This window comes from Ruegeria sp. BK1 (genome assembly GCF_056535645.1).
The window spans coordinates 2,605,265-2,661,467 of the sequence record NZ_JBQFIS010000001.1; the positions used below are offsets into that span (position 1 = coordinate 2,605,265).

The 56,203-nt window shown below is 56.1% G+C and carries 55 protein-coding genes, 1 tRNA gene and 1 riboswitch (1 of these 57 only partly in view); of the genes, 20 read left to right on the forward strand and 36 right to left on the reverse strand.

Going from position 1 to position 56,203, the window contains the following annotated elements:
* Nucleotides 1-145 precede the first annotated feature (145 nt).
* Nucleotides 146-1,195 (forward strand): GlxA family transcriptional regulator, encoded by a 1,050-nt coding sequence (locus ACR3E7_RS13005; protein ID WP_170770724.1) that lies wholly within the window; start codon nt 146-148, stop codon nt 1,193-1,195.
* Here ACR3E7_RS13005 and ACR3E7_RS13010 read toward each other — a convergent pair.
* The 8 genes from ACR3E7_RS13010 to ACR3E7_RS13045 form a co-directional block, all read right to left on the reverse strand.
* On the reverse strand, nt 1,155-2,087 hold the full coding sequence (locus ACR3E7_RS13010; protein WP_170770726.1) for a 3-hydroxyacyl-CoA dehydrogenase NAD-binding domain-containing protein: 933 nt from the start codon (nt 2,085-2,087) through the stop codon (nt 1,155-1,157). The genes ACR3E7_RS13005 and ACR3E7_RS13010 overlap by 41 nt on opposite strands.
* Nucleotides 2,087-2,818 carry an SDR family NAD(P)-dependent oxidoreductase gene (locus ACR3E7_RS13015; RefSeq protein ID WP_170770728.1) on the reverse strand — a complete coding sequence of 244 codons (732 nt, stop codon included), beginning with the start codon at nt 2,816-2,818 and terminating at the stop codon, nt 2,087-2,089. The genes ACR3E7_RS13010 and ACR3E7_RS13015 overlap by 1 nt, the downstream gene beginning before the upstream one ends.
* Nucleotides 2,818-4,236, reverse strand: a complete 1,419-nt coding sequence (locus ACR3E7_RS13020) for an aminobutyraldehyde dehydrogenase (RefSeq protein WP_480503539.1) — start codon at nt 4,234-4,236, stop codon at nt 2,818-2,820. The genes ACR3E7_RS13015 and ACR3E7_RS13020 overlap by 1 nt, the downstream gene beginning before the upstream one ends.
* Before the next feature lie 10 nt (nt 4,237-4,246).
* Nucleotides 4,247-5,179, reverse strand: a complete 933-nt coding sequence (gene kce, locus ACR3E7_RS13025) for a 3,5-dioxohexanoate:acetyl-CoA acetone transferase (protein ID WP_170785378.1) — start codon at nt 5,177-5,179, stop codon at nt 4,247-4,249.
* Entirely contained in the window at nt 5,179-5,973 is a 795-nt protein-coding gene (locus tag ACR3E7_RS13030) for an SDR family NAD(P)-dependent oxidoreductase (protein ID WP_170785380.1), read from the reverse strand. Before ACR3E7_RS13030 ends, kce begins: the two co-directional genes overlap by 1 nt.
* A complete protein-coding gene (gene betC, locus ACR3E7_RS13035; protein WP_480503540.1) occupies nt 5,973-7,505 on the reverse strand; it encodes a choline-sulfatase in 1,533 nt (510 codons plus the stop codon). Before betC ends, ACR3E7_RS13030 begins: the two co-directional genes overlap by 1 nt.
* Nucleotides 7,502-8,623: an aromatic ring-hydroxylating oxygenase subunit alpha gene (locus ACR3E7_RS13040; RefSeq protein ID WP_170785384.1), complete on the reverse strand. Its 1,122-nt coding sequence runs from the start codon at nt 8,621-8,623 to the stop codon at nt 7,502-7,504. The genes betC and ACR3E7_RS13040 overlap by 4 nt, the downstream gene beginning before the upstream one ends.
* Before the next feature lie 374 nt (nt 8,624-8,997).
* Entirely contained in the window at nt 8,998-9,855 is an 858-nt protein-coding gene (locus tag ACR3E7_RS13045) for an amino acid ABC transporter substrate-binding protein (protein ID WP_170770740.1), read from the reverse strand.
* Between the two features lie 841 nt (nt 9,856-10,696).
* Between ACR3E7_RS13045 and ACR3E7_RS13050 the strand changes: the two genes are divergently transcribed.
* From ACR3E7_RS13050 to ACR3E7_RS13060, 3 genes are all read left to right on the forward strand, one after another.
* Nucleotides 10,697-11,794: an efflux RND transporter periplasmic adaptor subunit gene (locus ACR3E7_RS13050; RefSeq protein ID WP_480503542.1), complete on the forward strand. Its 1,098-nt coding sequence runs from the start codon at nt 10,697-10,699 to the stop codon at nt 11,792-11,794.
* Nucleotides 11,794-14,886: an efflux RND transporter permease subunit gene (locus ACR3E7_RS13055; protein WP_480503543.1), complete on the forward strand. Its 3,093-nt coding sequence runs from the start codon at nt 11,794-11,796 to the stop codon at nt 14,884-14,886. Before ACR3E7_RS13050 ends, ACR3E7_RS13055 begins: the two co-directional genes overlap by 1 nt.
* A 79-nt stretch (nt 14,887-14,965) precedes the next feature.
* Nucleotides 14,966-15,136, forward strand: a complete 171-nt coding sequence (locus tag ACR3E7_RS13060; protein WP_170425586.1) for a hypothetical protein — start codon at nt 14,966-14,968, stop codon at nt 15,134-15,136.
* A 141-nt stretch (nt 15,137-15,277) separates the two neighbouring features.
* On the opposite strand, the gene dxs is transcribed toward ACR3E7_RS13060, so the two are convergent.
* From dxs to ACR3E7_RS13090, 6 genes are all read right to left on the reverse strand, one after another.
* A complete protein-coding gene (dxs, locus tag ACR3E7_RS13065) occupies nt 15,278-17,206 on the reverse strand; it encodes a 1-deoxy-D-xylulose-5-phosphate synthase (RefSeq protein ID WP_480503544.1) in 1,929 nt (642 codons plus the stop codon).
* 16 nt (nt 17,207-17,222) lie between these two features.
* Nucleotides 17,223-18,089, reverse strand: coding sequence for a polyprenyl synthetase family protein (locus tag ACR3E7_RS13070; RefSeq protein WP_480503545.1), 867 nt, complete (start codon nt 18,087-18,089; stop codon nt 17,223-17,225).
* A complete protein-coding gene (locus ACR3E7_RS13075; protein WP_480503546.1) occupies nt 18,090-18,332 on the reverse strand; it encodes an exodeoxyribonuclease VII small subunit in 243 nt (80 codons plus the stop codon).
* Nucleotides 18,329-19,255, reverse strand: a complete 927-nt coding sequence (locus ACR3E7_RS13080) for a histone deacetylase family protein (protein WP_480503547.1) — start codon at nt 19,253-19,255, stop codon at nt 18,329-18,331. The genes ACR3E7_RS13075 and ACR3E7_RS13080 overlap by 4 nt, the downstream gene beginning before the upstream one ends.
* Nucleotides 19,256-19,322: 67 nt before the next feature.
* The gene (locus ACR3E7_RS13085) at nt 19,323-20,024 is read right to left on the reverse strand and encodes a response regulator (RefSeq protein ID WP_480503548.1); all 702 of its coding nucleotides are present in this window, start codon (nt 20,022-20,024) and stop codon (nt 19,323-19,325) included.
* On the reverse strand, nt 20,021-20,533 hold the full coding sequence (locus tag ACR3E7_RS13090; protein ID WP_170770752.1) for a MarR family winged helix-turn-helix transcriptional regulator: 513 nt from the start codon (nt 20,531-20,533) through the stop codon (nt 20,021-20,023). The genes ACR3E7_RS13085 and ACR3E7_RS13090 overlap by 4 nt, the downstream gene beginning before the upstream one ends.
* A gap of 159 nt (nt 20,534-20,692) precedes the next feature.
* Here ACR3E7_RS13090 and ACR3E7_RS13095 point away from each other — a divergent pair, with 159 nt between their 5' ends.
* The 4 genes from ACR3E7_RS13095 to ACR3E7_RS13110 all read left to right on the forward strand — a co-directional run bounded on the left by ACR3E7_RS13095 (nt 20,693) and on the right by ACR3E7_RS13110 (nt 24,814).
* Entirely contained in the window at nt 20,693-21,559 is an 867-nt protein-coding gene (locus ACR3E7_RS13095) for a branched-chain amino acid aminotransferase (protein ID WP_170785402.1), read from the forward strand.
* A 126-nt stretch (nt 21,560-21,685) separates the two neighbouring features.
* A complete protein-coding gene (locus tag ACR3E7_RS13100; protein ID WP_170785404.1) occupies nt 21,686-22,636 on the forward strand; it encodes an AraC family transcriptional regulator in 951 nt (316 codons plus the stop codon).
* Between the two features lie 110 nt (nt 22,637-22,746).
* Nucleotides 22,747-23,112, forward strand: a complete 366-nt coding sequence (locus ACR3E7_RS13105; protein WP_480503550.1) for an SPW repeat domain-containing protein — start codon at nt 22,747-22,749, stop codon at nt 23,110-23,112.
* 133 nt (nt 23,113-23,245) lie between these two features.
* Entirely contained in the window at nt 23,246-24,814 is a 1,569-nt protein-coding gene (locus tag ACR3E7_RS13110) for an alkaline phosphatase D family protein (protein WP_480503552.1), read from the forward strand.
* A 53-nt stretch (nt 24,815-24,867) separates the two neighbouring features.
* On the opposite strand, the gene cobO is transcribed toward ACR3E7_RS13110, so the two are convergent.
* From cobO to ACR3E7_RS13135, 5 genes are all read right to left on the reverse strand, one after another.
* A complete protein-coding gene (cobO, locus tag ACR3E7_RS13115) occupies nt 24,868-25,467 on the reverse strand; it encodes a cob(I)yrinic acid a,c-diamide adenosyltransferase (protein ID WP_480503553.1) in 600 nt (199 codons plus the stop codon).
* Nucleotides 25,468-25,525: 58 nt separating this feature from the next.
* Nucleotides 25,526-26,461 carry a DMT family transporter gene (locus tag ACR3E7_RS13120; protein WP_480503554.1) on the reverse strand — a complete coding sequence of 312 codons (936 nt, stop codon included), beginning with the start codon at nt 26,459-26,461 and terminating at the stop codon, nt 25,526-25,528.
* Nucleotides 26,462-26,493: 32 nt separating this feature from the next.
* Nucleotides 26,494-27,168, reverse strand: a complete 675-nt coding sequence (locus ACR3E7_RS13125; RefSeq protein WP_480503555.1) for an HD domain-containing protein — start codon at nt 27,166-27,168, stop codon at nt 26,494-26,496.
* Nucleotides 27,152-28,252 carry a chorismate synthase gene (aroC, locus tag ACR3E7_RS13130; RefSeq protein ID WP_480503556.1) on the reverse strand — a complete coding sequence of 367 codons (1,101 nt, stop codon included), beginning with the start codon at nt 28,250-28,252 and terminating at the stop codon, nt 27,152-27,154. Before aroC ends, ACR3E7_RS13125 begins: the two co-directional genes overlap by 17 nt.
* A gap of 142 nt (nt 28,253-28,394) precedes the next feature.
* The gene (locus ACR3E7_RS13135; protein WP_480503557.1) at nt 28,395-28,835 is read right to left on the reverse strand and encodes a 6,7-dimethyl-8-ribityllumazine synthase; all 441 of its coding nucleotides are present in this window, start codon (nt 28,833-28,835) and stop codon (nt 28,395-28,397) included.
* A 70-nt stretch (nt 28,836-28,905) separates the two neighbouring features.
* Nucleotides 28,906-29,054: riboswitch (FMN riboswitch) on the reverse strand.
* A gap of 55 nt (nt 29,055-29,109) precedes the next feature.
* On the opposite strand from ACR3E7_RS13135, the gene ACR3E7_RS13140 reads away from it, so the two are divergent.
* Nucleotides 29,110-29,724 carry an FMN-binding negative transcriptional regulator gene (locus tag ACR3E7_RS13140; protein WP_480503558.1) on the forward strand — a complete coding sequence of 205 codons (615 nt, stop codon included), beginning with the start codon at nt 29,110-29,112 and terminating at the stop codon, nt 29,722-29,724.
* Nucleotides 29,725-29,726: 2 nt separating this feature from the next.
* Here the strand turns inward: ACR3E7_RS13140 and ACR3E7_RS13145 are convergent, their stop codons facing one another.
* A complete protein-coding gene (locus tag ACR3E7_RS13145; protein WP_480503559.1) occupies nt 29,727-30,170 on the reverse strand; it encodes a c-type cytochrome in 444 nt (147 codons plus the stop codon).
* Between the two features lie 489 nt (nt 30,171-30,659).
* On the opposite strand from ACR3E7_RS13145, the gene petA reads away from it, so the two are divergent.
* From petA to ACR3E7_RS13160, 3 genes are read left to right on the forward strand one after another with little or no spacing between them, the layout of a single operon-like run.
* A complete protein-coding gene (gene petA, locus ACR3E7_RS13150) occupies nt 30,660-31,244 on the forward strand; it encodes a ubiquinol-cytochrome c reductase iron-sulfur subunit (protein ID WP_170785419.1) in 585 nt (194 codons plus the stop codon).
* A gap of 11 nt (nt 31,245-31,255) precedes the next feature.
* Nucleotides 31,256-32,587, forward strand: a complete 1,332-nt coding sequence (gene petB, locus ACR3E7_RS13155; protein ID WP_480503560.1) for a cytochrome b — start codon at nt 31,256-31,258, stop codon at nt 32,585-32,587.
* Between the two features lie 17 nt (nt 32,588-32,604).
* Nucleotides 32,605-33,390, forward strand: a complete 786-nt coding sequence (locus ACR3E7_RS13160; RefSeq protein ID WP_480503561.1) for a cytochrome c1 — start codon at nt 32,605-32,607, stop codon at nt 33,388-33,390.
* 142 nt (nt 33,391-33,532) lie between these two features.
* Here ACR3E7_RS13160 and mtaB read toward each other — a convergent pair whose 3' ends face one another.
* Together mtaB and dapF are read right to left on the reverse strand one after the other, a co-directional pair.
* Nucleotides 33,533-34,789 carry a tRNA (N(6)-L-threonylcarbamoyladenosine(37)-C(2))-methylthiotransferase MtaB gene (gene mtaB / locus ACR3E7_RS13165; protein WP_480503562.1) on the reverse strand — a complete coding sequence of 419 codons (1,257 nt, stop codon included), beginning with the start codon at nt 34,787-34,789 and terminating at the stop codon, nt 33,533-33,535.
* Nucleotides 34,786-35,628: a diaminopimelate epimerase gene (gene dapF / locus ACR3E7_RS13170; protein ID WP_480503563.1), complete on the reverse strand. Its 843-nt coding sequence runs from the start codon at nt 35,626-35,628 to the stop codon at nt 34,786-34,788. The genes mtaB and dapF overlap by 4 nt, the downstream gene beginning before the upstream one ends.
* A gap of 211 nt (nt 35,629-35,839) precedes the next feature.
* Here dapF and ACR3E7_RS13175 point away from each other — a divergent pair.
* The 6 genes from ACR3E7_RS13175 to ACR3E7_RS13200 all read left to right on the forward strand — a co-directional run bounded on the left by ACR3E7_RS13175 (nt 35,840) and on the right by ACR3E7_RS13200 (nt 40,355).
* Nucleotides 35,840-35,915 (forward strand) — tRNA-Lys (locus ACR3E7_RS13175).
* Nucleotides 35,916-36,124: 209 nt separating this feature from the next.
* The gene (locus tag ACR3E7_RS13180) at nt 36,125-36,916 is read left to right on the forward strand and encodes a hypothetical protein (RefSeq protein ID WP_480503564.1); all 792 of its coding nucleotides are present in this window, start codon (nt 36,125-36,127) and stop codon (nt 36,914-36,916) included.
* A complete protein-coding gene (locus ACR3E7_RS13185) occupies nt 36,913-37,536 on the forward strand; it encodes a hypothetical protein (RefSeq protein ID WP_480503565.1) in 624 nt (207 codons plus the stop codon). The genes ACR3E7_RS13180 and ACR3E7_RS13185 overlap by 4 nt, the downstream gene beginning before the upstream one ends.
* Complete coding sequence (locus tag ACR3E7_RS13190) at nt 37,529-37,834, forward strand: hypothetical protein (protein WP_480503567.1); 306 nt, start codon at nt 37,529-37,531, stop codon at nt 37,832-37,834. Before ACR3E7_RS13185 ends, ACR3E7_RS13190 begins: the two co-directional genes overlap by 8 nt.
* Nucleotides 37,835-38,011: 177 nt before the next feature.
* The gene (locus ACR3E7_RS13195) at nt 38,012-39,652 is read left to right on the forward strand and encodes an N-6 DNA methylase family protein (RefSeq protein WP_480503569.1); all 1,641 of its coding nucleotides are present in this window, start codon (nt 38,012-38,014) and stop codon (nt 39,650-39,652) included.
* Nucleotides 39,627-40,355, forward strand: coding sequence for a hypothetical protein (locus ACR3E7_RS13200; protein ID WP_480503571.1), 729 nt, complete (start codon nt 39,627-39,629; stop codon nt 40,353-40,355). Before ACR3E7_RS13195 ends, ACR3E7_RS13200 begins: the two co-directional genes overlap by 26 nt.
* Before the next feature lie 48 nt (nt 40,356-40,403).
* On the opposite strand, the gene ACR3E7_RS13205 is transcribed toward ACR3E7_RS13200, so the two are convergent.
* Genes ACR3E7_RS13205 through ACR3E7_RS13230 form a run of 6 tightly spaced genes read right to left on the reverse strand, consistent with a single transcriptional unit; the run spans nt 40,404 to nt 43,717 of the window.
* A complete protein-coding gene (locus ACR3E7_RS13205; protein ID WP_480503572.1) occupies nt 40,404-41,120 on the reverse strand; it encodes a hypothetical protein in 717 nt (238 codons plus the stop codon).
* On the reverse strand, nt 41,105-41,890 hold the full coding sequence (locus ACR3E7_RS13210) for a terminase large subunit domain-containing protein (RefSeq protein ID WP_480503573.1): 786 nt from the start codon (nt 41,888-41,890) through the stop codon (nt 41,105-41,107). Before ACR3E7_RS13210 ends, ACR3E7_RS13205 begins: the two co-directional genes overlap by 16 nt.
* Nucleotides 41,880-42,125, reverse strand: a complete 246-nt coding sequence (locus tag ACR3E7_RS13215; RefSeq protein WP_480503574.1) for a hypothetical protein — start codon at nt 42,123-42,125, stop codon at nt 41,880-41,882. Before ACR3E7_RS13215 ends, ACR3E7_RS13210 begins: the two co-directional genes overlap by 11 nt.
* Nucleotides 42,122-42,694 carry a hypothetical protein gene (locus tag ACR3E7_RS13220; protein WP_480503576.1) on the reverse strand — a complete coding sequence of 191 codons (573 nt, stop codon included), beginning with the start codon at nt 42,692-42,694 and terminating at the stop codon, nt 42,122-42,124. Before ACR3E7_RS13220 ends, ACR3E7_RS13215 begins: the two co-directional genes overlap by 4 nt.
* Before the next feature lie 2 nt (nt 42,695-42,696).
* Nucleotides 42,697-43,101, reverse strand: a complete 405-nt coding sequence (locus ACR3E7_RS13225; RefSeq protein WP_480503577.1) for a hypothetical protein — start codon at nt 43,099-43,101, stop codon at nt 42,697-42,699.
* A complete protein-coding gene (locus ACR3E7_RS13230) occupies nt 43,082-43,717 on the reverse strand; it encodes a hypothetical protein (RefSeq protein WP_480503578.1) in 636 nt (211 codons plus the stop codon). Before ACR3E7_RS13230 ends, ACR3E7_RS13225 begins: the two co-directional genes overlap by 20 nt.
* Before the next feature lie 188 nt (nt 43,718-43,905).
* On the opposite strand from ACR3E7_RS13230, the gene ACR3E7_RS13235 reads away from it, so the two are divergent.
* Entirely contained in the window at nt 43,906-44,661 is a 756-nt protein-coding gene (locus tag ACR3E7_RS13235) for a DUF3800 domain-containing protein (protein ID WP_480503579.1), read from the forward strand.
* A gap of 523 nt (nt 44,662-45,184) precedes the next feature.
* On the opposite strand, the gene ACR3E7_RS13240 is transcribed toward ACR3E7_RS13235, so the two are convergent.
* From ACR3E7_RS13240 to ACR3E7_RS13255, 4 genes are all read right to left on the reverse strand, one after another.
* Nucleotides 45,185-47,644 carry a TOTE conflict system archaeo-eukaryotic primase domain-containing protein gene (locus tag ACR3E7_RS13240; RefSeq protein WP_480503580.1) on the reverse strand — a complete coding sequence of 820 codons (2,460 nt, stop codon included), beginning with the start codon at nt 47,642-47,644 and terminating at the stop codon, nt 45,185-45,187.
* 107 nt (nt 47,645-47,751) lie between these two features.
* Nucleotides 47,752-47,997 carry a helix-turn-helix transcriptional regulator gene (locus ACR3E7_RS13245; protein WP_480503581.1) on the reverse strand — a complete coding sequence of 82 codons (246 nt, stop codon included), beginning with the start codon at nt 47,995-47,997 and terminating at the stop codon, nt 47,752-47,754.
* Between the two features lie 177 nt (nt 47,998-48,174).
* Nucleotides 48,175-49,407, reverse strand: coding sequence for a tyrosine-type recombinase/integrase (locus ACR3E7_RS13250; protein WP_480503583.1), 1,233 nt, complete (start codon nt 49,405-49,407; stop codon nt 48,175-48,177).
* Between the two features lie 454 nt (nt 49,408-49,861).
* Nucleotides 49,862-50,920 carry a hypothetical protein gene (locus tag ACR3E7_RS13255; protein ID WP_480503584.1) on the reverse strand — a complete coding sequence of 353 codons (1,059 nt, stop codon included), beginning with the start codon at nt 50,918-50,920 and terminating at the stop codon, nt 49,862-49,864.
* A gap of 607 nt (nt 50,921-51,527) precedes the next feature.
* Between ACR3E7_RS13255 and ACR3E7_RS13260 the strand changes: the two genes are divergently transcribed.
* Entirely contained in the window at nt 51,528-52,628 is a 1,101-nt protein-coding gene (locus ACR3E7_RS13260; RefSeq protein ID WP_480503585.1) for a mandelate racemase/muconate lactonizing enzyme family protein, read from the forward strand.
* Nucleotides 52,629-52,652: 24 nt separating this feature from the next.
* Here ACR3E7_RS13260 and ACR3E7_RS13265 read toward each other — a convergent pair whose 3' ends face one another.
* The 4 genes from ACR3E7_RS13265 to ACR3E7_RS13280 all read right to left on the reverse strand — a co-directional run.
* Nucleotides 52,653-53,516, reverse strand: coding sequence for a sugar phosphate isomerase/epimerase family protein (locus ACR3E7_RS13265; RefSeq protein ID WP_480503586.1), 864 nt, complete (start codon nt 53,514-53,516; stop codon nt 52,653-52,655).
* Between the two features lie 12 nt (nt 53,517-53,528).
* Entirely contained in the window at nt 53,529-54,419 is an 891-nt protein-coding gene (locus ACR3E7_RS13270) for an NAD(P)-dependent oxidoreductase (RefSeq protein WP_170791552.1), read from the reverse strand.
* 200 nt (nt 54,420-54,619) lie between these two features.
* On the reverse strand, nt 54,620-55,801 hold the full coding sequence (gene uxuA / locus ACR3E7_RS13275; RefSeq protein WP_480503587.1) for a mannonate dehydratase: 1,182 nt from the start codon (nt 55,799-55,801) through the stop codon (nt 54,620-54,622).
* Nucleotides 55,798-56,203: the 3' portion of a Gfo/Idh/MocA family protein gene (locus ACR3E7_RS13280; protein WP_170770793.1), read on the reverse strand. 647 nt of this gene lie beyond the right edge of the window; only the last 406 of its 1,053 coding nucleotides appear in the window; its start codon lies beyond the right edge, outside the window; the stop codon is at nt 55,798-55,800. Before ACR3E7_RS13280 ends, uxuA begins: the two co-directional genes overlap by 4 nt.

Sequence of the window (56,203 nt, forward strand, 5' to 3'; positions counted from 1 at the left end):
CGGGAATTTCTGCTGTCGACCATTTGCTGACATCTGGCATTTACCGTCGATGCAGAGATGCGGCCCCCCAAGGCGACATTCGCTGCGGCCGCAACATAAGCGCAGTTCATTTGACAAATTCAGACGCGTTTTGACAAAATCAGACATGTCCAGTCCAATCATAACCCAGCATGAAATAATCGCTCTCGTGACTCCACATTTCAATGCGTCGGCGACAACGTCGTTCATTGATCCGTTTCGCGTGGCCAACTACTTGTCGGGGAGAAATAAGTTTTCGTGGACCCTTGTCTCAGAAAACGGCGGCGGGATCGAGGCCAGCAATGGGATGCTGATTGAAACCGCCCCCGTTAAAGACGTCAATGAAAGCAACCCTTGGCTCGTTCTTGTTAGTTCAAGCTGGACGCCCGAGCGCTACACGTCGCACGAGCTTCGCAATTTGTTTCAAAAGTGGTGGCGGTCGGGCGCGATCATCGGTGGATTGGACACAGGCGCGATCATACTTGCAAACGCAGGTATGCTGAAGGGAAAGACAGCGACGGTTCATTACGAACATATCGATGCATTCATCGAAATCGCCCCGGATACGGACGTGTCTGAGAATATGTTCGTGCAAGATGACCGCATATTCACGTGTTGCGGGGGCACGGCGTCTACTGATGCGGGGCTGCGGTTAGTGCATGCGGTGGCCGGCGAGAGCATTGCGAATGCGACGGCGCGGTATCTGTTTCATCACGAGGTTCGAGGCGAAGGGCGTTCGCAGAACCCCAAAGTCGTCGAGCCAATGGGCTATGTCACGTCTGGCGTTGTGCGAGCGGCAATCGACTTAATGGAAGCCCACCTCGAAACGACGCTGTCGATACCTGAGATCGCGGAAAGACTGGGTGTCTCACAACGTCAGCTCAGCCGATTGTTCGATCAGTACGTGTACAAATCACCTGTCGCCTATTATCGCGACATTCGCTTGGACCGGGCCCGCGGACTGGTTACCCAAACCGAATTGAAATTCAGTGAGATCGCGGCCGCATCCGGGTTCAACAGTCAGGTTCATTTCAGCCGCGCCTATAATCAACGGTTCGGTTTAACACCAAGCGCAGATCGGATCGAAGGTCGCGTCCCTTTCGAGTTCCGCGCCTGGCCGATGTACAAGCCGGATCTCAAGAGCGATGCGGACGCGTCGCGATCTGCATCGCCGTAAGCATTTTGTCCCGCTTCGCGGATAGCTCCGCCGTGGTTTTGCCCTCGGATGCTTTAACCATGCCGTCGACCAACAGTTTTACGGTATAGTCGTCTAGTCGCGGATCGCCCAGATCGTCCCACCATCCGTTAAACGTGTCTTTGAAATGGTCGCAAAAACCCTGTAACCCGCCCTCACCGGCGCCAAGGTGAAACAGGGTTGTCGGCCCCATGGCAGCCCATCGCAGTCCCGGCCCGGCCCACATGGCTTTGTCGATGTCTTCGACGCTCGCCACGCCTTTGACAACCATGTGTACCGCCTCACGCCAGATGGCCGCTTGCAGACGGTTGGCAACATGTCCTGGCATCCCCTTGTTGATGCGGATGGTCACCTTGCCGATGTCGACGTAGAAGGCTTCAGTCCGGTCTAACACTCCCGCCCCTGTTTCTGAGTTAGCCGTAAGTTCGACCAAGGGGATCAGGTGCGGTGGATTGAATGGGTGACCAAGGATTAAAGGGCTTGGGTCTTTCCAACCTTTTTGTAACGCCTCCAACGTCAGACCGGAGGTCGAGCTTGAGACAATCACGCCGGGTTGCAGCAGGGGCTCTATCTCTCGGTAGGTTGCGTGTTTGAGCGTCAGCCGTTCTGGCACGTTTTCCTGCACGAACTGGGCAGTTTGCACCGCTTCACCCGCGCGCGCAACAAAGCGCAATGCGTCAGGCGTGGCGCGCGCGGTTAGCCCTAATTCGTCCAAGGCGGGCCACGCCCTTTCAATGTACTTTCGCACGTTGGTTTCCGCGTTCGGATCAGGATCGAACACCGTCACGCAGCGCCCCGCTGCAAGAAAAAGCGCGGTCCAACTCGCGCCAATGACGCCAGCACCCAAGACGGCTGTATGTACAATCTCGTCCATCAGAAAAGCCCCGGGTAAAGCGGTGACGCAGCGGTCATACCGCCGTCAATTACAAAGAGCTGACCTGTCGCGAATGCAGCTTCGTTCGAGGCCAACCAAACCGCCATGGCGGCAATATCGTCAGGCTTACCGAACCGGCGAACAGCGTGACGGGCCAGTGCGTCCTGCTTCGCTTTTGCAGGGTCGTCAGCAAGATCAAACCCTGCATCGAGCATTCCGGTTTCGATCCAGCCAGGACAAATTGCGTTGCAACGAATGTCTGGTCCGTGATCCACGGCGATGGAACGCGTCAGCCCGTGCACGAACGCTTTTGACGCATTGTAAAGCGCCATGGACGGGTCCGCGACGTTGCCAGAAATCGAGCCGATGTTAATAATCGATCCGCCTTTGGGCATAAGCGGGACAAACGCGCGGCAGCAGTTAAAAACGCCACGTGCATTTACGCCCATCACCAGTTCCCAGTCGGCATCCGTGGTATCAACCACAGTTTTCTCGACCTGCACACCCGCATTGTTGACCAGAATGTCCGTCGCCTCGGCGATGATGTTCACTGCCGCAGGATCTGACACGTTGAGCTCATGCCAAACGACATCTTCAGGCAGTCCGCCGGGTCGAGGCCCACGTCCGCAAGTCGTAACGGTCGCGCCCTCGCTCAAAAACGCGTCTACGATACCGCGGCCGATGCCTTGCCTGCCGCCCGTCACAAAAGCGCACTTGCCCGCCAACCGCATCAGTGTGCCACCATCACGTGCCGGATCGCGGTATAGGCATCCAAGGCGTAAACTGACATGTCGCTGCCTGTACCCGAGCCTTTGATCGCGGCCCACGGCATTTCGGGCGTGGCAACGCCGTGGGTGTTCACCCATGTGAAGCCATATCGCAGCTTAGAAGTCATATTCATGGCGCGTCCCACATCGCGGGTCCAAACCGAGGATGCCAAACCATAGCTGGCTGAATTTGCGATCTTCAATGCCTCTTCCGCATCCGAGAACCGGGAAACGGTGACAACAGGACCAAAGATTTCATTACAGGCAACCTCCGCGTCGTTGTCTACGTTGGCGATGACTGTGGGCTTGTAGAAGAATCCGTCGCCGTCGCCTGCGGCGCCACCTGAGACGATCTCCGCAGCGTTGCGCGCGCGGTTAACAAAACCAGCGACACGGTCGCGTTGAGAAGCGGACACAAGCGGCCCCATTTCCGTGCCTTTGGCCTTAGGCGCACCGATCTGGATCTGGTCAACCTGATCCTGAATTGCAGCTACGATCTGGTCATAAACACCATCAGCCACCATGATGCGGCAGGGTTGCGCGCAGTCCTGACCGGCGTTGAAATAGCTGCCATATCGAATCGTCTCGGCTACGGCATCAAGATCTGCGTCTTCGAATACTATGACCGGGGCCTTCCCTCCCAGTTCAAGATGCACGTGACGGATTTGCTGAGAAGCCGCGCGCATGGCCGCCATGCCGGTAGCTGGTGACCCCGTGATCGTTATCGCCTCCATCTCTGGGCTGTTGATCAACGCGTCACCAACGGACGGGCCGCGTCCGTGGATCACGTTCAGAACGCCCTTGGGAAGGACATCCTGTAATAGCTCCGCCAGACGCAGCGTAGACAGCGGCGTCAGTTCAGAGGGTTTCAGTACTAAAGGACAGCCTGTCGCAACCGGCGCGGCCAGCTTCCATGACGCCATCATCAACGGATAGTTCCACGGCGCAATTGCAGCCACAGGCCCGACTGGATCACGGCGGATCATGGATGTGTGGCCTGCAACGTACTCGCCGGTCGCAGACCCCGTCATGGTGCGAGCAGCGCCTGCGAAGAAACGAAAGACGTCGATGGTCAGCGGCATCTCGTCATCGTGCGCAGATGGCCACGGTTTGCCGACATCCAAGCTTTCCAGCTCGGCCAGTTCTTGGCTATGCGCTTCGATCACATCAGCGATCTGCAGCAGCAACGCCGCGCGCTCTGCCGGAGGGGTTCTCGCGAATGCGTCAAACGCTTCTGCAGAGCTGCGGGTCGCCGCCTTAATCTGCTCCGGGCTTGCCTCGCGTACCGCCTCGAGCACCTCGCCTGTCGCTGGGTTCAGGACATCGAGTGCCTCGCCTGTGCCTTCGACCAGCTCGCCGTTTATCAGCATTTTCGTTTGCATAGGTCCCTCCCTAGAACCCAACCTGATCGCCGCCCTTTAGCGCCAGACGCGCGCGCGCCTCTTCTGGAGTAGCAACTGTCAGACCCAGATTTTCGATGATGCTGCGGATGCGAATGACCTGCTGCGCATTTGACGTCGCAAGCTCGCCTTTGCCGATAAAGAGGCTGTCCTCCAGCCCGACGCGCAGGTTTCCGCCGCGCATCGCGCTTAGGGTGGCAAAAGGCATCTGATGCCGCCCTGCCGCCAGCACTGACCATTCGTAATTCTCGGGCCCAAACAGTTTGTTAGCGGTGTTGTGCATATGAACCAGATGATCGGGATCCGCAGCAACTCCGCCCAAGATGCCAAAGACCATCTGTATAAAGAATGGCGGCTTGATAATGCCCTGATCTACGAACCATTTGACGTTGTATAGGTGGCCCAGGTCATAGCATTCGAACTCGAATTTGGTGCCGTGATCGCCGCCGAGCTTTTCGATCGCATAGCGGATCGTTTTGAACGTGTTGGGAAAGATGAAATCTTCGGTCATCTCAAGAAACGGGCGTTCCCAGTCGAATTGAAATTCGGTGTACTTTTGCAGCATCGGGAAGATGCCAAAATTCATCGACCCCATATTCAAGCTAGCCATCTCCGGGCTGGCAGACGTTGCCGCCAAAAGCCGGTCATCCATCGACATCCCCAGCCCGCCACCTGTCGAGACGTTTATCACAGCGTCAGTAGACTGCTTTATGACCGGCAAAAACTGAGCAAACAGTTCGGGACGAGGATCAGGTTTGCCAGTCTCTGGATGGCGCGCGTGCAGGTGGATGATCGATGCACCGGCTTGGGCGGCTTCAATGCTGGCGGTGGCAATCTCAGCAGGGGTAACCGGCAGGTGCGGCGACATGGAAGGGGTATGGATACCGCCCGTGGGTGCGCAGGTGATGATAACGGACTTTGGCATCAGAGTTTCATCTGCTGAACTTGCGCCGACAGCCCGCCATCGAGCACCCAAAGCTGACCGGAGGCATAGCGCGCTTCATCTGAGGCCAGCCAATTAACCAGATTGGCAATGTCCGTGGGTGTGCCATAGGTGCGCATCGGATGCACGTCTCGCACGGCCTTTTGCAGTGTTTCAATATTGCCGCCACCCCCGCCAGAACCATCACCGTTGAAAAAACTCTGTAGCATCGGTGTATCGATGTAGCCTGGGCAGATCGCATTGACGCGGATGCCTTCGGGACCATGATCGCAAGCCATGGCGCGAGTCAGCGCATGCACCGCGCCCTTCGTGGCGCAATAGGCAGCAAGGCCGGGATCGGCGATGAACCCGTCATACGAACCGAAATTGATCAGGCTGGCGCTGCTGCCCGACTTCGCAGCTTCACGCATCAGCGGCAGTGCGTATTTTGAAGTCAGGAATGTCCCCGTCGAGTTCACAGCAAAGCTCTGATTCCATTCCTCAAGCGTGGTTTCCTCCACGGTCTTTTCGATTTCGATCCCTGCGGCGTTCACCAGAATATCCAGTTTTCCCTGTCCACGTCGCACTGCTTGCATTGCGGCGATAGCATCGGCCTCTTGCGTTACATCAAGTTTCAAAAAGATGCTGCCATCGTCGTCATGGGCATTGAGCGATCCATGGGGTGTGAGATCGGCAGCGTAGACCGTCGCACCTTCCTTTATGAACCGCGCCACAATCGCGCGTCCTATGCCGCCGCGTGCGCCAGTCACCAGCGCGATTTTTCCGTCAAGCTTCATCAATTCTGGTCCTTCAAAGGGGGATAGCGGTAGCGATTTGCGGCTGCGGTCCAATCCATATGGTTTCGCACGTATTGCTGGCTGGCGTCGCTCGGCGGGTTGTAGTCCCAACTTTCGCTTGCACCTGCTTCCATCGCAGCGTGCAGGGCCCGACGAGATTTTTGCGTTGCGATGATCTGTTTGCGCAGTGCTTTGCCATCCCAACGCGCGGCAACCTCCGCCGCAAAGTTTGACGCCGCATCGGCATATTCCGCATCTGCCGCGACATTGCGCATTTCCAAGGGATCTACGCTGAGATCATAAAGCTGAGCTGGATCACTGTCACAATGAATGTATTTCAACACCCCGCGCCGGATCATTATCACGGGATAGCCCGTCATCTCTGCGCAGTATTCACCAATTGCTTCGTCAACCGGGTCGTCCTCGCCACGCATCAAGGGGACCAAACTGCGCCCGTCTATCGGTTCACCGAGCATTGACAGGTCGCCGCCGGCAAGTTCGATAAACGTTGGCAAAAGATCCACGAGCGAAACAGCATTACGCGCTGTCCCGACAGCAACGCCCGGCCCGGCCATGACCATGGGCACCCGGGCTGAATGTTCAAAGAAGTTCATCTTGTACCAGAGGCCACGCTCGCCCAGCATATCGCCGTGATCAGCAGTGACTATGACAATAGTGTTGTCCAGTTCTCCAATTTCCTCGAGGGTCTGAACAAGCTCACCTATCTTGCTGTCAAAATAGCTGACATTGGCGAGATATGCCCGGCGGGCACGGCACACTTCCTCTTCCGTCAAGGGCACATACGAGGCTTCGATCCCGTCCAGCAAACGCCGAGAAAACGGATCTTGATCCTCAAGCTTTGGCACAAACGCCGGCATGTCGATGTTATCATCGGAGTAAAGGTTCCACCATTCGGGACGCGCCACATACGGATCGTGCGGATGGATGAAACTCGCCACCATAGCAAAAGGCGCATCCAGCCCGAGCGCCTTGTCCCTTGCGGCATTGATCAGCCAGCGTTTGGCGGCAAAAGCGACCTCGTCATCAAAATCGATCTGGAATGTCGCATGCGCCATACCGCTTTCTTTAACGGTCTGCATGTTGTGATACCACTTATCGATCCGCTCGTCAGGAGCTTCCCAATCCGGGGTCCAGGCAAAGTCCGCGGGGTAGATATCGGTGGTCACGCGATCCTCAAACCCGTGCATCTGATCGGGACCGACAAAGTGCATCTTGCCGGACAGGCACGTGCGATAGCTGAGCGATTTCAGATAATGTGCAAAAGTGGGCACTGACGCTTTGAATTCAGACGCGTTGTCATATGCCGCAATCCGGCTGATGTTCTGCCCTGACATAAAGGCAAAGCGCGACGGGGCGCAGAGCGGCGAGTTGCAATAAGCTGCATCAAAGCGCATCCCGCGCGCAGCCAACGCGTCCAAATGCGGAGTCTTGGCGATCTTATGTCCGTATGCCCCGGTGAAATGCGGCGCCAGTTGGTCCGCCATGATCACCAGAATATTCGGCCGCGTCACGCGGCACCTTTTTCGTAGGCGTCCAGAACAAGCCCGTGGAAATGGTGAACCGCGTGTTCCGATTTGCCCGAGCCATCGGGATCATGAACAATCCGCCCTTGCGTGAACGCCGGCGTATTCATCCCACGCTGCACACTTTCCACGAGGTTGATGTCTTCGACCTGAAGCACTTCGTCCAAGTATCGGATCGCATCTAACTCCATCTCGTCAGGCTCAGGCGTTTCAAGGAAAAAGTCGTAGGTTTCCAGTGTCCGATCCGGGTTCACGGGAATGATGTTCAACACAATCATGCTGGAGCGTCCGGGATAACGCATCAGGCACGTTGTCGGGTAAAGCCACCAAACGGCATGAGTCTTAACTGTCGCATTGGAAACGTCATAGGCGCTATTCGCGTTTTGACCCGCGTCCGCCATATGGCTGGAATAAATACCGTGGGTCGTCACCTTATAGGTGTCCATATCCACCAGATCGCAGAAGTCCTTGTGCGCGGTCGGGCAGTGATAGCACTCAAGGAAATTGTCGACGACGTTTTTCCAGTTCGACTTGATATCATAGGTCAGCCGATGGCCGAATGTCAGCTGATCCACATCAGGTGCCCAATGGCGCACCTCCGTTTCAAGGTTCCCGGATTGTTCAGCGAGGGGTCGCGCATTCGGATCGAGGTTAACGAAAACAAAGCCGCAGAATTCTTCGACCTGCACTTCATCAAGGCAAATTTCACCCGGGTTGAAATCAACAAGGCTCTCAGTATGCGGCGCGCGCGCCAACTGCCCGTCCAGCTTGTAGACCCAAGCATGATAGGGACACATGATCCGCGTCGTGTTGCCTTCTCCTGACAGAAGCTCGTGCGCGCGGTGCTTGCAGACATTATAAAAGGCCCGCAGAATTCCTTCCTTGCCGCGTACAATCGCAATCGGATTGCCCGCGATTTCCACGGTGCAATAAGCGCCCGGCTCGCGGGTCTTCTCAACATGACAAACCCATTGCCAAGTCCGAGCGATTACCGATTTCAGATCCGCATCGAACCACGAGTGATCCGTATAGGCCTCTGCCTTCAGGGAGTAGGAACGGGCTGGATCGCTACTGTAACCGCCAGAGATTTCAGCATCGTCGTTCATAACGTCCTCCCTTGCTTTGCAGCAGTGTAGGCAATCCAGCTGAAACGGTTTAACTAAAACCGCCGCAAGTTTAACATTTTTAGGCTTCGCTCGCCTATATTGGTCCCTTCGACTTTTTGGTCATGTTCGCCAAGTCAAACGTCATTATGTTGGCTTGGAAGGATGCTTCAGGTTATGCCCAACTCGAAATGCGCACCCGCAGCAAACGTCTGCTCTCCGGCCATATCAACCGATGCTGCGTCCACAACTAGTGTCGCCTTTAAGCTTGGTGCGTACCTTCGCTGAAGTTCGTACCAACTTCCGCTTTGCGAACAAACCAGCATAAATTACAAAAGGATATTTACACTTAGCAAAACTGTTTCATGCAATGCGTCTCAAGGATTGGTAGGGGCGATAACATAAAGAGCCTTCAATGCTTCGCTGGGCTCGATCCCTGGCAAAGCAATGCGAAAAATCTCTTCCATTGTGCCTTGAGCGTACATCTCTGACAAAATGCGATCTATTAGCAATCGAAAATCATAGTCTCCTTTCGGTATCGCCAATCCTTGCTTTTCTATGGTTAGTATTTCTTGGGACAACTTGAATTTGCCCTTTAGTCCGGCAGCAATGTAGTTGACCAACAAAATCGACTGATCCGCAAAATACGCATCGATTTCGCCATCTCTTAGCGCCTTGATACCGTCTGGGTGTGAACCGAACCGCACCATATTTGCTTCGATACCCTCCGCTTCAAAGGAATTGAGAACGGATGCTTCTGTTGTTGTGCTGCTTCTCATACCAACCTTCTTCCCCGCCAGCGCACTCATAGTGCCCTCGGCTTCAATTGGTAATAATATGGACGTGCCATCGACATATATTGGAAGCGAGAAATCAACAGCTTCGCGACGGGAAAGTGTTATGGTCGCAGCCCCACAGAGCATATCTATTTCTCCCGAGGCAACTTTGTCGAAACGATCCTTGGAGTCGACCGGAATGAACTGGACGTTCAATTCATTCAATTCCAGTTTCTTCGCGAGACGCTGTGCGACCTGATCGCAAATCAAGGGTGACAAGCCAAACGGCCGACCTTGGTCGTTGACGTAAGATAGTGGCGCAGCATCTATTCGAAAACCAAAGCGGATTTCGTTATTTTTTGTTATCCGTTCGATTGTCTGAGCAACCGCTCCGGTTGTGAATAGAACCATCACACTAAGTACAGAAAGCAAGCGCATGGGTTTTATTTCTTTAATCATTGTCCGTCCCACAGGAGTACAAGGCATCTCATGTCGAGAATAATACACATTGAGGCTCAAAAAAGTCAGATTTTTAACGACAAGAGTTTCTGGGCGAGGGAAGAAAACCGCATCTTGGCACCGTAAGTAGCTGACTCAGTTTAGACTAGGGCATAGATTATTGGGCTGGGCTTAAGTTCGATTGTCCAGCATGGAATACATCTATTGGATGTCGCGGTATCAAACTAACACTGAACTGACTTTTTTCACGACAAAAAGTTAAAACATTCCGCTTTGGGCTCAGTGCAGCCAACAGTCACCGTATGGCACTCTATGCGTTTTGTGTGACCTACCGAATTGGGTTCAGCTGATACCATCGCTGCCGCGTTTCTGAAGGTTAGGCCCGAGTAAATAGGGCTCAAAGCGGTTATTCGCTTCACTCGGCATGAGCGGTTGCTTTGCGGACAAAGCTGCCATTAGCAAATAAGCAGCAATGGCAGCGGTTCACGAAAGGGGGACATTTCAGCTCCACACGTAGGTCCGGACGACGGCCTGGACTTTAATCAATCACAGTTTGCCCTCCGCACGTTTACCTTTTAACGCAGTTACACTAACTCGAAACACGGCCTTCTGTGCCACCGATATGACAAACGGCAGCGTCGAGGCGACATCGTACTGATAAATTGTCTTGTCAGTTTGCCAAAGTGTACTCGGGTTTCTCTCCGCCACCACTAAACAAATTCGTATTTTTGACTTTGTTTGGTAAGCGCGTACAATTGTGCCAGCTTTAGGCGCAAAATCCGCAAGTTAGGCCACCTTCACAGCGACGAAGTGAGGAACGCGGGCGGCACGGGAGGGGGATATGAAGAGAACTTTTGGTTGGCTATTTGCCTTCGTGTTGCTTACCGGCTGCTGGGAGAAGGAAGAAGATGCGACCCAAACACTTATTCGACCTGTCAGAGCCATCGAGATTTCCGACCTCTCCAGTTTGCATGACCGATATTTTGTCGGAACAGCCAGGGCTGCGCGCGAAGTCTCTTTGGCCTTTCGCGTACCGGGCAATGTTGTTGGCGTCGATGTTCAGGTTGGGGACCTTGTAACGAAGGGCGCCATTATGGCAGCCTTGGATCCAGCTCCATACCAGGCTGAAGTAGACCGGCTTACCGCCGAACTAGCAAGCGCACAGGCAACGTTTGAGAACGCCAAGTTGCAAACAGATCGGCAACGATCGCTGGTCGAAAAGGACGTTGCTGCTCAGGCTACACTCGACCGATTTATCGCTGGCGAGACATCCGCTAAGGCGGCCATCAATTCTGTTCAAGGCGCTCTGGACAGAGCCACTCTGGATTTAACCTATACGAATTTGGCGGCACCGTTCGATGGTCGTGTTGTCGGCAAATACATTGAAGATTTCGAAGAAGTCGCCGCTCAGACTCCGGTGCTGCGCATTTTGGATGCCGAACGCATCGAAGTGGTGATCGATATCCCCGAACGATACATCGCCCTGATCCCTCACATTGAAGACATCACCGTTACTTTTGATGCTCTGGGGGATGTGGTTCTACCGGCGGAAATCAGCGAGATTGGATCCGAGGCTTCGGCGACGACCCGAACCTTCCCTGTCACGTTGATTATGGATCAACCGGAAGACGCACTTGTTCTTCCGGGTATGGCAGGGCGCGTCCGTGGCCAGCCAAAGGAAGGGCACGAACCATTCGATGCGATCATGGTTCCTGCCAGCGCGGTTTTCGTGCCTGAAGGGGAAACAGATCCGCATGTCTGGGTATTCGATGCCAGCTCAGAAACCGTAACGGCAAGGAAGGTTTCGCTTGGCACGCCCCGGTCGCAAGGGGTGGCCGTTAGTGAAGGTCTGGAATTTGGTGATGTGGTCGTCACTGCCGGAGCGAACTCTTTGCGAGAAGGCCAAAAAGTTTCACGACTTTCCGAGGATACAGAGTAATGGGTCTCGCGGCGTTCTCCATCCGCAACGCCAAATTCGTTTGGTTCACGGTAGTCATGCTTACGTTGGGCGGCATTTCGGCTTTCTTTAGTCTGGGGCAGCTAGAAGACCCCGAGTTCACTATCAAAACTGCGGTTGTGACCACCCTCTATCCCGGCGCCAGCCCTGAAGAAGTTGAGCAAGAGATCACAGAACGGATCGAGCTGAAACTCCAGGAAATTAAGGAGATTGATTACATCTCGAGCGAAAGCAGGGCGGGTGTGTCGACGATTAAAGTCGAAATTCGCCCGAACTATTGGTCGGACCAGCTACCGCAAATCTGGGACACACTACGTCGGAAAGTCAGAGACGTGGAAACAGACCTGCCCCCGGGCGCAGGTCGTCCTGCCATCAACGATGATTTCGGTGATGTCTTCGGTCTACTGCTGGCTATGACGTCCGATGGGTTCTCTGCTCAGAAGCTTGATGGGTATGCCGAAGACTTCAAGCGAGAGCTCTCGCTGATCGACGGTGTCGGCCGCGTCGATCTTTGGGGCGAACGCGACAGGGTCATTTATCTGGAAACACGGGAAGAAGCCTTGGCCGCATTGGGAGTTTCGGCTCAGACAATTCTCAACACGTTACAGACCCAGAATGCGATCGTGGATGCAGGGCGGGTAAACGTCGGTGACTACCGCATGCGCATTGCGCCCAGCGGAACCTTCACAAGCCCAACTGACATCGCAGATTTAGTCGTCCGACCAAGTGGTCTGGATCAGGCTCAAAGCGGTCAACGTCGTGGGCCAGAGTTGCTAAGGCTGGGCGACATCGTTGAGGTTAAAGAAGGCTACATTGACCCACCGATAACTATGATGCGTTATAACGCCCTCCCATCTATTGGTTTGGCCATATCCTTCCAGTCTGGGGTCAACGTTGTCAGTGTTGGTGAGGCGGTAGATGCGAGAGTATCAGAACTGATCGCAAGCCTGCCGATGGGCATCGAGGTTGAACGGGTTCATTGGCAATCCGATGACGTAAACCTTGCGGTCAGCAGTTTTCTGGTGAGCCTTGCCCAAGCCGTCGCAATCGTCCTGGTCGTTTTAACTTTGGCGATGGGTGTTCGGATGGGGATCATCATCGGCAGCGGGCTGATTCTAACAATCCTTACCACCTTCATACCCTTGGCAGCACTTGGCATAGATCTTCAGCGCATGTCCTTGGGTGCATTGATCATTGCGCTCGGCATGATGGTAGATAACTCGATCGTGGTAGCGGACGGCGCCATGGTCCGGATGTCGCAAGGAATGGACCGTGCAAAGGCCGCGATTGAGGCCGCAACGCGTCCCGCTATGTCGTTGCTTGGGGCCACGTTTGTCGCGGTCATGGCTTTCTACCCGATCTTTGCATCTGTCGAGAGCGCAGGGGAGTACTGCCGAACACTCTTCTCAGTTGTTGGGATCGCGTTGCTGGTCAGTTGGTTGCTGTCGATGACGGTAACACCACTTCAATGCGTTGCCATGCTACCGGAGCCAAAGGGTGGAGCAAGCGAGACCTTTGACACCGGTTTCTATGCGATTTACCGCCGCTTTCTGGCTGCGGCGATCCGCGTGCGTTATCTGACGATCGGGGTGGCTTTGGGTGCTTTGGTCATTGCCGGGGTTGGTTTTGGCTCTGTCACACAGCTGTTCTTCCCGACCTCGTCGATGACCAAATACATGATCGACTATTACGCTCCCGAGGGAACTCGGATTGAAGCCGTGTCAGAAGCGATCTCACGGATCGAAGAAAAGGTTGAAATGGACGATCGTGTGACCGGCATCGCCAGCTTTATCGGAGCTGGCCCGCCCCGTTTCTACCTGCCAGTCGACCCCGAGGGAACCAACCCGTCCTACGCGCAAGTCATTGTTAATGTCGAGGATTACCGCGACATTCCCGAGATGACCAAAGAGATATCGCTTTGGATATCAGCCAACATGCCTGAGGCGACCTCTTTCACACGTCAATTCGGTGTGGGACCCAGCAACACCTGGGCATTCGAGAACCGCATCATCGGCCCATCGGATGCTGATCCTGAGACTCTGCGCGAAATTGGTGACAGAGCAGTTGCGATACTGGATCAGCATCAATGGACGAAAGTGGCGCGCACCGATTGGCGCAACCGTGTCCTGAAAACTGTCCCAGACTATGACCAGGACCGAGCACGGTGGACCGGTATCACGTATGAAGATCTTGGAAACACGACAAAACGAGCATTTGACGGGCGTTCGGTCGGCCTCTACCGCGAAGGTGACGAGTTGCTGCCAATCATCGTTCGGCCTGGCGCAGAAGATGTGGCAGCCGTCGACAACTTTGAACTGTTGCAACTTCAGTCACCGTTTTCTGTTGAGCCTGTCCCATTGGCACAGGTTGTACGCGGCGTGAATATTCAGCCCGAAGATCCAACGATCAATCGTCGCGACCGGCGCCGTGTTCTGACTGTGCAAGCCAATCCAATCGATAGCGTAACTCTGCCAAGTTATCGCGCCGCAGTTCTTGCCGAATTCGAAGCTCTGGAGGCTGACTTGCCACCGGGCTACAGCATGGAATGGGGTGGAGAGCACGAGGACACAGTGTCTGCGCAAGCGTCTTTGATTCCGGGTATGATCCCCGCGTTTTCGATCATGGCACTGATTGTCGTTGGGCTATTTAACTCATACCGCAGACCGTTGGTCATTTTCCTGACAGTACCTTTTGTGCTGATAGGTATTGTTCCGAGCCTGCTCCTTACAAACACACCGTTTGGATTCGTTGCATTGCTCGGGGGCATGAGCCTGGCGGGCATGATGATCAAAAACGCAATCGTTCTGATCGATCAGATCAACGATAACTTGGCCGAAGGTCAGCCGGGCTACGACGCCGTTTTGAATGCCGGAGCCTCAAGACTGCGCCCTGTCGTACTGGCCGCCGCCACTACAGTTTTGGGTGTGATACCGCTACTGCCAGACGTGTTTTGGGTGGGTCTTGCTGTAACGATCATGGGCGGTTTGACGGTGGGTACGATGCTCACAATGATCCTGGTACCGGTCTTGTTCGCCACGCTGAGCGGCATTCGACAGTCACCGAAAGCCGTTTGACGTCATCTATAGCGGTCTTTGGATCGTTTTTTTTCGAGCATGTACTTGTTGAGTGTAAACAACTCATTTGGGGGTAAAGATGGACAATACAGTACTCTACTTTCTGGTCGGCATCTTCGTGGTTGGCCTAGTCTCACTGGGATATTTTGCCAAAGGTAGCGGAGCACTGCTTGTGATCGTGATATTGGTTGGTGTGTTGTTAGCGATGATCGCATTTTTTGGGGGTTACTTTGGCGAGACACCGAAGTGAGCTTGTAGTGGCATCATTGAAGACGCCTCGCGAGTTACAGGAAACGTCAGTTGATCCGAGAAGGAGGCTCATTGGATTTGACGCTTGGTGACTACTTTGTTCAGTGCCATCTATAGGCACCATTTTCTGCGAAAACAGAGATCAGGCGCGCTTTTCGCCGATTGTGGCCACGCCCAGAACCGACAGTACTTTGGCCTCGATCTGCTCGGCATTCATACCAGCTACCGCGTACATATCCGCAGGGCTGGCCTGATCGATGAAGATGTCAGGCAGCACCATCGAACGGTATTTCAGACCCGCATCAAACACGCCTTCATCCGCCAACAATTGCGCCACGTGGCTGCCAAAGCCGCCAATCGCCCCTTCTTCAATGGTGATCAGCGCCTCGTGATTGGCGACCAGATCCAGAATCAGGTCGCGGTCCAGCGGTTTGGCAAAACGCGCATCGGCGATCGTCGGCGTGATACCCTTAGCGGTAAGCGCCTCGGCCGCTTTTTGAACTTCGGCCAGACGGGTGCCGAAGGACAGCAGCGCAACCCGCGCGCCGGTTTGGATGATGCGACCTTTGCCAATTTCCAGAACTTCCCCGCGCTCGGGAAGGTCGACGCCTACACCCTCACCCCGCGGATAGCGGAACGCGATGGGGCCTTCGTTATGCGCAGCGGCGGTGGCGACCATGTGCATCAGCTCGGCCTCATCGGCGGCGGCCATCACCACCATGCCCGGCAGGTTGGACAGATAAGCGATGTCGAACGAGCCCGCATGCGTCGCGCCATCGGCCCCCACAAGCCCCGCGCGGTCGATGGCGAACCGGACCGGCAGGCGTTGAATGGCCACGTCATGCACAACCTGATCATAACCGCGCTGCAGGAAAGTCGAATACATCGCGCAGAACGGCTTCATCCCGCCCGCAGCCAGCGCGGCGGCAAAGGTCACGCCGTGCTGTTCAGCAATCGCCACGTCGAAACAACGTGAGGGGTAGCGTTCTGCAAACAGGTTCAGCCCGGTGCCATCTGGCATCGCCGCAGTCACAGCCACGATCTTGTCGTCGCGCTCGGCCTCTTCCACCAACGTCTTGCCAAAGACCGAGGTATAGGACGGCGCGTTTGATGGCGCTTTGTGCTGTTTGCCCGTCACTACGTCGAATTTCGCGGTTGCATGCCCCTTGTCGCGGGCTTGCTCGGCGGGGGCATAGCCCTTGCCCTTTTTGGTCAGCACGTGGATCAGGATCGGCCCGGTCGCCCGTGCCTTGACGGTACGCAACACCGGCAGCAACTGGTCGATGTCATGCCCGTCGATGGGACCGATGTACGAGAATCCCAGCTCCTCGAAAAACGTGCCGCCCATGGCCATGCCCTTAAGCATTTCTTTGGCGCGTTTCGCCCCCTCGCGGAAGGGTTCCGGCAGCAGGGACACCGCGCCTTTGGCGGCGGCTTTCAGATCGTGGAACGGGGCCTCGGTATAAATCCGCGACAGATAGCTGGACAGCGCACCAACCGGGGGCGCAATGCTCATCTCATTGTCGTTCAGGATTACGATCAGGCGTTTTTTCAGGTGGCCCGCGTTGTTCATCGCCTCGAACGCCATGCCTGCGGACATCGACCCATCGCCGATCACAGCAATCGCATCGCCCAACCCTTCTGGCGTGACACCGCCCAAATCGCGCGCGACGGAAAACCCAAGCGCGGCACTGATCGAGGTACTGGAATGGGCAGCCCCGAACGGGTCATAGGGGCTTTCGCTGCGTTTGGTAAAGCCGCTGAGGCCGTCTTTCATGCGCAGTGTGCGGATCCGGTCGCGCCGTTCGGTCAGGATTTTGTGAGGATAGCACTGATGCCCCACATCCCAGATGATCTTGTCGCGCGGGGTGTCAAAGACGGCGTGCAGCGCGGTGGTCAGCTCGACGACACCCAAACCAGCGCCCAAATGCCCGCCGGTGACGGAAACGGCCGAGACGGTCTCAGCTCGCAGCTCATCCGCGACCTGCCGCAGCTGCGAATCCGAGAACTGCTTGAGGTCCGCAGGGCGGCTCACAAGATCCAGCAGGGGCGTATTCGGGCGGACAGACATATGGCGCGTTCCTGGCTTAGCTGTCCCGGGCAATAACGAAGCGGGCGGCGTCCTTCAAGGTTTCAGCGGCAGTTCCATAGCCATCCAGCGCAGTACAGGCCTGATCCACCAGCTCCGCCGCGCGGGCCTTGGCGGCGTCCAGCCCCAGCAGCGAGACAAAGGTGGCCTTGCCCGCCTTTGCATCCTTTTGCAGACGCTTTCCGGCCTTTTCGGCATCGCCCTCAACATCCAAGATGTCATCCGCGATCTGAAAGGCAAGGCCCAGCGCGCGGGCATAGTGGCGCAGCGGGTCCGCATCCGCCTGCGCCAACCGCGCGCCCGCACAGGCAGACCATTCGATCAGCGCCCCGGTCTTACCTGCCTGCAACCGCGTGATCTGTTCCAGCGTCAGCGGAGCCTCCGCCGTTTCCGCCGCGATATCCAGCGCCTGCCCCAGCACCATACCTTGCGCACCGCTTGCTTTCGCCAGCGTTAGGGTCAAATCTGCGCGAATTGCGGCCTCGCCAACCTGCGCGTTCCCGCAAAGCTCAAACGCCAGCGTCTGCAGCGCGTCCCCGGCCAGAACGGCCGTACCCTCATCCCATTTCACATGAACCGTGGGCCGCCCCCGGCGCAGATCATCATCATCCATACAAGGCAGATCATCATGGACCAGCGAATACGCGTGCAGCGCTTCGATAGCCGTCGCGGGCCAAATGGCTCGTTCAGTCTCAACACCATGCAACCGAGCGCTCTCTAACACCAGAAACCCGCGCAGCCTTTTCCCGCCCTCGGTGGCATAAGCCATCGCCCGGGTCACATCCAGATTGTCCAGCGCCCCCAGAACCGTATTGAAGTGGTCCTGAATAAACGCCGCATCCTGCGCCAATCTGTCTCGAAACATTTACTGACCTTCGACAGGCGTGGTCCCGGTCGGCTGACCTTCGGCATCCAGCGTGATCGCCGCCACTTTTTCCTCGGCCCGCTTCAACTCATCCTCGCAGCGTTTCTTCAGCTGCGCCCCGCGTTCGTACAGAGCAATGGATTGGTCCAATGCAACATCTCCACGCTCAAGCTGACCAACCACGGCCTCCAGCTCTTTCATGGCCTGTTCGAATGTCATCTGGTCAACGGGTGTCTCGGTCATTGGGCTGCCTTCATCAATTCTTCCACATGGGCACGGGTGGCCTCGGCCAAGGCTTTCAGATCATACCCGCCCTCCAGAGTCGAGACGATACGACCCTCACACAGCTCTGCCGCGATCTGGCACAGCTCTGACGTGAGCCAGGCAAAATCCCCGGTGGACCAGTTCAATTCGGCCAGCGGATCATCCTGATGCGCATCGAACCCGGCCGAAATAATGATCAGCTCCGGCTCAAAGGCACGCAGACGCGGGAAGGCCAACCGTTCATAGGCTGCACGCATCTCGGCCCCACCCTTACCAGGTGCCAGAGGGATATTCAGCACCGTGTCATAAGCACCGGTTTCATCGGGGCGTCCAGATCCCGGCCACAAGGGCATCTGCTGGCTGGAAATGACCAACGCGCGCTTTTCGTCCCACAGCAGATCCTGCGTCCCATTGCCGTGATGCACGTCGAAATCCACAACGGCCACGCGACGCAGCCCGTGGTGATCCAGCGCATGTTTCGCCGCCAGCGCCGCATTGCCGAACAAGCAAAACCCCATGGCGGTGTCCGTCTCAGCATGATGCCCCGGAGGCCGCACCGCGCAAAACGCATTCGGCGCCTCACCACCCAGCACCAAATCCACCGCCCGAACAGCCGCCCCCGCCGCGCGATATCCAGCGCTCACCGACCCCGGCGACATGAACGTATCACCGTCGATCTGCCGAAACCCTTCCACAGGTGCGCTGCGCCGAATGTCTTCAATATAGCTGTCCGGATGAATACGCCGCAGATCATCATCTGCTGCCAAAGGCGCAGTCTTGCGATCCAAATCCAGCGGCTCCAAGGCATGCAGAATATGTTCCAATCGCGCGACCCGCTCAGGGTGGCCGTCCGGCGTCACATGTCCAAGACAATCCGCATGAGTCAAAAGCGCAGTCTTCATCAGGATCCCATCTTCATCTGGCCAAAAATATCCTCGCCGAAGGCAAAAAATCGCCGCGCAGCGGCCCTTAGTCCGGGGCCAACATGTACCCTGCACCGCGCACAGTTTGCAAATACCGCGGCTGCTTGGGGTCCTGTTCGATCTTGCGCCGCAAACGGGTGATCTGTACGTCCACCGCGCGCTCCTGCGCCTGGCCTTTGTCGCGGCCCAAATCTTCAACCAGCTTCGACCGGCTGATCGGCTCACCCGGTTGGGCCGAGAAAATCTTCATCAACTGACTTTCCGTAGCCGTCAGACGCACAGGTTCTTCGCCCTGCCACATCTCGCTCTTCTCAACATCATAGCGGATGGGTCCGAGGTTCAGGATCTTGCTAACCGTCTCTTGCGCAGGTGTCTCGGGCATCCGACGCAGGATCGCGTTGATCCGTAGCAACAATTCCTTGGGTTCGAACGGCTTGGCCAAATAGTCATCGGCCCCAGCCTCAAGCCCCGCGATCCGATGCTCGGTCTCGCCGCGCGCGGTAAGCAACAGGATCGGCGTCGAATGGGTTTCGCGCAGCGCCTTCGTTAGGCTGACACCATCTTCGCCCGGCATCATCACATCCAGCACGATCATGTCGAAATCCAACCCCGACAACACCCGCCGCGCGTGGGCTGCATCACGGGCCGATGTCACCAGAAACCCGTTCCGCATCAGAAACTTCTTGAGCAGATCCCGAATGCGTTCGTCATCGTCAACGATCAGCAGATGCGCGTCCATATCGCTCATGAGGTGGTATCCCGCAATTTCCTGTATGCATGACGCATATCAGCATCCATCATCGCTTCAAGCACTTTACGAAACCCTGAAACAGCCTCGGGGCCCGCTTCCTTGTACGCCGCCCGCATCCGAACGCGCTGCGCCTCGGACAAGGTAGTCTCCAATTCTCGGCCTCTCTCTGTCAGAAATAGGTGCCTTTCACGTTTGTCCACGGTTCCCACCCGACTTTCGACCAACCCGTCGTCAATCAAGGTTCGCAACACCCGGTTCAGAGACTGTTTTGTCACGCCCAATATGGCCAGCAGATTGTTCACCGTGGTTCCCGGAGCCCGGTTGATGAAATGAATGGCCCGGTGATGCGCGCGACCATAGGCCAGTTCGGACAGGATACGATCAGGGTCCGCCGTAAACCCGCGATACGCGAAAAACATCGCCTCAATCCCTTGCCGTAACTGCTCATCCGTCAGAAACAGCAGGCTTTCTCCGCCAAAGACCTGGGCGGGACGGGTGTCGGACATCTTGTGCCTCATTCGTTACTTGGGTCGAGTTTATGTCAGCGTTATTGACATTCCAAGGGCAGACAGGTATCGAATCGCAGTTTTTGCGCAACATTATGTCCGCTTCGGACTTAAATAACGCAACAATCGGAAATTTCAGCCCGGTTCAGGAGGTTTCGCATGTCGGGATATGATGATCGTGATGGTGTCATCTGGTTGGATGGCAAACTGGTGCCCTGGCGCGAGGCCAATGTACACATCCTGACCCATGCGATGCACTATGCGTCTTCGGTCTTTGAGGGCGAACGCGCCTATGGCGGCAAAATCTTCAAAAGCCGCGAACATTCCGAGCGTCTGATCGCCTCGGCCGAGGCTCTGGACATGCCAATGCCGTATTCGGTGGACGATATCGAGGCCGCCAAGGAAGAAACCCTGAAAGCCAGCGGACTGCAGGACGCCTATGTGCGCGTTCTGGTCTGGCGCGGCTCGGGTGAGGATATGGGCGTCGCATCAGCCAAGAACCCGGTGCGGATGGCCGTGGCTGTCTGGCCTTGGGGCGCATATTACGGCGACGCCAAGATGCAGGGTGCGAAGCTGGATATCGCAGAATGGAAACGCCCCAGCCCCGAAACCATCCCGGTTCACGCAAAAGCGGCGGGTCTCTACATGATCTGCACCATCTCCAAGCACAAAGCCGAGGCCAAGGGATGCTCGGATGCCTTGTTCATGGACTACAACGGCTATGTGGCCGAGGCTACCGGCGCCAATGTCTTCTTCGTCAAAGATGGTGAGGTTCACACCCCTCTAGCCGACTGCTTTTTGAACGGCATCACCCGCCAGACCGTCATTCAGATGCTGAAAGACAAGGGCATCACTGTCCACGAACGCCGCATCAAGCCCGAGGAAATGGCCGAATTCGAACAATGCTGGCTGACCGGTACAGCGGCCGAGGTCACTCCGGTCGGGCAAATTGGCGATTATACGTTCGAGGTAGGCGACCTCACCCGCGAGATCGCCTCGGACTATGAGGCGTTGGTCCGCGCCTGATCCCAAACAACCAATTCTAACGAACCCCCGCGGATCCGCGGGGGTTTTCTTTTGCCAAACGTGCGGGATTTATTGCAGATCGTTCGAACCCATGGATGTATGCGCATAATCGTTTAGGTTAAGCATATGTTAGACCTGCTCAGCGATATCCTCACGCGCCTGTCCCTAAAAGGCACGTTCTACTTCCGCACATCGTTCACGCCGCCCTTTGGCGTCCAGGTGCCAGCCTTCGAAAACGTGGCCCGATTTCACTTTGTACAGCGGGGCGAGCTGAAGGTGCATGTCTCGACCACCGGCGAAACACTGCGGCTACGGCAAGGCGACCTGATCCTGATCCCGCACGGGTCCGCGCATGCTCTGCTCTGCAATGAGGTTAAACCGCTGGACGCTTTGCCTTTGGAAGAGGTGCTGGAAAAATCCGGCTACCAAGGCGACGGCGTTCTGGTCTATGGCGGCGAGGACAAAAGCCGGGATACGCAGCTGATCTGCGGGCATTTCTCGTTCACCGGCCCGCCGGGGCGGCAGGGCACGGGACATATGCTAATCGACCGGCTGCCCCCCTATATCCTGATCGAGAACTACGGCGAAGAGGCCGGAGCCTGGATCGAATCGACCCTGCGCATGATCGGGTCCGAGGTCAGCGGCGCCCGCATTGGCGGCGATTTGATCGCGCTGAAACTATCCGAAGTGCTGTTTGCCCAGGCCATCCGCGCCCATCTGGAACATCAAAGCCCCAGCGAATCTGCCTTGGCCGGATTTGCTGATCCCCGCGTGTCACGCGCGCTGACAGCTTTCCACCAGTCTCCGGCGCAGGACTGGAGCGTCGAGTTGCTGGCCCGCGAAGCCGGGATGTCACGCACGGCCTTTGCCCAATTATTCGCCGAAAAAATGGGTACAACTCCCATGCAATACCTGACTGACTGGCGCATGCAGATTGCCTGCCATGGTCTGACAGAAAGCCGCTGGAACGTCGCGGATGCAGCTGCAGAAGTGGGCTATGCGTCCGAAGCCGCATTCTCGCGCGTGTTCAAGAAGCAGGTCGGTCTGTCCCCGGCGGCTTATCGAGCCATGCACTGAAGCGACGGTATTTTGGACGATCTGCAATATCACGCGAACGATCCGGACTGATACGTTCGGGGTTACTGATCTAACTTGGACTCATACCAAGCTAAGGAAAGGAACCTTCCATGTCTGCCCGTTTCGTGACCCGCAACATTCACGCCTATCTGGATTACCCCGTTGCCATTGCGCTGATGACCTTGCCATTCATACTGGGTCTAGGCCAATCCAACCCGCTGGCGCTGTGGCTGTCGGTCGTGACCGGCGTCGCCGCATTTGTGCTGACCGTGCTGACAGATCACCATCTGGGGATTTGGCGTGTGCTGCCCTATAAACTGCACCTGACAGTCGATCTTCTGGTCGGGTTGACCTTCCTTGCTGCGCCCAGCCTGCTTGGATTTTCCGGCCTGGATGCGGTATTCTACTGGGTGAACGGTGCGGCAGTTGTTGTGGTGATCGCACTCAACGCGCCGGAACAGGACGTCACGGCCTAAGCACCTTGTCCACAAGTGTCACAATATCATCGTGATACTTTCAAAAAACTGAGCCGCTTGTTTTACAAACAGGCGGCTCACTGCCGCTCACCAATCGCGTGGTCCCTAAGGACCACCAGACAGGAGAGCCCAAATGACCCGAATCCTACGCCCCAATCGCCGAGCCTTTCTGGCTGGCAGCACCGCCTTCGCCGCATCACTGTCTATGCCAGCCATCAGCCGCGCATCCTCGCGCCCGGTTTTCACCCACGGCGTTCAGTCGGGTGATGTTGACACCACCTCGGGTATGATCTGGACTCGCACCGATCGACCGGCTCGCGTGATGATGGAGGTCTCGACCACCGAGAGCTTTACCGATGCGCGCAAACTGACCCCTATGGATGCAATCCCCAACAGCGACTTGGCCGTCAAGCGGTTGGTCGACGGGTTGCCGTCGGATCAGGACATCTTCTATCGGTTTACCGCAGCGGATCTACACGACATTAGCGCCATATCAGAGCCTATTATTGGCCAATTTCGCACTGCACCGACCTCACGCCGGAATATCCGCTTTGCCTGGTCGGGCGATACCGCTGGGCAGGGTTGGGGCATCGACGACGAAGGGATGCGCACCTACGCCACCATGGCGCAGCACAAGCCCGATTTCTTCATTCACTCGGGCGACACGATCTATGCCGATGGTCCGATGCAGGATGAGGTCGTGAAGGACGATCAACTGATCTGGAAAAACACCACCCTGATCGACGAGAAACGCAAAGTGGCTGAAACGCTGGACGAATTCCGTGGTCAGTGGAAATACAACTTGATGGACGAGCATGTGCGCTCTATGAACGCCGTCTGCCCGACCTTTTTTCAGTGGGATGACCATGAGGTCGTGAACAACTGGTCGGATGCGAAAGACCTGATCTCGGACGACCGCTATTCTGAGAAATCGGTGCACGTGCTGCAATCCCGCGCTGCCCGTGCCTTCCACGAAATGACACCGCTGCGCATCACCCCGGCCGAGCCGGGGCGGGTGTATCGCAAGATCGCATATGGCCCAATGCTGGACGTGTTCTTTTTGGACCTACGCAGCTATCGCGGGCCGAACGGGGCCTCGATGGAGGATGAGATCACTGATCAGTCCCGCATTCTGGGGGCCGAGCAACTGGCTTGGCTGAAACGGGAACTGGCCGCGTCCGAGGCGACGTGGAAGGTTATCGCATCCGACATGCCAATCGGTCTGATCGTCTGGGACAACTGGCGGGAACAAGCCGGGGCCGAAGCCATCGCAAACGGCAATAGCGGCCCCGCCAAAGGGCGCGAGTTGGAGATTGCCGAACTGCTGCAATTTATCAAAACCGCCGGGATCACCAATATGGTCTGGTTCACCGCTGACGTTCACTATACCGCCGCGCACTATTACGACCCTAACAAAGCGCAATTCCAGGATTTTGAGCCGTTCTGGGAATTCGTCTCGGGCCCGCTGCATGCCGGAACTTTTGGGCCGAACGCATTGGATGGAACCTTCGGCCCCGAGGTCAAATTCGTCAAAGCCCCGGCCGAGGGACAAGGTGTCAATCTACCCCCCAGCGCCGGTCTGCAGTTCTTTGGATTGGTGGATATCGACGGAGCCACCGAGCAGATGACAGTGCGTCTGATGGACCGCGCCGATACCGAGCTGTGGTCGATCACGCTGGACCCAAAGTCTCGCGCAATTTAATGGGATCAGAGCGCCCCAGACTTATGATCAGGGGCGCTCTGTCATTCCAACACTTAAAAATCCACGCCGCGCTGGGCTTTGATACCAGCTTGGAACGGGTGTTTCTCTTCCGTCATTTCGGTGACAAGATCTGCATAGTCACGCAGCGCCTGCGGCGCGTCGCGGCCCGTAAGAAACACGCTGGTTTTGTCCGAGCGTGCATTCAGCCCATCAATGACCTGCTCGACCGACAGATACTCGTACCGAAGGGCAATGTTGATCTCGTCCAAAACCACCAGGTCATAGTGCCCGCTGGCCATCAGGTCACACGCCTTGCCAAAGGCGGCGTTCGCCGCGGCGATGTCACGCTCTCGGTCCTGCGTGTCCCAGGTAAAGCCCTCGCCCATTGTGTGCCATGTGACCAGATCGCGTTCTTCAAAGAAACGCCGCTCACCCGTTTTCCACTTACCCTTGATGAACTGCACAACGGCAACTTTCTGGCCCCAGCCCAGCGCCCGGATGACCACACCAAACGCAGCCGAGGATTTACCCTTGCCCTTGCCGGTATTGATCAGGACCAGCCCGCGCTCGGGGTCTAAGGCCTCGGAGACTTTCTTGCGGTGCTGGGCCTGCACCTTCTGCATCTTTTCCTTGTGATCCTGCGCATCACTCATGGTGGGAACCTTTCCTTGTGTTGCGCCCAACCTAGGTGAAGTTCGCGAAAGGTAAAGATCAGCCCTTGGGATCCGTGACTGAACGCGCTTTTGCACGCTCCAGCCCCAGTTGCCGTTCGCGCAGGATCACCACCACATTTCCCGCGATAACCAACGCTGCCCCACCCAGCATGACCAAAGTCGGCAGCTCGTCGAACCAGACATAGCCGATGACCACCGCAAACAGCATCGTGGTATAGTCATAAGGTGCCAGCATCGAGGCTTGCGCGAACTTGTAGGACGTCGTGACCAATATCTGTGCAACCCCTCCTGTCAGCCCCACAAGAGCCAATATTAGGGTCTGTTCAAGCGTGGGCGCGGTCCATCCCCAAAATGCCGTCAAGGCGGACAGCAGCGTTGCCGTGACAGAAAAGTAAAAGGCCACGGCGGCGGGGTGATCGACCTGAACCAGTTGTCGGATATGGATTTGCACGAATCCTCGCGCCATCGTGGCAACCAGAACGCATAGCGCGCCGAGGCTTGCCGTGCTTTCCATGTTGTTGCCGCCCAGCCGAGGCCAGATCATGATCAGAACGCCCAGCAGCCCCAGACTGACCGCGCCGATACGGATCATGCGAATGCGCTCACCCAGAATGACGGCCGCCAGAATCAGCGTGAAGATCGGCGTGGCGTAGCCAAAGGCCGTGACCTCGGGCAGAGGCAGCAGGGCCAGCCCCGTAAAGGTCAGCCCCATGGCCGAAGTTCCCAGAACACCGCGCCAGACGTGGCCCATCGGCTTTCGGGTGATCAACCCTTGCGCCAGCTCTCCACGCCAAAGCAGCCAGCCAATGATCACAGGGATGGCAAAGAGCGAGCGGAAAAAGACCATCTCGCCCGGCGGGAACGTATCCGACAGCGCTTTAACCAATGCGGCCATAGCCGTGAACAGGAACAATGCGCCCAGCTTCAGACCCACCGCCAGGGCGGGTCGATGCGATGTTAAGGATTTTGCCATGGGCCGGACCCTGCGCCTTTAACGGGCAAAGATCAACCGGTCGCGTCGCCGTTTATCCACGTCCGCGGCAGGTCACTGCCGATTTCCTCGGCGAATTCGTGCAGAAAACGGATCATACGCGCGGTCCTTGCTTTTGCGATCTGCCGCCCGGTTTCAGTCAGCATGTCATCAGACAGACTCAGCAGCTTCACTTTCCAATGGTCGAGCGAATAGTGCAGATCATCCAGCGCGCGATCAGCCGCAAAGGGGTCGGCTGCATCATAGAGCGTGCGCCCCAAGGCACCCGACACCGAGAAGTTCCGTGCAATCCCGATGGCGCCCAGCGCATCCAGCCTGTCGGCATCTCGCAGGATGCGAGCCTCGGGCGTCTCGGGCGGGATATTGGCCGAGAAGCTATGCGCCTCGATCGCGTGTTTGGTGGCGTCGATCTGGGCGCAGCTAAAGCCGAAACCGCTCAGAATAGGCTCTGAATCCGATGCGGACTTGCGCGAGGCCAGATGGCGATCCGGGTCATCTTTTGGCAAGTTGACCAGATCGTGCAGATAGCTGGCAGCAAGCAGAACAGTCATGTCAGTCTGAGCATCGGAAATGGCCCGAGCATTTACCCAGACACGGTCCAGATGGGCCAGATCATGGGCGGGGTCCGTTTCCATGCGTTGCGCCACGACAGCGCGCAAGCGGCTGCGCAGGTCAGCCGATATGTCCACGGTTTTCTCCGATCTGGCCGCGATGAAGCAGCAAGTGGTCCAGAATCACGCAGGCCATCATCGCTTCGCCCACAGGCACGGCACGGATGCCGACGCAGGGGTCGTGGCGGCCTTTGGTGATGATCTCGGTTTCCTCACCCGATTTGGTGATCGTCTTGCGCGTGGTCAGGATGGATGAGGTCGGCTTTACCGCAAACCGCACCACGATGTCCTGTCCGGTCGAGATACCGCCCAGAATTCCGCCCGCGTGGTTGGAGCTGTACTGCGGGCCGTTCTGACCCATGAAAATCTCATCGGCGTTGGCCTCACCTGTCAGTTCGGCGGCGGCCATGCCTTCGCCTATCTCGACACCTTTGACGGCATTGATCGACATCATTGCGGCTGCCAGATCAGTGTCTAACTTGCCATAAATCGGAGCGCCGATCCCTGCGGGGACGCCGCGCGCGACGACTTCGACCACAGCGCCAACCGAGTTGCCGGATTTGCGCAGATCATCCAGATAGGCGGCCCAGTCGTCGGCGGCTTGGGCGTCGGGTGTCCAGAACGGGTTCTGTTCGATCTGCGACCAGTCGAAGTTGGCGCGGTCGATTTTGTGTGGGCCGATCTGGGTCATATAGCCGGTGATCTGCACATTTGGCGCGATCTGTTTGATGGCCTCGCGCGCCAATCCTCCAGCGGCAACACGAGATGCGGTTTCGCGCGCCGAGCTACGCCCGCCTCCGCGATAGTCGCGGATGCCGTATTTCTGCCAATAGGTGATATCAGCGTGGCCCGGACGGAACTTGTCGATGATATCGCCGTAGTCTTTCGAGCGTTGATCGGTGTTCTCGATCATCAGCTGAACGGGCGTGCCGGTGGTTTGGCCTTCGAACACGCCCGATAGGATTTTAACCTGATCGGGCTCACGGCGCTGGGTGGTGAACTTGTTCTGCCCGGGTTTGCGCTTGTCCAGCCAGTGCTGGATCATGGCTTCGTCGATGGCGACACCCGGAGGGCAACCATCCACCGTGGAGCCCAAGGCGGGGCCATGACTTTCACCCCAAGTGGTGACGCGGAAGAGGTGTCCAAAGCTGTTCATCGACATGGGGCGTGCTCCTTTGGAAATTGTGATTAGCGGGGAGTGTCTTTGGCCTCAAGCGGATTTGCATGCGGAAAGCGGGGGAAGGGGGCGCTGCCCCCGTCGCGCGGGCGCGACTCCCCCGAGGTATTTTCGAACAGAAGAACGATCAGGCCGCTTGTACGATTGAGGCGCGGGTTTTTGTGATTGTCAGAGCCGCCTGGGCGGCCTCGCGGCCTTTTTCGACGAAATGGGCGCGGTAGATGGCGTTGTGATGGTCGGTTTCCTGATACTGGTGCGGGGTCAGCGAGACCGACAGGACCGGCACGCCCGTGTCCATCCCCGCGCGCATCAACCCGTCGACCACCGCCTTTGCCACGAAATCATGCCGGTAGATACCACCATCCACCACAAAAGCGGCACAGGCGACGGCCTCGTAGCGCCCGGTTTGCGCTAGATCGCGCGCCAGCAGGGGCATTTCGAACGCGCCTGGGACATCGTAGACGTCGATCTGGTCGGCTGGGATGACCTGTTGGAACCCTTCCAGCGCCTGATCGACGATATCGGAATGCCAGTTGGCTTTGACGAAAGCATAGCGGGTGTGTGTCATTTGTGATCTCCTTAGCAAAACAGACACGTCACCCAAGGCGATCACGAGCAGCCGCGCCGGTTGGCACGCTGCACGTTCTCTTTCATCCGGACTTTGACCGTCGGCTCTGGCCTCTCACCAGATCTGCTTGTCACCTCGTGCACCGAGGCCGCTCGCGGGCTTACGGGTCAGCGCCCGCATACCGCCGGTGGGGAATTTCACCCCGCCCTGAGAACGACGCGGACCTTGCCAAGATCGCTGCGAATCTGCAAGGCGTTCCGCTAGGAGATTTGATATGCACCCAAACCCGGCTTTCCGCTCTGAAGATCAGGCCCTAAGTGTCGAATTTGCCCGAGCGCGGGCCTTTGGCGTATTGGCGTTGTCCACCACAGATGTTCCGTTGATCAGTCATGTGCCTTTCCTGCTGAGCGAAGATGGCATGGTCGCTGAATTGCACCTGGTGCGGTCGAACCCGATTGTCCGCGCGCTGACAGTCCCACGCGCGGCGAAAATCGCCGTCACCGGGCCGGACGGCTATGTCTCCCCCGATTGGTACGGGGTCGAAGATCAGGTGCCGACGTGGAATTATGTTGCGGTCCATCTGACGGGAATGCTGGAACTGCGGCCGCACGATGAGTTGCAGGGCCTTTTGGACCGCCAGTCGGCCTTTTATGAGCAGCGGCTGTTGCCCAAACCACCCTGGACAACAGACAAGATGACGCCCGAGGCGCTGGACCGGATGATGCGCATGATCGTGCCCTGTCGGATACAGGTGGATGATATTCAGGGCACCTGGAAGCTGAATCAGAACAAACCCGATGCTGTGCGCTTCGCGGCGGCGGATCAGGTCGGCGGTGGAATCGGGGTGGACTTGGCAAAGCTGGCCACGCTGATGCGCGGCCAGCGCTAGGGTCAGTTGCTGAAGGTGGCCAGATAGGCGGCGATATCTTCGGCACCTCTTTTCAGCTGCACGCTCATGTTGGGGCGGGCGGTTTCGTCGTCCAGGTAGTCTTTGATGAAGCGGATCGGATCTTTTGAATAGGCGGCAATGTTGTCTTCGGTCCAGACAAGCCCCTCTTGTCCGGCGCGGATCATATCATCGGTGAACATGCCAATAGGCAGGCGTTCGCTTCCATTCAAGTAGTCAGTTTCTGTACCCGCAACGCGCCCGACCACGCCAAATAGATTCGGTCCGGTGATTCCACCTTTGACCAGAACCTCATCACCCTTGATGATCGCGTGGCACGAGGAACACCGGTTATAAAGCGCCTTTCCTTTGGCTGCGTCCCCGGCGGCGCTGACCTGCGAGGACAGCGACAGAGCGAAAACAAACGTGATCAGGGGAAATTTGGGCATGGGATGCGTCCTGCTGAGAATTGTCCTTGCCCGCGCCTTCTTGCATTCATCTTTGAAGTGCAATCGAAATCGCGTCTCACCCGGGCATTCTGAAATATCTAATTTGAACTCATATATTTAGCTGGGTCAAATCTGGCGAAAGTTGAAATTTTCATGGCCAAAATCAGGAAAATTATGGGTGATTTCACCTGAAATCTCCGGCCAGAATACTGAGACCCATCAGGGTGACGGGCGTGCCCAAAGCAAACCGAATCACCCCAAGCAGACGTGGGCGAGCAAAGGTGGATTTTTCCGGTCAAACCGGCCCGGACCTTGAAAAAATACCCTGACGTTGTGACATGAATGCCCAGATGCGGCGTAGTGCGCGCCTATGACCGCTGGACGAACCGATTTCTCCCGGATAGATAGCCGCGATGAGACGCCGCTTTGATGCGGTGCTGATGCATGTTTGCCCGGTATCCTCCGGGCGCCGGAATCGGAGAAAACCTCGTGTCCCACGCAGAAGACCACGAAGGCACCCGCAGAGATTTCCTCTACTACGTCGCTGGCGGCGCAGGTGTCGTTGCGACGGGTGCAGCCGTATGGCCCCTGATCAACCAAATGAATCCCTCGGCAGACGTTCAGGCGCTGTCCTCGATCCGTGTGGACGTGAGCGGCGTTGAGCCGGGGACGCAGCTGACTGTGAAATGGCTGGGTAAACCCGTCTTTATCCGTCACCGCACCGGTGCCGAGATCCAAGAGGCCAAAGAGCAGGACGCCGAAGGTCTGGATGCGCTGCCCGATCCGCTGGCGCGCAACTTCAACCAACCGGCTGATGCGCCCGCGACCGACGAAAACCGCGTCATGCCCTCGCCCGAGGGCGAAGCCCCCGGTGCCTGGCTGGTTCAGATGGGCGTATGTACGCACCTGGGCTGTGTGCCGCTGGGTGATGCCGGTGACTTTGGCGGCTGGTTCTGCCCCTGCCACGGTTCGCACTACGACTTGGCTGGCCGAATCCGTAAAGGCCCCGCGCCTGAAAACCTGCCTGTTCCGCCTGCGGAATGGACAGACAACAGCACCATTAAACTCGGCTAAGGGAGACCCAGATGTCCGGAATTCCCCACGATCATTACGAGCCGAAGACAAACGGCGAGAAATGGCTGAACAGCCGCCTGCCCATCGTCGGCCTGATTTACGACACCATCATGATCCCCACCCCCAAGAACCTGAACTGGTGGTGGATCTGGGGCATCGTCCTGGCGTTCTGCCTGGCGCTGCAAATCGTCACCGGTATCGTTCTGGTGATGCACTACACCCCGCATGTTGATCTGGCCTTTGCCAGCATCGAGCACATCATGCGCAACGTGAATGGCGGCTATATGCTGCGCTATCTGCACATGAATGGCGCATCGCTGTTCTTTGTTGCGGTCTACATCCACATCTTCCGTGGCCTGTTCTACGGCTCTTACAAAGCCCCGCGTGAGATAACGTGGATCATCGGGATGCTGATCTACCTGATGATGATGGGTACTGCCTTCATGGGCTATGTTCTGCCCTGGGGTCAGATGTCCTTCTGGGGTGCAACCGTGATCACCGGCCTGTTTGGTGCGATCCCCTTCGTTGGCGACGCGATCCAGACCTGGCTGCTGGGCGGACCCGCGGTGGACAACGCTACGCTGAACCGCTTCTTCTCGCTGCACTATCTGCTGCCGTTCGTGATTGCGGCGCTGGTCATCGTGCATATCTGGGCCTTCCACACCACCGGCAACAACAACCCCACGGGTGTTGAGGTTCGCCGCACGTCGAAAGCCGATGCCGAGAAAGACACGCTGCCCTTCTGGCCCTATTTTGTGATCAAGGATCTGTTTGCGCTGGCCGTGATCCTCGTCGTGTTCTGGGCGGTTGTAGGCTTCATGCCGAACTATCTGGGCCACCCCGATAACTATATCGAGGCCAACCCGCTGGTCACACCTGCACATATCGTGCCTGAATGGTATTTCCTGCCGTTCTACGCGATCCTGCGGGCCTTCACCGGTGAGGTTTGGGTTGTTCAGTTCGCAAGCTTCATCACCGGCGGCATCATCGATGCCAAGTTCTTTGGTGTGATTGCGATGTTCGGTGCGATCCTGGCGATGGCTCTGGCACCGTGGCTGGACACTTCCAGCGTGCGTTCGGGCAAATACCGTCCGATGTTCAAATGGTGGTTCTACCTGCTGATCGTCGACTTCTTTGCCCTGATGTGGCTGGGTGCGATGCCCGCCGAGGAGCCCTATGCGACCTTCTCGCTGATCGCGTCCGCCTACTGGTTCGCCTATTTCTTCGTGATCCTGCCGATCCTGGGTGTAATCGAAAAGCCCGATGCACAGCCGGAGACGATCGAAGAAGACTTCAACGCGCATTATGGCAAGGCTGACGCCGACGCCACGCCGGCCGAGTAAGAAGAGGGACCGGAAACATGTTCAAGAAACTTGCAATCGGTGCCGCGTTTGCCTTGGCCCTTACCCCTGCTGCGTCTTTCGCGGCAGGTGGCGGCGAGCAGCATATCGAGGATTTCCACTTCTCGTTCGAAGGGCCGTTTGGCACCTGGGATCAGAACCAGCTGCAGCGCGGTCTTCAGATCTATACCGAGGTCTGCGCGGCCTGCCACGGCCTGCAATATGTACCTCTGCGTGATCTGGAAGCGCTGGGATACTCGGAAGAAGAAGTGATCGCCTATTCGGCAGAGAACTTCGAAGTGTTCGATCCCGAGCTGGATGATTTCCGCGCGGCCATCCCGACCGACCACTTCCCGGCCAACAATGGCGTTGGTGCACCGGACCTGAGCCTGATGGCCAAAGCACGTGCCGGATTCCACGGCCCATACGGTCTGGGGATCAACCAGCTGTTCAAAGGCATGGGTGGTGCGGAATACATCGCCTCGCTGCTGGACGGTTATACCGGTGAGGAAAAAGAAGAGGCCGGCACCATTCTCTATGAGAACAAGGCTTTCCCCGGTGGATGGATTTCAATGGCACCTCCTATGTCGGATGATCAGGTTGAATTCGCCGATGGCCACCCCGCCACGGTCGAAGCCATGTCCGAGGATATTGCGGCCTTCCTGATGTGGACGGCTGAGCCCAAGATGATGGAGCGCAAGTATTCCGGTTTTGTCGGCGTGATCTTCCTGTCGGTTCTGTCGGTGCTGCTGTACCTGGTGAACAAACGCCTGTGGGCCGGTGTCAAAGGTAAGCGCAAAGACTAAGGTTTTTGCATCGCTGAAATTAAAAACCTCCGCGCCGGAAGGCTGCGGGGGTTTTTTGTTGCAGGCGAGGTGAAGGGGCCAGCCCCTTCTTGGCCTACGGCCAATTCATCCCCGAGATATTTATGGCCAGATGAAGGACGGATCAGGCTTTGAGTTGGCTGCTCGTGTGACCGGTGATCGTGGCGGTGACGATCTGGCCCTCGGGTTGGGGGGTGGTGAAGGTGACTTCGGTGAATTGCTCGGTACGGCCCATATGCGGGTTCTCCATCAGAATGTGATGGGTTTTACCCAGTTGGGCGGTCAGGTGCTTGGCGACCTGCGCATCGCCAGCGGCGCGCAGGCGGGCGGCACGGGATTTGATGATATTGCCGTTGATCTGCTGCGGAATGCGCGCTGCCGGGGTGCCTTCGCGTTTGGAAAAAGGGAAGACGTGCAACCAGGTCAGATCGCAGTCGGTGACGAGCTTCAGCGAGTTCTCGAAATGCGCCTCGGTCTCGGTCGGGAAGCCAGCGATGATATCCGCGCCAAAGGTCATGTCGGGGCGCAGCTTGCGGGCCTCTTCGGTGAAGCGGATGGCGTCGTCGCGCAGGTGGCGGCGTTTCATGCGTTTCAGGATCAGATCGTCGCCATGTTGCAGCGACAGGTGCAAATGCGGCATCAGGCGCGGTTCCGTCGCGATAGCCTGCATAAGGTTTTCATCGACCTCGATCGAGTCGATCGAGCTGATCCGCAGGCGCGGCAGGTCGGGAACCAGCTTGAGGATACGCATCACCAGATCACCTAGCTTCGGCTGAGCAGGCAGGTCAGCGCCCCATGAGGTCAGGTCGACGCCGGTCAGCACGACCTCGTTATAGCCCCGGTCCACCAGCCGCTTGATTTGGTCCACCACCACGCCCGCAGGGACGCTGCGCGAGTTGCCACGCCCGTAGGGAATGATGCAGAAGGTGCAACGATGATCACAGCCGTTCTGGACCTGCACATAGGCGCGGGATCGGGTGCCAAAGCCATCGATCAGGTGACCTGCAGTCTCGGTCACGGACATGATGTCATCGACCTGTACCGCCTCGGTCTGACCGATGAAATCAGCGGCCATGCCTTTCCAGGTGTCGGGCTGCATCTTCTCGGTATTGCCGATGACCGCGTCGACCTCGTCCATTTTGGCGAAGGTTTCAGGTTCGGTCTGGGCGGCGCAGCCGGTGACGATCAGGCGCGCATCGGGGTTTTCCCGGCGCAGCTTGCGGATTTCCTGCCGGGCTTTGCGCACGGCCTCGGCCGTCACGGCGCAGGTGTTCACCACCACGGCGTTCGACAGGCCTGCCTGTTGTGACAGTTCTTTCATCGCCTCGGTCTCATAGGCGTTCAAGCGGCAGCCCAGAGTGGTGAACTTGGGCGCGCTCATCCCAGCATCCCCAGAAACTCAGGGGTCAGCGTTCCCGAGAAGACATGGGCCGTGGGGCCGGTCATCCAGACGCCATCCTCGCGCCAGTCGATCCAGATCGTGCCACCGTCCAGTTCGATCTGCACCTTGCGCCCGGTCAAGCCGCGCCGTGCAGCCGCCACCGCTGTGGCACAGGAGGACGAGCCAGAGGCCAGCGTGATGCCCACGCCGCGCTCCCACACGCGCATACGGATGTGATCGGGGCCGATGATCTGCGCCACCTGAACGTTTGTGCGTTCGGGATAAAGCGGGTGATATTCGTAGCGCGATCCGAATTCTTCCAGCGGGATTGCCTCGGCATTGTCCACAAAAAAGGTGCAGTGCGGGTTGCCCATTCCGGTCGCCGAAGGCCCGCCTTCGATGGGCAGTTCCAGCGTATCAACCTCTTCGGCCAGCGGGATCTGGTGCCACTCCAGCTGCGGCGGGCCCATATTGACCGAGGTCAGCCCGTTGCCCGCGTCGCGCGCATAAAGCGTGCCGCATTCCGTCGTCAGGGTCAGCTCAGGCTTGCCGGTTTCCTCCATCAGGAAGCGGGCGATGCAGCGCGTGGCATTGCCGCACGCGGCCGAAGTCGACCCGTCCGCGTTGTAGAACACCAGATGCGCATCCGATTCGCCGTTTTCGATGACTGCCAACTGATCAAAGCCAACGCCAAACTGACGGTGCCCGATTCCCTTTGCCAGGGCTGGTGTTAGGTCAATGCTTTGCGCACGCGCATCCACAATGACAAAGTCATTGCCCAGCCCGTGCATCTTCATGAAGGGCAAACCCGAAGTCAGTATTCGTTGCATGGCGGGCATATAACCCTGCCTTTGAAATGAATCCACCCTATCGCGCAGATTCCTGAAAAAAGGGGTTGACCCCCCAGCGTCCCCTGCCTAATTAGGCCGCCTATCGGGTCGCCGGAACGTAAGAAATTACAGGCGAAACGATGCGTGAAATAAGGACTTGCACCCGATCGGGAAAATGCCTTAGAGAGCGCCACGGATCGAAGGATCCAGACAAAAGAGTGGGCCGTTAGCTCAGTTGGTAGAGCAACTGACTTTTAATCAGTGGGTCGCAGGTTCGAATCCTGCACGGCTCACCACTTCAACCGATTGATCGGAAACGAAAAACCGCCGGGCGAAAGCTTGGCGGTTTTCGGTTTTTTCAAACGTTTTTCAAACAGACGCGTTTTTCAAACATTTTGTGTCCACCTCGCATTTAATCGCACCCACGACTCGTCCATTGTTGCCAAAGTCGCGCCAAAATCGTGCCACATCAGTGCTTTAAGTTGGCCGTGAAAGGGGGCGACCAGTGAAGCACGCCGCGAAAATCGAGCCGGGCATTAGCAGAGCGTTCACTTTGCCGCTTGAACCGTTCGGAGGCGACCTGTTGTGTATCGATGCCCCTCAAGCGGACGACTGGAGAGCGCTTCCCAAACGATTCCTTGACGGTATCGAACTGACGTCTCGGTTCATCGGCAACGCGAAGCACCACGGCCAAGAATGGTGGAAAATCGAGTACGCCCATCTGCTGGACGGCAAGGCTATTGCAACCGACAACAAAACAGTTGTCGAGTATGATGTGGGTAAGTCCGCACTAGCATGCACGCTTACGCTCAAGCAGTTGCGAATGATCAAGGCGTTCGAAGCGGCACCGTCTTATCATTCGACCACAAACGATGCTCTGCACCTCCGATGGGCAAACGGAAACCGCCTTGCCCTTAGTCAGCAATACCGTCCCGCCGCCGACCTCGGTAAGCTACTTGACCCGTTCGAATGGGAAGACTTTGATCCGATTGACGAGGATTGGCGGGCGCAGGTTGTCGGTCATTTCTCCTTCAAACCGGTCCGCGACAACGAAGGGCTGATGACAATCTCCCCGGATCGCATCACCGGAGGGGTTTTTGACGACCGCCCGGATACCGAGTTGCGCATTCAGACGCACACGGAAAGGGAGGTTTCATTCGAACAAGCGACCTTACTAAACGCCGTGAGGGTTGCGACTGAGATCAAGTTTGTCCATGAGGGTGCCCACTCCCGCCTTCTCTTTAGAAGCAAGAACGTGCGTGGCGTTGCCGTTTCAAGACAACGGGTAACGTCATGAGGACCGTGGTGGACGGATTGCTCTTCCACCCGGACGGCGCGACCGCCTCCGACGTACTCAAGCGCCTTGCCGACGGTACAACCAACTACCGTTTGGACGACCCGTTCCAGCCCGCCATCTACGAGACCGAGTGCGAAGTCGCAAAACTCGATGAGCAGATTTTTCGCGCGGAGCAACGGTTGATTGCCCTCCGACATGAGAAGCTCCGCGCACAACAGCGCCTTGAGGAGCAGCAGGCAGCGAAAGAGCGGTTTGCCGAAACCGGCGAGATCGACCTAACGCTGCTACCTTCCGTTGAAGCACTCGCAAAAGCTGAGGCGGCTGAGCAGCGGGACGAGATCAAGGAGGCGGAATCCGAGAAGTTCGACCTTCCGACCGAATTGAAAGATGAAGGCTGGACCGAAGACCCGATCCGCGTCACCGACACCGAGATCATTGTCACGATCCGCAAGCGACGCACCGACACCCCTGTCGATGTCGAGCAAGCCGAAGAGCGGATCGCGAAGGTCGTCGAGAATGCCATGCAGCCGTTCCGTGTGGATGACTCTCACTACCGCCGTGTCCTGCGCGAACACATCGCAAGACGCCCGCAGCAACCAAAGGGGCCGCCTGATGACTGAGATCGCGATCGAGGATGACCTGTGGAAACTGTTCTCAAAGAAGCCAAAGAGCCACCGCAAGAAAGGCGATGGACTCATCCTTTGGGAAGCACTCAGCCAGGTACTCAACGCCAAGTCTTTCGGAGACGGCAGAAGCCTCCTCGATGTGAATGATGAAGAACGGTTCTACTTGGTCGCAGGTCGCCAAGCGTCCGCAGTCGTGCGTCAATGCGACCTGCGAAAGGTCGGTCATGCGCTCAACAGCAACGCGGGCGAAACGATGGTCGGTTATCTTGGGACCTCCCCGTCGAGCGGTTGAGCGCGTCATGCTTCCAATTCGACAGTGCATAAGGTACGGCACCTCCACTATGGAGAGGGTGCAGCCGCCTTTTTGACATTGGCGACTGCTTAGAGCAGTAACCAACCGAAAAACGATCTATCTTGTGCTTCCAATCATCCAAGTCGCCATATAGAGTAGGCAAAAAAGGGGGAAACCTTGGCGCAACAGGCTACATTGTTCGATGATTGTCACTCGGCCGCAATTTCGATCTCGGAAGTTGCCAACACACTGAGCGTTTCCGAAGCTTCTGTAAGAAACTGGATCAAAACGGGATACCTTGAATATGATCCTGCCACTGGTGTTTCCCAAGCTTCATTTGACCACTTTAAGAAAAACATAGCCGGCAAAATCAAACTGACAAAGAGAGCTAACAAGTCACTAGTAGATGATCACAACCATGAAGCTTTGGTTGAAAAAACGCTTGGAGCTTTAAAAGTCAGCTCAAACCTCTCCGACTTGTCCGACAAATACCAAAACAGCCTTTCGAATGCCTATCGAAACAAAGAAGGCATCTACTACACACCGGATAGCATCTGCGAAGCAATGTTCTCAGATGTTCCGACCCCAAAGGAGGATGAAAAGTTCTGTGATCCCTGTTGCGGCAGCGGAAACTTCATCATTGCCGCAATTCGACACGGGTTCGCGCCCAAAAACGTGTTCGGGTATGATACAGATCCAGTAGCAGTCGAAATAGCAAAGCAGAGAGTTCTGCATGAGACAGGTGTTGAACCAGAAAACATAATCTGTGCTGACTTCCTCGAAGTTTCGACCAACAGCACAACACCTGCGCAGCAATTCGATGTGATTTTGACCAACCCCCCATGGGGCAAGAAAATCCAAAAACTGGAAAAGCAGAGATACGGGAAAACGTTTGGTGCCGGTCGCAGCCTAGACACAAGCTCTCTCTTTTTCTTCGCTGCAATGAAGAATCTTCGAGAGCATGGTTTTCTATCTTTTTTAATGCCGGAATCGTTCTTCAAAATAGCAACTTTTCAAGACGCACGACGGCACTCGCTTAAGTACTCTTTGGTGAGTGTTCGCGACTTTGGCAAACCATTCAAAGGCCTTTTGACCAAAGCGCAATCGTTCTGCGTAAAAAAGTCAGCACCTGCTGAAAGCCGTGTGCTTTGCCACATGAATGAACGTAAGTTCTTTCGCAAGCAAAAGACCTTTGTGGATAATCCGGCAAGCATTATCAACTTCGAGTGCAGCCCTGAGGATGCTGCGGTAATTGCCAAGGTTTTTGATAGGCCACATATAACTTTAACCGGGGGCGCTAGATGGGGATTGGGAATCGTCACTGGTAACAACAAGAAGTTTTGCAACGAAGAGCCCAGCGAGAACTCAATTCCCGTGTACAAAGGCGTAGATGTCCATAGAGGGCGAGCAGACGATCCAACGACATTTATTCCATCGGATATGTCTCTCTACCAACAGGTGGCGCCCCTCGATTTGTTCGAATCCAAAAGCAAGATTCTATACAGGTTCATTTCTTCACGCCTTGTGTTTTATCATGACAAGGACGGTTCGTATTTTTTGAACAGCGTTAACATGATAGTACCCTCTCCGGAGTTCCCAATCGCGCCCGATAAACTTGTCAAGTTATTCAACACTGATTTCTATGATTGGCTGTTTTCAAAGCTATTTAATACACACAAAATTCTTCGTGCGGACTTGGAAAGACTACCGCTACCAGTGGAATTTCTGCGGGAACGAGAAGATTTCACAGAAGATCAATTGATCAAATACTATGAAATAGAGAGGACTGACGGTGGAGCTTTCCGAGTTAAGAGCTAAGATATGCGATTCTTTCGAGGGAGACTCTGTAGAGTTAGAAAGAATTCTCCGAATCGTAGAAGAAGACGAAGCGATTTTCCCGTTTAATGAGTACGAGCACCTAATATGCAACCTGATAGAAGTTGGCGGACTCACATTCGACAAGTACATGGAGATTCGAACGGAGTATGTAAGCGAGAATCCAAATCTTTGGATTTTTGAAATTTCTGCACCTAGAGGTTTTGGCGAGAAGTTCGCTCAAACATATGTCCAAGGAAAATGCTCCGCGCTCAAGAAGGCTTCCAAGAAGATTGACCCGCACTTTACCGGTGAATACGATCTTTGGCTTGACGGCATCAAGATCGAGGTGAAGGCATCGCGCGCAGTCGACAGTGCGAGCGAGGAGCCACTGTACATCAAGGCCTTGGCGAGAAGTACCACAAAAAAGTTCCTGATGAACTTTCAGCAGCTGAAACCACAATGCTGCGATGTCTTTATCTGGGTCGCAGTCTTCCGAGATGAAATTGTTCTCTGGGTAATGAACAGTGATGAAGTGCTTCACAACCCACTCTATTCCAAAGGGCAGCATAGAGGTAACAGGGGAAATGAAGGTCAGCTCCATATCAAAGACGACAACATACATGTTCTGAATAAGTTCGAACTGATTGGCGATGATCTTGGCCAAGCAATCAGGGATGCAGCATCTCGCGTCGTCGGCGCATAGTCTTCCCACCCAACGTCTGTATTCTTGACGGGATTCTGCTTTACCGCGTTAGCACCACCCGCGCAGCGTGCTGACGAGTATCTTCTGAGGTTTGAGATACTGGGATGCGAACGCGCCGACGATCAGCGCAATGCCGAGATCGCCGTGTCCAGCTGCTGACCGTGACTGCGTGATGATCTGATTGCCCGCCGCCGTCGTCTGCGTCGTAAAGGAAGCAAGGTCTTCTTCGATCTCCGGCCGCAGCGGCAGATCACGCGCGAAGGTCAGATCGCCAGAGGCAAACAGCACAGCCAGGTTTTCCACCATCAACGTCTTGCTGGCGTTCACGTAGCGGCCTTTGCGGGACCAATCCTGACCACCCGTCATCTGGATAGCACTGTGATCCACGCCCTGTTCCCGAAGCATGTCCGATACCACGCGCCCGATGGACGTGCCGTCGATGACGAGTTCGGACTTGCCACCAAATGGCGACGCGTTGCGCAGTTGGATGAGATGGTCGACGACATCGACGTAGGACAAGCCGCGAAACCGGTCCGCATAAACGACAGTGCGCTCGCGCTGCCCGAGGACGACCTTCGATCCGTCGGAAGTCGGAAGGCGTCGATCCTTGACGACGCAGACAGCAGAGTAATCATTCGCCTGCCCCAAATCCGCGCCTATCCAGTATCGCTCATATCCGGTCACGCGTGGAATAGCGGGATCCATGTTCGTCTCGTTTACGATGCGACCGTCCGGCATGTGGATCAGGTTCAAATCCTTGGCCATATCGCACTCTCACTGCTGGTGGCGTTTTCGATGATGGACAAATCAAAATACGAAAGACCGTCAGCAAGCATCTCGACTTCCACTTCTTGCCGGAAGCGCGTGGCGGATAATTGCGAGCGCAGGCGATCTACGCGGGCAGCAAGGCGGGGAATGGATGTTCCGGGCACGACGATGCAGTGAATGCCTTCCCGCCTCTCTGTGAACAGCTCTGCGAACATGTTGTGCTTGCCTGCGGGCGTGGAGGCGTAGAACGTCTGGCCGTTGTCCTTGAGCATCGGCAGCAGTGCGACCACGATGTCCTCTCCGCCGTTGTGTCCCGGCAGATAGGCCATCTCATCGACCATGATCAGATCAGCGGTGTATCCGCGTATGGTTGCACCAGACGCTGGAACAGCGATGAAACGCCCACCGTTTGATGTCTCGATCTCGGATTGCGTCGCTCGCTCTACCACCAAATCGGTGGCGCGCAGGTACATCGTTGCTTTCCGTGTGATCTCGCGCGTCTGTCGTTCTGCGGGCGCAAGACAGATCGTTGTACCACCGCGCTTTAACTCGCGCACGCCGCGCGTCGCCAATACGCAAGACTTGCCCGCCTGTCGGCACACACGCATGGCAACCGTTGGCGCGGTCGATGTGATTGCCTCCAATTGCCAAGGGTCGACAGACTTAGCGTTCGGCACCTCTTGTTGTAAGAAATGCAGCATTTCTGCACCTGCATCGAGGTCGCGTTCGACGAGGCCGCACCAGTCATGGAGGGCATCAAACGGCATGATACCTCGCCGTGTAGCAGCCCGCGCACCCCTTGTTGACGCCCCGCGGCGTGACATGCCCATGCTTGCACTCAAGGCCCGTGAAATATACTTTCTTGCCTTGATTTTCAGCTTGGTGGCGCGTTGAGGGCAATTCGGCCCATTCAGGATGTCCGGCCTGCGATGCGGCTTTTGAACGTGCGGCGGTCAGCTTTGCATAGTGATCCCAGCCCAGGAATTTTGAGTGGCGCGTCATAGGACTGTGTCCTCCTTCGTTACAGACAGCACATGGTGGCGCATCCGACGCAGCAGCGGTTCGCGAGCGGCGGGAACCTCAGTACATACTTCGGCCAAGATTTGACGCAGCGTGACCCATTCCTTGCTTTCGGCCAGTGAGACATTGACCGTCAGGTTGGTCGCAAGTTTGCCCTGAACTTGGGCAATATCGCGCAAGACACGGCGCAATCCTTCCATCGCCGCCAGCGCAAAAGATTCGTCCTCGTTTCGCTCCGCCTTGGTGATCAGCCGTTCCACGCGCTTTGCCAAAGACTCATATGTCATAGCGACGTCCAAGCGATCCTGATTGACGATCTCAGTATTGGTTTCGATTTCTTTGATGCGTTCTTGCGCCAGAATTTCCCGGCGCATTTCTTCGGTGATCTTGTCATCCCGATACCGCTGCACTGTCGAGTAGTTGCAGCCGATCCGCCGAGCGATGTCAGACAGCGACCGGCGACTAAGCACGATGTCCTTGATGATTTCATTCCGGTCCGGGCGCATGTCGATGATGGCGCGCCGCCCTGAGTTCTTGTTGCCGCCGCGCATTTTCAGGAGGCTCCTGAATTCTCGGTTTCAGCGTAAATCGGTGAGGCGTTATCGTCGCGATACCAATCAACGCGCTCTTTGACGCGCTTCCATTCTTCCTTGGAGACATCGACCAAATGATAATGAACGCGATCTGCGAACTGTTTATCGACGCCCGACTGAATGAGGTCATTGCGCATCTGGCCAAAACCGAGGCCCGCCAGATGGAATTTCATCGCCTGACCAAGAGTGACAACAACCGCGTCATCGACGCGGCGTGACGGATCAAGCTTAACTACTGGATCTCCCTCGATGATGTAATGTTGTCCGTCTCGCAGGACATAACACTCGGTATCCGGCATGATGCCGATTGTGACATGCAGAGCAAACTGTAGGCAGGCTCGGTCTTCAGGTGTTGCCGTCTGCATTGGCCGCCCTTTCCATGAGTTCGAATTTGGTCCGAGCATGCGGTGGCAGATCGTCGAGCGTGCGGAATGTCTTGTAAGTGAAGCCTTCCTGCTCAGCTTGCAGGCGGCGGTGGACGAGGCCACTGCCCTTGTCCATGTCAGCACGAACATAGCGCACGCGTTCGAAGTCATCATCAAAGGTGAATACCTTGCTTTGGATACTGCCGGCCTGACCAGTGTTGCGGATCGTGGGATCACCGTCGCCATCATCGATGACCATCACAGTTGTGCCGTCCCTCTCCGCTGCGGCCTTGGCTTCACGGTATTTTACCGGATCGCGCGCATCCTCGCGGGAGATGGCGTGTTTCGGTCGTGTCCCTTTCAGATACCAGTTGCCTTTGGCGTCTTGATTGAAGTTGGCGGCCCGCATTTTGCGGTCGTTTTCATCATCCTTGTAGACAGAAGGCGTTGCCTGTTGCGCCGTGAGTTGACGCTGCATGTCCTTCTTCTCGTCGAGTACGCGCGTATTGAAGGCGTGCAGATCGTCGAGACGTTTTGCCTGATCTGAGACGGTGGTGGTGAGTGTTTCGACCTGCTTGATTAAGGTTTGCAGGGCGGCGGTTGTCGCTTCGGTCATAGTGTATCCTTTCTGACTAAATGAGCGCGGCGTCAGGACAACACCGCGCTCATCTGGACAAGTCAGATAGGGAGCGATGCGCCGCGACGCTCACCAATCAATATAAAGGTTCGACCTTACCAATCCGACCGGTAGAATAAGGTAAACAAAGGATTTTTTAGGTACCAATAACCCACGGTGCAGGATATATGGGATCTAATGCCACCTCTCCAGAATGCGAAAATTTAATGCATTTGCTTTACTACGATGAAGTCAAATATCATCCACCGGAACAAAATAGTTTTTGGCTCGGAGGTGTCTGCGTATCAGGTGATGCTGTGCCTGTAATCGAGGCTCTCGTGAATGACGTGTCACAGTCAGCATTCGGCTCAAAGATTCTTACCAAAGAAACGGAGTTTCACGGCAAAGAAATTTGTGGCGGTCGGGGAAACTTTAAGGGGCGGGCTTTTCCTGAAAGATTGGATATCCTCTCACAACTGCTGGCGATAATCGGGCGTGAAGAAATACACCGCATCTACGTTCGAATTATTCCAGGCAACATAACTCACTCGTCGACGCCACCAGACGAGATTGCCTTTATGTATTTGATCGAGCAAGCCGACAGCCTCTTCAAAAGTCTGGGAACGGTTGGAATGTTGTTCGGCGACTACGATGAACCAAACATTGGTTCATCAGTTGCTTCTTTGTCGCGATATCGTTCTGGTGGGACTCACTGGCAGCGCGGCAGAGACATTGAGAACATAATCGATACGGTGCATTTTGCGCGGTCGCACCACAGTCGATTGGTTCAGTTGGCAGACATATTTTTGTACTGCAAACAGTTCATGCTGGGGGACAATTCTACCGGTTGGCGAAAAGGCATCGCAGATGTAATTTCTGCCTCTAACATCGAAAGCTGCGCCCGTGTCCGAATATGGCCCAGCGAAGCACAGTGGTATCGGTAAGAGACGACCGACGCTCACACGAGCAGGCAAGGTGACGAACCACTGCGCTGCCGGTCGTACCTTCTATGTGAATCTGGCATTTAGTTTTGTCAAGGCGACGCTGTTGCTGCCGGGCTTCTAAACACTCTCATATATCTGATTTGACCCATGAAATCAGCGAGCGTTTGAAAAAGTGTTTGAAAACTTGAAGTAAGACACAGCATGTCCTTTTTGCCATGATGTTTCTTTGCTGAGCCGTATTGATTGCCATTCAGTGGGTCTGAATTTTCTGTCGCATTTGCGACCGCCGCGATAGGCATAGGCGGAGAATTCTGGGGATGTCAGGCTGCCCAGCCTCGTATTGCCAGCTTAGGAATGCAGGGATCGCAGGTAATACACGCAGGTTATCCTATCAGGAAAAATTAGTTGGTTGGTCGGTTCGAACACGCCAACCAACCAACTAAATTCTTCTTGTGCCTGAACCATCCTGCAATCCACGCGTTCCATGCAATCCACTCGGGTAGCGAACCGGCGGAAGAGGCGATTATCGTGTCATTTCCATGATCTCTTCGAGCGTCGCCTCAGGCGGCGGGATCAACAACCACTTGCGAGACTTCTTGTCGATCTCCCATCCGCGCTTTCGCAGGGCGGGTTTTAGTTGGTTCAATTCCCTGCTCAACGTCGCCGCAGTCATGGGCAACCGCGCTAGGTTTAAGTCACAGGATTCTGCCGACTGACGCAATTCAATCAGCAACTCTTGCGGTGTTCCCCAAAACTTGCCACGCCGGATGATAGGCTCCTGCATCGCCTCCAACGCTTGCATTGTAATCGAGTCATCCGCCGCTTCTTCCTGAGCGATGTTTTGCGCCTCGACCATTGTATCTATGAACCACCCGTCTTCCTTACCCAATACACGCGCCGTCGCCTCACCGATTGCCCCAAATTCGGCCAACCGCACGTTTTCCGAAAACTCGTGCGGGTCAATTGTTGGCAATACTTTCAGGACCTCTTTTACAAGGCCGACTGCGCCCATGAACATGCGCGGCGCAGATTCTGAGAGGCGCTGTTCAAACTCGGATTCGAGCATGCGTTTTTCGGGTTTAGTCAGTTCAATTTCCACCATCCTTGAGATTAAGTCGGCAGCGTATTTTGATGGGTCGATTCCGTTCACAATTACAGGTCGGCGAACCCAAATCGAAAACAAGTCTCCATTGGTGAAGAGTTGCCTGACTTCAAATCCCATACCAGTTGTGATGCCGCAAAGCGTGTCGGACAACTTGGACAGATCAGACATGTTCTCGAGCGTCAGAACATAGTTGTGCCAAGCACGGATTAGAACGTCTTCGGGCTTCTCACCGCCTGGAGCAACCATCGCGGAAACCGGATCGATTAGAGACCGCAACACCCGGGTCGTAGATGTCTTAGCCGATCCATATTCGCCGATGAGGTTGACAATAGGCGACGGTGTATCAGGAAAGAACATCTTTACCGCGCATGCCATGAAGACGATGAACTGGTCGTCATCCATGTTCACCATAGCGCGGATATCTTGTAGCGATCCGTCCGAAATTTCGATTGGTTGCTGTCTCGACCGCCGGAACAGCACAGGACATTCTTCATCTCCTTCGATGAGAGTAATGCTGTCAGCAGATATAACCAAAACTCGATCGTCAGCGTCGCAGAGATCGATGTAGATGCGACCACCATGCCGTGCGACGCGTAGATGTACGTCCTCAACATTCTCTACGGCGTGCGCCCGAGCCAGCCCAACGACGAGATTGATCTGATCCTGACTGGCCGTGACACCGCATGAGTAGGTTTCGCGCCGCAACCAGTCTCCAAATTCGGTCGAATCTATCCGCAAAACTCGCCGTGGGCCTACGCGGGCGTAAGATGTGCCATCGGCGTCACGGAATAGTTTGATCGATCCCACCACGTCTTCGAGAATGAGTTTGGTCGGGTCACTTTTGCTGTGGATGTTTACGCCGTCTGGAATGCCACCTGTGTAACCGCCAGCGCGAGCATACGCCCAAAAAGGCTCGGGCCCACATCTTCCTGACTTTGCAATCTCGCCCCATTTGTCGAGAACGTCTTTCTCGGACACGAAGCCATCAGTTTCTTTGGAATAGGTCAGCCAATGTTCGCGGCCATCTTCGCCGAACGCGCCATAAAGGTTGAAACCTGCATCGCACCATGCCTTGTAGCCACCGCCACGTCTGGACTTCATGAACGCCTTCAATGCTTCCGCTACTGCAATCGAGTTAGTGCGCTGCGAGGTTTTGGGACCGGTCTTGCGAGGTTTCGCTTTCCGCATGACTATCTTGCTGCCCTGCTCGAACAGCATCGCACCGGTTTCGTCTATCTCGGTGGGTGTTAGGGCGATACTTTCCAACGCAAGAGGCAACGCCACGACTGGCCGCTTGCCGCCCTTAGGTAGCAGTTCGATGTAGTGTTCGACTTTGGTAATGTCTGGCTTGTCGGGGCTGGGATTGCGAACCGCCACTTTGCCTGTGTCGTGGAACATCCCCTTACCTTGACCGTCGTCTGGCACGAACTTTTCGTGCGCCCACGGCGACTTCCCAAGAATGCTGTTTGCCACGTCTAGAACGTCGCGCATCCGTTGCCGGATAGTGTCCATTCGAGCCGCGTTCTCGTAAGCGATCCAGATGTGGTATCCGCGACCGCCGCCTGAACGTACCGAAAAGTAGGGAATGTCCATTTGGTGCAATGCGGAAGCAATGAATCCCAACCGCTTGAGCATGATGGAATCGCTTAGTTGGTTTCTATGATCATCAAGGTCAAAGACGCCGAAATATGATTTTTCATCCCCTACATTCATGTTTATTCCGATGGGTTGAGAGTTGCTCAAATGCGCCTCAATGACCGCATCGGTGATGTCTTCGTCGGTCGGGTAGTAGGCTTTTTTACCGTCCTTCCACTTTAGTTTGGAATAACCTGCTCCAACCAATTCGGTGATCTGTCTTAGCTGTTCAATCTGATCCATATCATCTCAAGTTGGACCTGCATCATTGGTTTAGCCGTCTGTCAAAATGACTTATGATCGTCGTATCTCCTTCGTCGACGATACGGCGTGCACCAATGGGGCAGGTTTTATACCTGCCCCACTTCTTTTTGCTTCGCCCATTTCATTACAACGTCACGGTCGTAACGCACGGTGCGCTCCGACCAATACATTGCAGGTGGCGCATCACCGCCGCTCTTCCAATCGTAGAAGGTGCGTTCGGATACTTGAAGGAATTCGCACACCTGTTTAGGTGTCATTATTTTGGGAAGATTCAGTCGAAACTCTAATTCTTCGATGCGCGCTTCGAGCGCGCGAAGTTCGCTCACGGACATGGCAACACCATCCTTTCTATCTGTCTAATCCAAACAGATGGCCTGAAAGGGCGCGTGCTGCGCCATGACGGTTATTGCGGCCTTCGCCCCATTAGATCGCCCGTCACGGCGGGCTAATGGGTTTGACTGTCGTGCTCCACGTTGTGGTGCAGTAACAACGTATCGCCCGCCAATGCCTCACTCAACCATGAAAGAAGGTGTCGTTTTAATCCGCTGAACAATCACTTTTTCAATGTCTGCCACCAACTCGTGGAGGTCCAGATCCTCCTGATACTCCATCACCATGTCATCATCGCGATTGTCTGACGTGATGTCGCCGCGCAAGAAGGCGGCTGCATAGGACGGGACACGCGCTGGGCCACAAGCTGACGTGAAATGGTGGCGGGTGTCGTGCTGGCGCAATACAGGGACGGGCTTGAGGATCGGGTTTCCCTTCTTGTCCAACTTGCCAGTATCCGCTCTGAGAGTCGGGTGCAAAAGCGTGTCGAGGTGGTCGATGTAGATCGTCTCGCCGGTCTTCGTGGAGGTGGTCGGGAACACATACCTGTAGTTCGAGCGGATTGCTGATAGGGCCGCAACCACCGTGTCGCAGATAGGCAAGGTGCGGGTCTCGCCGTTCTTCATATCGTCGAGTCGGATCGTCTTGCGCGTTAGGTCGATCTGATCCCACTGCAACGAGCGCACATCGTCGGAGCGGATGCCGGTGAAAAACATCACGATCCAAGCCGTGCGCCGCAGCGGGTTTTTCACCGCCATGATCGCCTGCCACATGGGCGACCAATCCCTACGGTCGATCTCTGGGTTGGCGTCACATATCTGCTTCCAGAAGGTCGGGCGTTTCCGAACCTTACCTAGCTGCTTCGCTTTGAGCTTGCCGCGCGTGATCGGCGATGGAATGTCCAAGATCGAGTAGGCATTGTTGATCGCGGCTTTGACATGGTGACGCGTTGATACGGACGGGATCGAAAGAAGGCAGCGCCGGACGTCGAGCAGCGTGACCGAAGTAGGCGACTTGTTCAGGATCGCCTCGGCATACCGTTCGAGTTTGCTCTCTTGGTCATCAAGCGTGCTCTGCTTCGCCGTTGCGCCGGATCGATACTCCTTCCAAGCGTCCCGCACATTCTTGATCTCGGAGGTCGTTTCGCTGCCGTGATGTACCGCCAGCGCGCCGATCTTCGCGAATGCCTGCACAGCGGATGTTTCCGGGAAGGTGGCCTCAAGCGACTTCTGTCTCGATTTGCCGTTCAATCGCCCCTTAAAGTACCAAGTGGCCGCGCGCTTACCAACGCCGAGATAAAGACACGGGTATTTGTCCCCATCATGCGAAAACCAGATTGTGCCTGATGCGGGCTTGGTTTTCGCCGCCGCACGCACTTGTGGCACGCTGTCGAAATTCAGTGTCGCGGTCATGCTGTTCTCCGTGTCGATTTTCAAACGATTTTTCAAACACACCACAACACTAAGTTGCATCAATATGCGATGTCAACCAACTGATTTTTGTTTGAAAAAACACACAACCATTTGTTTTTAAATTATTTATGCACCACCGCGCGCCAACTCAATAAGTATCGGCGGGTGACTTTTAATCAGTGGGTCGCAGGTTCGAATCCTGCACGGCTCACCACTTTTTTCCTTTCTACAATGTTGTGTGTGAGTGATCTCTGGTCTTCTGCCATCGGGGTTTGTCTAACAGAAACAATGTAACACGGTTTCTGGTGTTGTGTTCTACGGCCGCATGGCAATGCGCCACATGGTTTGGATCGTTTTGTCATCCAGTTTGTAAGGTTTTCAATGGTCCGGAAAGAGGCGAGGCCCATATCCGCATAGCGAACAGCTATAAGATTTTGAAAAACATCAAGTTGGGTTACTCAACCGCCACTTCCTGATCCAGAACCATATTTAGAACAAACTCTGTTGCCGGGTCTGTTAGTTCGTGATCGGCAATGGCCTTGAACTGTTGGTGCAGTGGGGTCTTTCCCCAATTTCGCGTAGCGAAAGCAATCCGAGCCGCGAGGGTACGATCTCTTTCCAGAACCGTTAATAGGATTGCGATAATCTCACCTCTGAACCTCGGCTGAGACGATCCAGCCTCTGTTAAAGCCCGGACGAACGCCCATTTGTCATCATCCGTCATTTGATTACCTTGAAGTACCAGATCAATCGATTTGATTGCCAATGCTCCATCTGCCTCTATGCCAGCAAGCGCCCATTCAAATGCATTTAGGCCCCCGTTATTTAGTGCTTTGATGTATCGCTGACGTACGATTGAGCGGGCATGCGTGTCGCTTTGCAGGCCAAGCAGGCGTATGACGGTGGGCCTGTAGACAAAGCGATCCAGTCTATTGAGCTCTTCCAAGATCTGGTTCGTTGAAACCCTGTCTCCTATCGGACGCACCAAGTCGTAGGGTGCTCGACCAATTTCAACCAAGGCAGTGCTGTGTAATACGTGATCAGAGTGCCACAGATAGTCAGAGAAGAACGAAATTCGGTCAGAGCTATCCGTTTCTCCATAAGTCCAAAGCTGACCGACGGAGCGAAGTTTCCCGATAAACTCTTTTCGCTCTGGGGTCATCGTGAATATGCGTTTCCATCCCCTCGAAAAACTGCGCCCGGCTCTGTCTGTGCGCGTTGCTCCATATGTGAAAAGAACTGTATTCGTTGGATCAGAGCGGAACGCGCGCCTCGTTACGCTATCAACCAGAAATGGAATTTCGGGAATTTCTTTTAACCTGTCGTCCGAGCCCTTTAAGACTCGTCTAATTGAGAACTTGAATGGGTTCCCTGACGTGGGGCCAGCCAATACGATGATCTCGGCGGCAAGGACGTGATCAGCAATAGAGGCTTTTGGAAGCTCTACACACACCGTACAAGCATGCAAAACGCGGGGAGCTGTTAGCCCAACAAAGCAGGTCAGAACGATCAAAAAGCTTCGTATACTTGAACGCATCGTGTTTTCATCTTTTACAAAACGACAAACAACAACATCGTTTTATAGAGATTTTTGTGTCCACAGGATAGTCAATGCCGGGAATAGTCTCCTCGCCAATCAACGAGAGCTAAGAAAAGGTTTGATTTCCGCACACTCCAGACTTTGTGTAACCAGTCCCGAACGTCAAAATGTGCAGACGGGTCGGAATGGGCTTCAATGCTGTTCGAATGGTCACGGTACAAAAGAACTAAGATACGCTTCTACAACGCCTCGGTAGCGGATCTCAGGTCCAAATCCTCCACGGCTCACCACTTTTTCAGAACATATTACGCAAATGATTTAAGTCAGGTAACTTTCATCCATTGCTTTAAACATTCGGTGGGCTTTCCTCGAAACTGAACCTGTCGCGGTGACCAACTAAATGGGTTGAATATCCGGACACTGACAAGGCACGGAAATAGCGCCTCGCCCATCTTTTTCAAACCGAATGTCATTTTTCAAAACGACACTAGGGCTTACTTACCGCTGATCTTGGGCTTTCTTTTTCCATTTACCCTCTTACAGTTTCCAAACATCGACACATCAAAAGAGGCCTTGGACCGTGGCACGTATCGAAAACCTCTCGGCGCGATTGTTCAATGTTCCGTTGACCGAGGTGCTGGTGGACGCAAAGCACGGCGATCACACGTTTTTCCAGCTGATCACTGTCACGATTCGAACTGATGATGGGGGCGAAGGAGTCGGTTACACCTATACCGGAGGCAAGGGCGGCCATGCCATTCTGGCAATGATTCAAAATGACTTGGCTCCTTTTCTGGTCGGACAGGACGCCGACCGGATAGAAGACCTGTATGACGCCATGCAGTGGCATGTGCACTACGTGGCGCGGGGCGGCATCGCCTCATTTGCGATTTCGGCCGTCGATATTGCGCTGTGGGATCTGCGCGGCAAACGCACCGGCACACCGCTTTGGCAAATGGCCGGGGGTACAGCGGACCGCTGCAAGGCTTATGCGGGTGGGATCGACCTGAACTTCTCGCTCGACAAGTTGTTGCGCCAGACCGAGGGCTATCTGTCACGCGGGTTCAACGGAGTGAAGATCAAGGTCGGCCAGCCTGATCTGGCCGATGATCTGGCTCGCGCAAAAGCTGTGCGCGAGATGTTGGGGCCAGATCGCTTCTTTATGGTCGACGCCAATTATTCGATGACAGTGGATCAGGCGATCACCGCCGCCAAGGGCTTTGCCGAGCACGATATCCTGTGGTTCGAAGAACCCACGATTCCCGATGACTACAAAGGCTATGGCCGTATCGCTGACGCCACGGGCGTTCCGTTGGCCATGGGGGAAAACCTGCACACCATCCATGAGTTCGAATACGCCTTTGACGACGCCAAACTAAGCTTCATCCAACCCGACGCGTCGAATTGCGGCGGCATCACCGGCTGGCTGCGGGTCGCGGCGCTGAGCGCCAAGCACAATATCCCGGTTTGCAGTCACGGAATGCAGGAGCTGCACGTAAGTCTTGTGTCCGCGCAACCCAACGCGGGTTGGCTTGAGGTTCATTCTTTTCCCATCGACCAGTACACGACCCGCCCTCTGGTCGTTGAAAACTGTCTGGCGGTGGCCCCGAATACGCCGGGCATCGGGGTCGAGTTTGATTGGGACAAGCTGAACGCCGAACATATGGAAGTGCCCGCGTAAGTCACGCGGGCACAGGTGCGCGCGTTACGCAAACACTTCTTTGAACCGGTCCACGCACAAACGGAACCCGTCCTCGAAATTGCCATTGCCGGGGTGATAGACACTTTCGAAGGACACCACGCCGCCATAGCCATCCGTGCGGAGAGCAGCGGCAATCGGGGCGAACAGATCGGCCAGCTGACCCTCGCCCATCCGGCGCACTTCGAGTGTTGCGCGTGGCGTGTCCACCTTGACGTCCTTGATGTGGATATGGCCCAGATAGCCACCGCGCAGCTCGTCATACCCGTCGGGATAGGCCAGTTCATGACACCAGCAGTTGTTGCCGGGGTCCCACAGGACCTTCAGCACATCTTTGGCGTCAAGATCGTCAATCAGCTTGCGCGCGGTGTAGTTCGAGTTCACCAGCGTACCGTTCCCGGTCTCGACAACCAGCGTCACGCCCTCGGCTTTAGCCAGTTCTACGGCAGGCGCGATCAGGGGCGGCATCGTATCCCAGACACCATGGGCAACGTTCCATTTCTCGGCCCCGTTTTTGCCCCACAGAATCTGTTCTTTCCTTTGGGTCATGATCCGTACCAGCGGAGAGCCGACGATATGCGCCATGTCGATCACCCGCTTCAGCGCGTCCATATGTTTGACATGCAGCGCGTCTCCGGGCCGGTTCGCGGCTGTCATGCCCGCGAAGATATGACGCGACAGGCATGAGACGGGTTTGCCCCGGTCCCGCAACAGCGCATCAATCTCGGCAATCTCCTGCGGGCTGTGATCGCCCACTTCGGTATCGCCGACGAATTGAAGTTCAGCATAGTCCAGACCGAATTCATCCATGACATCGACCGCATGTTTCAGATCGCGGGAAATCCCGTCGCAAATAACTCCTAATTTCATGACGGGCCTCCTTTAGCGATGCAGTTCGGCGCCGATGATCTCTTCGATCACCTTTGTGCAGATCCAGTTGTCGCCATCGGGGTATTTCGTTTTCCCGGCGTGAAAGATCTGCATCGCGGACGCGGCGGTCTGCATCGGAACCCCAAGCTCTCCGGCCACGGCCAGCGATATGGTCAGGTCCTTGTGCATGGTGGCGATATGGCTGCCGGTGGCGACAAACTTGCGATCAATGATGTTTTCAAGCGCCGTGTTCACCACGCCGCAGCCTGCGCTGGAGGACGCGAACACGTCCAGCAGGGCCTGACCGCTGACACCAGCCTTGGCAGCAAGGGCCGCAGCCTCGAACGTGGCCGAAAAGATCGAGCCGATCAGCGATTGCAGACAGGCTTTGACGGTCTGTCCGTCGCCAGCATGTTCCCCCACCCGGTGAATGGTGCCGGAAACGGCCTGCATCACCTCGGCGTTCTGGTCCAGAACCTCGGGCGCGGCGGCCGCCATCATCGTCAACGTGCCATTCTGCGCGCCGGGAAACCCGCCCGAAACGGGTGTGTCGATCAGGTGAATGCCTGACCCTTCCATGTCCTGCGCAATGCCGCGCGCCTCGGCGGGTGTGATCGTCGCCGACAGGATCACGGTTCCGCCCTTGGTCATGTTGGCCACCAGCCCATCCTCGCCCAGAATGACCGCGCGGGCCTGATCGCCGTTCATGACCATGACAAACACGCTGGCGGCGTGACGACCCACCTGACCCACGCTGTCCTTTGCCAACCCACCCATATCGGCAAATGCGGCCATGCGTGTTTCGCTCAGGTCAAAGCCCGAGGTTTCAAAGCCATTCTTGATCAGGTTCTTGGCCAGCCCGCTGCCCATATCCCCAAGACCGATTACGCCTGCGGTTTTCATTCGGAAACCTCCCGTTTTTCAGCCCTGTCGGAGCGGGCTGATGCTGTGAAAAAGATGCGTTCCTGCATCGGTTTTCGCGGGGGTTTCACGCGTCTTGCAAAAGACGTCGGGCGCGTCCCAAAGACACCCCGCTGCCCGGTTAGGTGCGATCAGTAAAAGGGGATTACTGCCGTCAGGCAAGCACTTAAATGCAGCACCGATCAGGTAAAGGCTGCCATCAGGCCGCGCAGTTCGGCCAAGCCGCGCATCCGGCCAATCAAAGGGTAACCCGGCGTGCTGTGGCCGCCCCGGTCAGACAGCAACTCCTGCCCATGATCCGGGCGCATCGGAATTTGCCAATCGCTTTGGCCTGCTTGTTTTCTTCGTTTCTGCTCGGCCATCAATTCCCGCACGGTGCCCGCCATGTCGGTGTCGCCTTCCAGATGCGCGGCCTCGTAGAAATCGGGTTTTTCTGCGTCCGATCCTGCAATTCGTTTCGTGTTTCGCAGATGCGCGAAGTGGATTTTGCTGCCATGCCTGCGGACAAATTCCGGCCCGTCGAAACTGGCCGCCACGCCCAGCGATCCGGTACACAGCGTCGCGCCATTTGCTGGCAGGTCAACCGCGTCCAGAACGGCACCGTAGTCATCCACGCTGGACATCACGCGCGGTAGCCCGAGCAGAGAAAATGGCGGATCGTCCGGGTGACAGCACAGGCGCAGACCATGCTCCTGCGCGACCGGGGCAACCTCGGCCAAAAAGTCGACAAGGTGTGCGCGCAACCGGGTGCGGTCGATGTCGCGGTAGGTGTCCAGCAGGGCGCGGACATCCTCGACGCTCCACTGGTCATTGGCACCCGGTAGCCCGGCGGTGACATTGTGTTGCAGCCGGGATTTGGCCGTGTCGGACATTTCGGCGAACCGTTTGGAGGCCGCGTGCTGGACAAGTTCGGAATAATTCTCGGACGCGCCGGGACGTTTCAGGATGTGGATGTCGAACGTAGCAAAATCAGTCAGATCGAACAGCATGGAAGAGCCGCCATGGGGTTGCGGCGCGCGCAGGGCGGTGCGGGTCCAATCGAGGATCGGCATGAAGTTGTAGCACACCACCTCAATCCCGCGAGACGCCAGCGCGCGCAGGCTGAATTTATAGGCCTCAAGATGCGCTGCCATGTCCGTCGTCTGTGTTTTGATCGTCTCGGAAACGGGCAGGCTTTCGACGACGTCCCATTCAAAGCCAGCCTCGGCCAGCATGGCTTGCCGGTCGGCAATAGCCGGGACGTCCCAAGGCTGACCGGGCGGGATGTGGTGCAAGGCGGTGACGATGCCCTGAACGCCCACCTGATGCAGATCGGACAGGGCAATCGGGTCTTCTGGGCCAAACCAGCGCCAGCATTGTTTCATGGCAGCCATCCTTCATAAAGCGGGTGATCGGGTGTGATGGGCAGTGCCACTCGCTGCCCACTGCGTGCCGCATGGTAGATCGCGGTGACAAGACTGACCGAGGCCGCACCTTCGGCAAGCGTCACCGCCGTGTTCGGCTGCCCGCGCAGGGCTTTGCTGATTTCTGCGAAAAACCCCTCAAATCCGGCGGGTTCCGTCGGTGCGCGGCTAAGCACGGTGTCGATGTCTTTCTGCCGGGCGGGGTCGCGGGCCGTGAAGGTCCATTTCGCCTGACCCGGCGCGTAAGGTTCGGTGCCCGAGGTTGCGGTCAGGTGTTCAAACACGATCCGCAGGCGTGTTTCGTCCGTTGCCGCGCCCAGAGTGATGTTGCTGGTGCACAACGCGCCCGATGTCATGGCAAAG

What these genes read in the sequence shown, in the direction of transcription:
- aroC (WP_480503556.1), bottom strand. Translation starts at nt 28,252, where the DNA reads ATGTCGATGAACAGCTTTGGACACCTCTTCCGCGTCACCACTTGGGGT.
- ACR3E7_RS13140 (WP_480503558.1), top strand. Translation starts at nt 29,110, where the DNA reads ATGCACCCAAACCCGGCTTTCCGCTCTGAAGATCAGGCCCTAAGTGTC.
- ACR3E7_RS13210 (WP_480503573.1), bottom strand. Translation starts at nt 41,890, where the DNA reads ATGCCGTTTGATGCCCTCCATGACTGGTGCGGCCTCGTCGAACGCGAC.
- ACR3E7_RS13135 (WP_480503557.1), bottom strand. Translation starts at nt 28,835, where the DNA reads ATGACACACACCCGCTATGCTTTCGTCAAAGCCAACTGGCATTCCGAT.
- ACR3E7_RS13055 (WP_480503543.1), top strand. Translation starts at nt 11,794, where the DNA reads ATGGGTCTCGCGGCGTTCTCCATCCGCAACGCCAAATTCGTTTGGTTC.
- ACR3E7_RS13075 (WP_480503546.1), bottom strand. Translation starts at nt 18,332, where the DNA reads ATGACCGAGACACCCGTTGACCAGATGACATTCGAACAGGCCATGAAA.
- ACR3E7_RS13040 (WP_170785384.1), bottom strand. Translation starts at nt 8,623, where the DNA reads ATGAACGACGATGCTGAAATCTCTGGCGGTTACAGTAGCGATCCAGCC.
- ACR3E7_RS13005 (WP_170770724.1), top strand. Translation starts at nt 146, where the DNA reads ATGTCCAGTCCAATCATAACCCAGCATGAAATAATCGCTCTCGTGACT.
- ACR3E7_RS13110 (WP_480503552.1), top strand. Translation starts at nt 23,246, where the DNA reads ATGACCCGAATCCTACGCCCCAATCGCCGAGCCTTTCTGGCTGGCAGC.
- ACR3E7_RS13160 (WP_480503561.1), top strand. Translation starts at nt 32,605, where the DNA reads ATGTTCAAGAAACTTGCAATCGGTGCCGCGTTTGCCTTGGCCCTTACC.
- ACR3E7_RS13245 (WP_480503581.1), bottom strand. Translation starts at nt 47,997, where the DNA reads ATGTCCGTGAGCGAACTTCGCGCGCTCGAAGCGCGCATCGAAGAATTA.
- ACR3E7_RS13085 (WP_480503548.1), bottom strand. Translation starts at nt 20,024, where the DNA reads ATGAGCGATATGGACGCGCATCTGCTGATCGTTGACGATGACGAACGC.
- ACR3E7_RS13265 (WP_480503586.1), bottom strand. Translation starts at nt 53,516, where the DNA reads ATGAAATTAGGAGTTATTTGCGACGGGATTTCCCGCGATCTGAAACAT.
- ACR3E7_RS13015 (WP_170770728.1), bottom strand. Translation starts at nt 2,818, where the DNA reads ATGCGGTTGGCGGGCAAGTGCGCTTTTGTGACGGGCGGCAGGCAAGGC.
- ACR3E7_RS13185 (WP_480503565.1), top strand. Translation starts at nt 36,913, where the DNA reads ATGAGGACCGTGGTGGACGGATTGCTCTTCCACCCGGACGGCGCGACC.
- ACR3E7_RS13100 (WP_170785404.1), top strand. Translation starts at nt 21,686, where the DNA reads ATGTTAGACCTGCTCAGCGATATCCTCACGCGCCTGTCCCTAAAAGGC.
- ACR3E7_RS13145 (WP_480503559.1), bottom strand. Translation starts at nt 30,170, where the DNA reads ATGCCCAAATTTCCCCTGATCACGTTTGTTTTCGCTCTGTCGCTGTCC.
- kce (WP_170785378.1), bottom strand. Translation starts at nt 5,179, where the DNA reads ATGCCAAAGTCCGTTATCATCACCTGCGCACCCACGGGCGGTATCCAT.
- ACR3E7_RS13010 (WP_170770726.1), bottom strand. Translation starts at nt 2,087, where the DNA reads ATGGACGAGATTGTACATACAGCCGTCTTGGGTGCTGGCGTCATTGGC.
- petB (WP_480503560.1), top strand. Translation starts at nt 31,256, where the DNA reads ATGTCCGGAATTCCCCACGATCATTACGAGCCGAAGACAAACGGCGAG.
- ACR3E7_RS13190 (WP_480503567.1), top strand. Translation starts at nt 37,529, where the DNA reads ATGACTGAGATCGCGATCGAGGATGACCTGTGGAAACTGTTCTCAAAG.
- ACR3E7_RS13060 (WP_170425586.1), top strand. Translation starts at nt 14,966, where the DNA reads ATGGACAATACAGTACTCTACTTTCTGGTCGGCATCTTCGTGGTTGGC.
- mtaB (WP_480503562.1), bottom strand. Translation starts at nt 34,789, where the DNA reads ATGAGCGCGCCCAAGTTCACCACTCTGGGCTGCCGCTTGAACGCCTAT.
- ACR3E7_RS13235 (WP_480503579.1), top strand. Translation starts at nt 43,906, where the DNA reads ATGGGATCTAATGCCACCTCTCCAGAATGCGAAAATTTAATGCATTTG.
- ACR3E7_RS13105 (WP_480503550.1), top strand. Translation starts at nt 22,747, where the DNA reads ATGTCTGCCCGTTTCGTGACCCGCAACATTCACGCCTATCTGGATTAC.
- ACR3E7_RS13250 (WP_480503583.1), bottom strand. Translation starts at nt 49,407, where the DNA reads ATGACCGCGACACTGAATTTCGACAGCGTGCCACAAGTGCGTGCGGCG.
- ACR3E7_RS13120 (WP_480503554.1), bottom strand. Translation starts at nt 26,461, where the DNA reads ATGGCAAAATCCTTAACATCGCATCGACCCGCCCTGGCGGTGGGTCTG.
- ACR3E7_RS13220 (WP_480503576.1), bottom strand. Translation starts at nt 42,694, where the DNA reads ATGCGCGGCGGCAACAAGAACTCAGGGCGGCGCGCCATCATCGACATG.
- ACR3E7_RS13095 (WP_170785402.1), top strand. Translation starts at nt 20,693, where the DNA reads ATGTCGGGATATGATGATCGTGATGGTGTCATCTGGTTGGATGGCAAA.
- ACR3E7_RS13090 (WP_170770752.1), bottom strand. Translation starts at nt 20,533, where the DNA reads ATGTCCGACACCCGTCCCGCCCAGGTCTTTGGCGGAGAAAGCCTGCTG.
- dapF (WP_480503563.1), bottom strand. Translation starts at nt 35,628, where the DNA reads ATGCCCGCCATGCAACGAATACTGACTTCGGGTTTGCCCTTCATGAAG.
- ACR3E7_RS13225 (WP_480503577.1), bottom strand. Translation starts at nt 43,101, where the DNA reads ATGCAGACGGCAACACCTGAAGACCGAGCCTGCCTACAGTTTGCTCTG.
- ACR3E7_RS13070 (WP_480503545.1), bottom strand. Translation starts at nt 18,089, where the DNA reads ATGTTTCGAGACAGATTGGCGCAGGATGCGGCGTTTATTCAGGACCAC.
- ACR3E7_RS13240 (WP_480503580.1), bottom strand. Translation starts at nt 47,644, where the DNA reads ATGGATCAGATTGAACAGCTAAGACAGATCACCGAATTGGTTGGAGCA.
- ACR3E7_RS13205 (WP_480503572.1), bottom strand. Translation starts at nt 41,120, where the DNA reads ATGGCCAAGGATTTGAACCTGATCCACATGCCGGACGGTCGCATCGTA.
- ACR3E7_RS13030 (WP_170785380.1), bottom strand. Translation starts at nt 5,973, where the DNA reads ATGAAGCTTGACGGAAAAATCGCGCTGGTGACTGGCGCACGCGGCGGC.
- ACR3E7_RS13020 (WP_480503539.1), bottom strand. Translation starts at nt 4,236, where the DNA reads ATGCAAACGAAAATGCTGATAAACGGCGAGCTGGTCGAAGGCACAGGC.
- ACR3E7_RS13270 (WP_170791552.1), bottom strand. Translation starts at nt 54,419, where the DNA reads ATGAAAACCGCAGGCGTAATCGGTCTTGGGGATATGGGCAGCGGGCTG.
- ACR3E7_RS13080 (WP_480503547.1), bottom strand. Translation starts at nt 19,255, where the DNA reads ATGAAGACTGCGCTTTTGACTCATGCGGATTGTCTTGGACATGTGACG.
- ACR3E7_RS13230 (WP_480503578.1), bottom strand. Translation starts at nt 43,717, where the DNA reads ATGACCGAAGCGACAACCGCCGCCCTGCAAACCTTAATCAAGCAGGTC.
- ACR3E7_RS13045 (WP_170770740.1), bottom strand. Translation starts at nt 9,855, where the DNA reads ATGATTAAAGAAATAAAACCCATGCGCTTGCTTTCTGTACTTAGTGTG.
- ACR3E7_RS13215 (WP_480503574.1), bottom strand. Translation starts at nt 42,125, where the DNA reads ATGACGCGCCACTCAAAATTCCTGGGCTGGGATCACTATGCAAAGCTG.
- uxuA (WP_480503587.1), bottom strand. Translation starts at nt 55,801, where the DNA reads ATGAAACAATGCTGGCGCTGGTTTGGCCCAGAAGACCCGATTGCCCTG.
- cobO (WP_480503553.1), bottom strand. Translation starts at nt 25,467, where the DNA reads ATGAGTGATGCGCAGGATCACAAGGAAAAGATGCAGAAGGTGCAGGCC.
- dxs (WP_480503544.1), bottom strand. Translation starts at nt 17,206, where the DNA reads ATGTCTGTCCGCCCGAATACGCCCCTGCTGGATCTTGTGAGCCGCCCT.
- ACR3E7_RS13050 (WP_480503542.1), top strand. Translation starts at nt 10,697, where the DNA reads ATGAAGAGAACTTTTGGTTGGCTATTTGCCTTCGTGTTGCTTACCGGC.